The organism is Streptomyces colonosanans (assembly GCF_001866645.1).
GTDB lineage: Bacteria > Actinomycetota > Actinomycetes > Streptomycetales > Streptomycetaceae > Streptomyces > Streptomyces colonosanans.
The window spans coordinates 57672-114731 of the sequence record NZ_MLYP01000006.1 but is presented as its reverse complement, the minus strand read 5'-3'; the positions used below and the strand labels follow the sequence as shown (position 1 = coordinate 114731).

Genomic DNA, 57060 nt, shown 5'->3' with positions numbered 1-57060 from the left:
TCACCGACCGAGGCGGCTCAGGGCGGGGAACCGCCGTGCCCCCGCGGTGCCGGTGGGCGAGGAATCCAGGTGCGCGGACGCTCCGTTCGCGGTCGCGTGCGATCCGTACCCTTGCCGTCCGCTCCTCCGGCACGGACGAGCCCTGATCCGGCATGGAATTCGGTACGGACCGGCTGCCCCGGCGCGATAGGCTCGGGGGACGACTTTTCGATGTTCAGACACGTTCTAGGGAGCGGGTGCGCACGGTGTCCGGTGGAGAGGTAGCCGGGATCCTGGTGGCCGTCTTCTGGGCGATTCTGGTCTCCTTCCTGGCCGTCGCGCTGGCGAGGCTGGCCCAGACGCTCAAGGCGACTACCAAGCTGGTGGCGGACGTGACCGACCAGGCCGTCCCCCTGCTGGCCGACGCCTCCGCCGCGGTGCGCTCCGCGCAGACCCAGATCGACCGGGTCGACTCGATCGCCTCCGACGTCCAGGAGGTCACGTCCAACGCGTCGGCACTGTCGACGACGGTCGCGTCCACCTTCGGCGGCCCCCTGGTGAAGGTCGCGGCGTTCGGCTACGGCGTGCGCCGGGCGATCGCCGGCCGCCGTGAGAACGTGCCCGCCAAAGCGCCCCGGCGTACCGTGATCGTGGGCCGCAGCGTTCCGTCCGCGCGACGGGCGCAGCGGAACACCCGGGAAAAGAAAGACTGACCGAGCGATGTTCCGCCGTACGTTCTGGTTCACCACAGGCGTCGCCGCCGGTGTGTGGGCCACCACCAAGGTCAACCGCAAGTTGCGGCAGCTGACCCCCGAGAGCCTGGCCGCACAAGCGGCGAACAAGGCGATCGAGACAGGCCACCGGCTCAAGGACCGCGCGGCGGACTTCGCGTTCGACGTCCGGGCGGGCATGGCCCAGCGGGAGGCCGAACTCGGCGACGCGCTCGGCCTGGACGCCCCCGTCGATCAGCTCCCGGCCTCGCCCCCGCCCTCGGCTTCGCTCGAGCCGGGGTACCCCCGTGAGCAGGGGGTACCCCGATCCCGGCGGCACGCCGCCATCGAGAACCGCAACAACCCGACGTACGTCGAGAGGTCGGCGTACTCGTACAACCGGAATGAGGACCACTGATGGAGTCGGCTGAAATCCGCCGCCGCTGGTTGAGCTTCTTCGAGGAGCGCGGTCACACCGTCGTCCCTTCGGCGTCGCTCATCGCGGACGACCCGACTCTGCTCCTCGTCCCGGCCGGCATGGTGCCCTTCAAGCCCTACTTCCTGGGTGAGGTCAAGCCGCCGGCCCCCCGCGCCACCAGCGTGCAGAAGTGCGTGCGTACGCCCGACATCGAAGAGGTCGGCAAGACCACCCGCCACGGCACGTTCTTCCAGATGTGCGGCAACTTCTCCTTCGGCGACTACTTCAAGGAAGGCGCCATCAAGTTCGCCTGGGAGCTGCTCACCACGCCCCAGGACAAGGGCGGTTACGGCCTCGACTCCGAGCGCCTGTGGGTCACCGTCTACCAGGACGACGACGAGGCCGAGCAGATCTGGCGCGACGTGGTCGGCGTCCCGGCCGAGCGCATCCAACGCCTGGGCAAGAAGGACAACTTCTGGTCCATGGGCGTGCCCGGCCCGTGCGGACCGTGCTCCGAGATCAACTACGACCGTGGCCCCGAGTTCGGCGTCGAGGGCGGCCCCGCCGTCAACGACGAGCGGTACGTGGAGATCTGGAACCTCGTCTTCATGCAGTACGAGCGGGGCCAGGGCATCGGCAAGGAGGACTTCGAGATCCTCGGCGACCTGCCGAGCAAGAACATCGACACCGGCCTCGGCCTGGAGCGTCTCGCCATGATTCTGCAGGGTGTGCAGAACATGTTCGAGATCGACACCTCCATGGCCGTGATCAAGAAGGCCACCGAGCTGACCGGCGTGGCCTACGGCGACGCGCACGCCTCGGACGTCTCCCTGCGCGTGGTCACCGACCACATGCGCACGGCCACCATGCTGATCGGCGACGGCGTCACCCCGGGCAACGAGGGCCGTGGCTATGTGCTGCGCCGCATCATGCGCCGCGCCATCCGCAACATGCGCCTGCTCGGTGCCACCGGTCCGGTCGTCAAGGACCTGATCGACGTCGTCATCGGCATGATGGGCCAGCAGTACCCCGAGCTGGTCACCGACCGCGAGCGTATCGAGAAGGTCGCCCTCGCCGAGGAGAACGCCTTCCTCAAGACGCTGAAGGCCGGCACCAACATCCTCGACACCGCCGTGACCGAGACCAAGGCCGCGGGCTCCGCGGTCCTGCCCGGCGACAAGGCGTTCCTGCTCCACGACACCTGGGGCTTCCCGATCGACCTCACCCTGGAGATGGCCGCCGAACAGGGCCTGTCCGTGGACGAGGAAGGCTTCCGCCGCCTGATGAAGGAGCAGCGGGAGCGCGCCAAGGCCGACGCCCGGGCCAAGAAGACCGGCCACGCCGATCTCGGTGCCTACCGTGAGATCGCCGACGCCGCCGGGGCGACCGACTTCATCGGCTACTCGGACACCGAGGGCGAGTCGACGATCGTCGGCATCCTCGTCGACGGTGTGTCCTCGCCCGCCGCCACCGAGGGCGACGAGGTCGAGATCGTCCTCGACCGCACCCCGTTCTACGCCGAGGGCGGCGGCCAGATCGGTGACACCGGCCGCATCAAGGTGGACTCCGGTGCCGTCATCGAGGTCCGCGACTGCCAGAAGCCGGTTCCGGGCGTCTACGTCCACAAGGGCGTCGTCCAGGTCGGCGAGGTCACCGTCGGCGCCAAGGCCCACGCCTCGATCGACGCGTTCCGCCGCAAGGCCATCGCCCGCGCCCACTCGGCCACCCACCTCACCCACCAGGCCCTGCGCGACGCCCTCGGCCCGACGGCCGCCCAGGCCGGTTCGGAGAACCAGCCCGGTCGCTTCCGCTTCGACTTCGGCTCGCCGTCCGCCGTTCCGACGGCCGTGATGACCGACGTCGAGCAGAAGATCAACGAGGTGCTCTCCCGCGACCTCGACGTGCACGCCGAGGTCATGGGCATCGACGAGGCCAAGAAGCAGGGCGCCATCGCCGAGTTCGGCGAGAAGTACGGCGAGCGCGTCCGCGTTGTGACCATCGGTGACTTCTCCAAGGAGCTGTGCGGCGGTACGCACGTGCACAACACCGCCCAGCTCGGCCTGGTGAAGCTGCTCGGTGAGTCCTCGATCGGCTCCGGTGTGCGCCGTATCGAGGCCCTGGTCGGCGTGGACGCCTACGGCTTCCTGGCCCGGGAGCACACGGTCGTCAACCAGCTCACCGAGCTGCTCAAGGGCCGCCCGGAGGAACTGCCGGAGAAGGTCGCCGGCATGCTCGGCAAGCTGAAGGACGCCGAGAAGGAGATCGAGAAGTTCCGCGCCGAGAAGGTCCTGCAGGCCGCCGCCGGTCTCGCCGAGTCCGCCAAGGACGTCCGCGGGATCGCCGTGGTCACCGGCCGGGTCCCGGACGGCACCACGCCCGACGACCTGCGCAAGCTGGTCCTGGACGTGCGCGGCCGTATCCAGGGTGGCCGGGCCGCCGTGGTCGCACTGTTCACCGTGAACAACGGCAAGCCGCTCACGGTCATCGCGACCAACGAAGCCGCCCGCGAGCGCGGTCTGAAGGCCGGTGAACTGGTTCGCACGGCCGCCAAGACCCTCGGCGGCGGCGGTGGCGGCAAGCCGGACGTCGCCCAGGGCGGCGGCCAGAACCCGGCCGCCGTCGGTGAGGCCGTCGAGGCCGTCGAGCGCCTGGTCGCCGAGAGCGCCAAGTAGGAAACGGTCAAGAGTGATGAGAAGAGGACGCCGGCTCGCCATCGATGTCGGTGACGCCCGCATCGGGGTCGCCTCGTGCGACCCCGACGGGATCCTCGCCACCCCGGTGGAGACGGTTTCGGGGCGTGACGTCCCGGCAGCCCAGCGCCGTTTGAAGCAGCTCGTCGAGGAGTACGAGCCGATCGAGGTCGTCGTCGGTCTGCCCCGCTCCCTCAAGGGGGGCGAGGGCCCGGCCGCGGTCAAGGTCCGCGCCTTCGCCCAGGAACTGGCCCGCATGGTTGCGCCGGTTCCGGTGCGGCTCGTGGACGAGCGGATGACCACGGTGACGGCCAGCCAGGGACTGCGCGCCTCGGGCGTCAGGTCCAAGAAGGGCCGGTCGGTCATCGACCAGGCCGCGGCGGTCATCATCCTTCAGCAGGCGCTGGAAACCGAACGAGTGTCAGGCAAATCCCCCGGCGAGGGCGTCGAAGTGGTCATCTGATCGCGATACGGTAACGTTCCGCGCGATGCGGCGGTGTTCGAACAGCCGCCGCACAGCAAAGAGGCGGAACGCGGGCCGAGCCAACGCCGCCTCGCGGCTCTAGGGGATTGATGACTGAGTATGGCCGGGGCTCCGGCTCCGAACCGTGGCATCCCGAGGACCCGTTGTACGGGGACGGCGGATGGGGAGGACAGCAGGCCCATGAGGCCCAGTCCCCTTACGGAGGCCACCCGCAGCCCTACCCGCAGCAGCAGCCGCAACAGCCGTACGGAGACTGGGGAGGCGGTCAGCCGGGCCCGTACGACCAGGGTCAGCAGCAATACCAGCAGTACCCGGACCCCCAGCAGCAGGGGCAGCAGCCCTACCAGCAGCCAGGGGCGTACCCCCACCAGCAGCCAGGGGCGTACCCCCACCAGCAGCCGGGGCAGCAGGACCCGGCCCAGATGCAGCAGGGCCAAGGCAACGGCGGCTGGGACGGTGGCGGTCAGGGCCATGGTCCCTACCCCAGCGACCCGGCCGACCCGTACGGCACCCAGGCCGGATCCCACGGCGGCGGGCAGTCCGACTTCTACCAGACGCCCGAGGCGTATCCGCCGCCCGAGCCACCGCACCGCCGACGCGCCGAACCGGAGCCGGAGACCGACTGGGATCCCGGCCCCGACCAGGGTGAACACGCCTTCTTCGCGGGCGGTGTCGACGATGACGAGAGTGAAGACGAGCCGGAGGGCCGCCGCGGTCGCGGCGAGCGGCGGGGGCGCGGCGGCGAGGCCAAGAAGCGCCGCAGCGGATGTGCCTGCCTGGTGGTCCTCCTGGTTCTCGGCGGTGGCGTCGGCGGAGTCGGGTATTTCGGATACCAGTTCTACCAAAGTCACTTCGGTCCGGCGCCCGACTACGCGGGCGAAGGCACCGGCGAGATGGTCACGGTCACGATTCCCAAGGGCTCAGGCGGTTATGCCATCGGAAAGGCACTGAAAGACGCCGGTGTCGTCAAGAGCGTCGACGCGTTCGTCGCGGCCCAGGAGCAGAACCCCCAGGGCAAGACCATCCAGGCGGGCACATACACGCTGAAGAAGCAGATGTCCGCGGCCAGCGCCGTCCAGTTGATGCTCGACCCGAAGAGCAGGAACAACCTGATCATCGCCGAGGGATGGCGCAACGCCAAGATCTATGCGGCCATCGACGACCGTCTGAAGCTCAAGGCGGGCACCACACACGACATCGCCAAGACGGAATGGAAGACCCTCGGCCTTCCCGACTGGGCCAACACCAACAAGGACATAAAGGACCCGCTGGAAGGGTTCCTCTACCCGTCCAGCTATCCGGTCTCCAAGGGCATGAAGCCCGAAGCCGTCCTCAAGCAGATGGTCGACCTGGCCAAGGAGAAGTACGCCGAGTACGACATCAAGGACAAGGCCGACAGCCTCAACCTGAAGGATCCGCTGCAGGTGCTGACGGTTGCGAGCCTCGTCCAGGCCGAGGGCAAGTCCAAGCGGGACTTCGAGAAGGTCGCGACGGTTGTCTACAACCGGCTCAAGCCGGACAACACCGAGACCTACGGTCTGCTCGACTTCGACTCGACGGTCAACTACCTGCGCGGTGAGTCGAAACTCGCCACCGGTTCCGTCGACCAATTGCGGAAGATACACGATCCGTACAACACCTACTGGATCAAGGGCCTGCCGCCCGGACCCATCGGCAACCCCGGGGAAGTCGCGATCAAGGCCGCTCTCCATCCGGCCAAGGGAAGCTGGTACTACTTCGTCTCGGTCAGCGAGGACAAGACACTGTTCGCCGAGACGAACGCAGAACAGAACCGGAACCGCGAGAAATACCTCCAAGAGCAAAAGAAAAAACAATGACGGGCACTTCCGGCACGCGCCGAGCCGCCGTCCTCGGCTCGCCCATCGCCCATTCCATCTCCCCGGTGCTGCACCGCTCCGCCTACGCGGAACTGGGGCTGAGCGACTGGTCGTACGACCGGTTCGAGGTCGACGAGGCGGCCCTGCCCGGGTTCTTCGCTCGGCTCGGCCCCGAGTGGGCAGGGCTGTCGCTGACCATGCCGCTCAAGCGGGCCGTGATCCCGCTACTCGACTCGATCAGCGACTCGGCGGCCTCCGTCGAAGCCGTCAATACCGTCGTGTTCACGAAGGACGGGCGGCGGGTCGGTGACAACACCGACATTCCCGGGATGGTGGCCGCGCTGCGCGAGCGGGGCGTCGAGCAGGTGGAGTCCGCGGCGATCCTCGGTGCCGGCGCCACCGCGTCGTCTGCGCTGGCCGCCCTGTCCAGGATCTGCACCGGCGAGGTCGTCGCCTACGTCCGCAGCGAGGCGCGGGCCGCCGAGATGCGGCAGTGGGGCGAGCGCCTCGATGTCGACGTCCGGACCGCCGACTGGGCGGACGCCGACCGGGCGCTGCGCGCCCCGCTGGTCGTCGCCACGACTCCGGCCGGGACCACGGACGCGCTGGCCGCCGCCGTCCCGGAGCGCCCCGCGACCCTTTTCGACGTGCTGTACGACCCCTGGCCCACCGCGCTCGCGGCGCGCTGGTCCGCGTACGGCGGCGCCGTCGTCAGCGGCCTCGACCTGCTGGTGCACCAGGCGGTTCTCCAGGTCGAGCAGATGACGGGCCGTTCACCGGCCCCGCTCGCCGCCATGCGCAAGGCGGGGGAGCACGCCCTGGCCGCCCGGTAGGAACGGTTTGCCGCGCGCCCCCGTGGCGTCCGCCTGATGGACCTGGGACAGGTTCGCCCCACAGACGTGGGAGGATCAAAGGTGGCGGGCCGGGGCCGCGCACCCGGTCGCCGTCGCCGTACGCAAGGGGACGCGTACGCAGGGCAGGACCAGAGCGCGAGCACTGAGGAGCACCGTTGAGCAGGTTGCGCTGGCTGACCGCGGGGGAGTCCCACGGTCCCGCACTTGTCGCGACGCTGGAGGGCCTTCCCGCCGGCGTGCCGATCACCACGGAGATGGTGGCGGACCACCTGGCGAGGCGGCGGCTGGGCTATGGACGCGGTGCCCGGATGAAGTTCGAGCGCGACCAGGTCACCTTCCTGGGTGGCGTCCGGCACGGCCTCACGCTGGGCTCCCCGGTGGCGGTCATGGTCGGCAACACCGAGTGGCCCAAGTGGGAGCAGGTGATGGCGGCCGACCCGGTGGACCCGGAGGTGCTGGACGGGCTGGCCCGCAACGCCCCGCTGACCAGGCCACGGCCGGGTCACGCCGACCTCGCGGGCATGCAGAAGTACGGGTTCGACGAGGCGCGGCCGATCCTGGAGCGGGCGTCGGCCCGGGAGACCGCGGCCCGGGTGGCGCTCGGCGCGGTGGCGCGGTCGTACCTGAAGGAGACGGCCGGCATCGAGATCGTCTCGCACGTGGTCGAGCTGGCCGCGGCGAAGGCGCCGTACGGCGTGTACCCGACGCCGGCGGACGTGGAGAGGCTGGACGCCGACCCGGTGCGCTGCCTGGACGCGGACGCGTCGAAGGCGATGGTCGCGGAGATCGACCAGGCGCACAAGGACGGCGACACCCTCGGAGGTGTGGTCGAGGTCCTCGCCTACGGAGTTCCCGTGGGCCTCGGCTCCCATGTGCACTGGGACCGGCGGCTGGACGCCCGGCTCGCGGCGGCGCTCATGGGCATCCAGGCGATCAAGGGCGTGGAGGTCGGCGACGGCTTCGAGCTGGCGCGGGTGCCCGGATCGAAGGCGCACGACGAGATCGTCACCACTCCCGAGGGCATCAAGCGGACGACGGGCCGCTCCGGTGGCACCGAGGGCGGTCTGTCCACCGGTGAACTGCTGCGGGTTCGGGCCGCGATGAAGCCGATCGCGACCGTGCCCCGCGCGCTGAAGACCGTGGACGTGGTCACGGGCGAGCCGGCGCAGGCACACCACCAGCGCTCGGACGTGTGCGCGGTCCCAGCGGCCGGAATCGTCGCGGAAGCCATGGTGGCGCTGGTCCTCGCGGATGCGGTGGCGGAGAAGTTCGGCGGCGACAGCGTGGCCGAGACCCGCCGCAATGTGCGCTCGTACCTCGAGAACCTGGCGATCCGGTGAGCGCGCCACTGGTCGTCCTGATCGGCCCGATGGGAGTGGGCAAGTCGACCGTCGGGCGGTTGCTCGCCGAGCGGCTCGGTGTGGGCTACCGGGACACGGACGACGACATCGTGGCCGAGCAGGGCCGCACCGTCGCCGACATCTTCGTGGACGAGGGCGAGCCGGCCTTCCGCGATCTGGAGAAGAAGGCGGTCCGCAAGGCACTCGCCGAGCACCGAGGCGTCCTCGCCCTGGGCGGGGGCGCGATCCTCGACGCCGAGACGCGTGCCCTGCTGGCCGAGCACCGGGTGGCCTATCTGTCGATGGACGTCGAGGAAGCGGTCAAGCGCACCGGCCTGAACGTGGCCCGCCCGCTGCTCGCGGTCAATCCGCGCCGTCAGTGGCGCGAGCTGATGGAGGCCCGCCGCCATCTGTACACCGAGGTCGCCCGCGAGGCCGTCTCCACCGACGGCCGCACCCCCGAAGAAGTCACTCAAGCCGTCCTGGACGCACTGGAGTTGAAAGAAGCATGAGCAAGGCTGTGACGCGGATCCAGGTCGGCGGCACCGCGGGCACCGACCCCTACGAGGTCCTGATCGGCCGTCAACTCCTCGGCGAAGTCGCCGGGTTGATCGGCGACAAGGCCAAGCGGGTCGCTGTCGTCCACCCGGAGGCGCTGGCCGAGACGGGGGAGGCGCTGTGCGCCGACCTCGCCGAGCAGGGTTTCGAGGCGGTCGCCATTCAGGTGCCTAACGCGGAGGAGGCCAAGACCGCCGAGGTCGCCGCCTACTGCTGGAAGGCGCTCGGCCAGTCCGGCTTCACGCGCACCGACGTCATCGTGGGCGTGGGCGGCGGCGCGACCACCGACCTGGCCGGGTTCGTGGCCGCGACCTGGCTGCGCGGAGTGCGTTGGATCGCGATCCCGACCACCGTGCTGGCCATGGTGGACGCGGCGGTCGGCGGCAAGACCGGCATCAACACCGCCGAGGGCAAGAACCTGGTGGGCGCCTTCCACCCGCCCGCGGGCGTCCTGTGCGACCTCGCCGCCCTCGACTCCCTCCCGGTCAACGACTACGTTTCCGGCCTTGCGGAGGTCATCAAGGCCGGTTTCATCGCCGACCCGGTGATCCTCGAGCTGATCGAGGAGGACCCGCAGGCCGCCCGCACCCCGGCCGGCCCGCACACCGCCGAGCTGATCGAACGCTCCATCAAGGTCAAGGCCGAGGTGGTTTCCTCGGACCTGAAGGAGTCGGGCCTGCGTGAGATCCTCAACTACGGCCACACGCTCGGCCATGCGATCGAGAAGAACGAACGCTACAAGTGGCGCCATGGCGCCGCCGTCGCCGTCGGCATGCACTTCGCGGCCGAACTCGCGCGTCTGGCGGGCCGGTTGGACGACGCGACCGCCGACCGGCACCGTACCGTCCTGGAGTCGGTCGGGCTGCCCTTGCGGTACCGCTACGACCAGTGGCCCAAGCTCCTCGAGGCCATGAAGGTCGACAAGAAGTCCCGCGGTGACCTGCTCCGCTTCATCGTCCTGGACGGCCTGGCCAAGCCCACCGTGCTGGAAGGCCCCGACCCTGCGGTCCTTCTCGCCGCCTACGGTGAAGTAGCCGAGTAGCTCCCCCTGTTGGGCCCCGCACGGCGGTCGACTCGTGCCCCTCGACACCAGTTGACCCGAATTGACTGTTCCGATGGGCACTTCGGGCTGCCCCCGGCCGTTCACACAACGGCGGCCGGGGACGGTACCGTTCCGTAGGGAGCGGGGTGCCACGCCCCGCTGCCAGCGTCAGTCGCCTGTACGAGACGGAGTGGCACCGGATGCAGCACGCAGTGGGAGTTCCGCTGCCGCCGCCCCACCAGCCGGGGCACGGTCCGGCTATTGCCTGGTCACCGGCCGCACACCACCCCGGACAGTCGGGTGTCCTCCCCAGCCCCGCACCGATCCAGTCCGCACCCGCACCGGGCTTCGCGGGATCCCCGGTGCCGCCGGGTGCTCCGCACACCCACGTCCCGCCGAACCGAGCGCCTCTCCCGCCCGCGCCGGACAGCACGGGGCATGTGCAACTCCCGCCGGGCGGCCCGGTCGGGGTACCCCACCCGGCGCCCGCCGTCGGCGCGCCCGATCCCTCGTCCACCACGCTGGCCGTGCTGCTCATCGGCCCCGCGGGCGCGGGCAAGACCAGCGTCGCCAAGTACTGGGCCGACCACCGCAGGGCTCCCACGGCCCACATCAGCCTCGACGACGTCCGCGAATGGGTGCGCTCCGGCTTCGCCGACCCCCAGTCGGGATGGAACGACAACTCGGAGGCGCAATACCGCCTCGCCCGCCGCACCTGCGGATTCGCAGCCCGCAACTTCCTGGCCAACGGCATCTCGTGCATCCTCGACGACGCCGTCTTCCCGGACCGGCCGGTGGTCGGCCTCGGCGGCTGGAAGAGGCATGTGGGCCCCGGCCTGCTCCCGGTCGTCCTCCTCCCCGGACTGGAGATCGTGCTGGAGCGCAATGCGGAGCGCACCGGAAACCGCCGTCTCTCCGACGAGGAGGTCGCCCGCATCCACGGCCGTATGGCCGGCTGGTACGGCTCCGGCCTGCCGATCATCGACAACTCCCAGCTCGACGTGGCGGGGACGGCCCGGGCCCTGGACGAGGTCCTGGCCCGCTCGATCGCGAGCCCACCGCAGTGGTAGAGCCCGGGGGACGGCTGGTGGGCCGGTACCGCAGCGAAGATTCAGAAGATCCACCAGACGTTCCCGGGGCTCCAGGACGCCTCTGACGGCCGCCTCGGCGCCCGTCCGGCCCCGCTGGACCGGCGATATTCGGCCACCCCTCGTAGGCTCGGGTCATGTCACAGGTGTACGCGGCCCGCCGCGAGCGGCTGAGGGAACGCTGCAGCGCGGGTGGCAGTGCGACGGCGCTGGTCTCCCGCCCCGCCAACGTCCGCTATCTCGCGGGCGCCGTGCCGCGTGGCGCGGTACTGCTGCTGGGGATGGGCGAGGACGTTCTGCTGTGTGCCGGCCCGCCGGACGAACAGGGCGGCGACGGGCGGCCCGACCAGGCGCTGCGCCTGCAGACGCTGCCGGCGCCCGGCGGTGACTGCGCCGTCGCGGCAGCCGACCTGGCCGCCGCGCAGGGCGCCGACTCGCTGGCGGTCGAGGAGCACCACCTCACGGTCGCCCGGCACCGCGCCCTGCGGTCGGTCGCGCCCCGGCTGCGGCTCGCCGACCTCGGCAGTGCGGTCGAGCAGCTGCGCCTGGTCAAGGACGAGGAGGAGATCTCCCTGCTGAGGATCGGCGCGGAGATCGCCGACCAGGCCCTGAGCGAACTGCTCGAATCGATCCTCGTGGGCCGCACCGAGCGCCATCTCGCCCTCGAACTGGAGCGTCGCCTCGTCGATCATGGCGCCGACGGGCCCGCCTTCACCACCTCGGTCGCCACCGGCCCGAACGCGGGCCGCCGCGGGCACTGCCCCACGGACCGGCGTGTGGAGGAGGGCGACTTCCTGTCCGTCTGTCTGGGAGCCGCCTACCGCGGCTATCGCTGTGAGATCGGCCGTACCTTCGTCATCGGCACCTCGCCCGCGGACTGGCAGATCGAGCTGTACGACCTCGTCTTCGCCGCCCAGCGCGCCGGGCGGCAGGCGCTGGCGCCCGGCGCCGCCTGCCGCGATGTGGACCGCGCCGCACGCCAGATGCTGGATTCCGCGGGGTACGGTGAGGGCCTTCCGCCGGTGACCGGGCACGGCGTGGGACTCGAAATCGATGAGGACCCGCAGCTTGCCCCCGCGGCCATGGGTAAACTGGACGCTTGCGTGCCGGTCACCGTCGAACCGGGGGTCCACCTCCCCGGACGGGGCGGTGTCCGGATTGATGACACGCTCGTCGTACGCCCCGAGGCGGACGGCGGACCCGAGCTACTCACCATCACGACCAAGGAGCTGCTCGCGTTGTAGGCGCGTGCCCCGGGGTCGTCCACGTCAGTCCAGGAGATTCCGCAACCGTGGCTTCCACGAACGACCTCAAGAACGGCATGGTGCTCAAGCTCGAAGGCGGCCAGCTGTGGTCCGTCGTCGAGTTCCAGCACGTCAAGCCCGGCAAGGGCCCGGCCTTCGTGCGCACCAAGCTCAAGAACGTGCTCTCCGGCAAGGTCGTCGACAAGACCTTCAACGCCGGCGTCAAGGTCGAGACGGCCACTGTCGACAAGCGCGACATGCAGTTCTCGTACATGGACGGCGACTACTTCGTCTTCATGGACATGGAGACGTACGACCAGCTTCACGTCGACCGCAAGGCCGTCGGCGACGCCGCCAACTTCCTGATCGAGGGCTTCATGGCCACCGTCGCCCAGCACGAGGGTGAGGTGCTCTTCGTCGAGCTCCCGGCCGCCGTCGAGCTGACCATCGCCGAGACCGAGCCGGGCGTCCAGGGCGACCGCTCCACCGGCGGCACCAAGCCCGCCACGCTGGAGACCGGCCACCAGATCCAGGTCCCGCTCTTCATCACCACCGGTGAGAAGATCAAGGTCGACACCCGTACGAGCGACTACCTCGGCCGGGTGAACAGCTAACCGTGGCTGCCCGTAACACGGCCCGTAAGCGCGCCTTCCAGATCCTCTTCGAGGGTGACCAGCGTGGGGCCGACGTCCTCACGGTCCTCGCGGACTGGATCCGGCATTCGCGGTCCGACACCCGGCAGCCGCCGGTGAGCGAGTACACGATGCAGCTGGTCGAGGGCTACGCGGAGCACGCGCGGCGTATCGACGAGCTGATCGCGCAGTACGCGGTCGGCTGGACGCTCGACCGGATGCCGGTCGTCGACCGCAACATCCTGCGCCTCGGCGCCTACGAGCTGATCTGGGTCGACGAGACCCCTGACGCCGTGGTGCTCGACGAGATGGTGCAGCTCGCCAAGGAGTTCTCCACGGACGAGTCGCCCGCGTTCGTCAACGGCCTGCTCGGCCGGCTGAAGGACCTGAAGCCGTCGTTGCGCCGCGACGAGGGCTGATACGCGTCAACGCCTCGGGGCCCGCAGCACCTGTGCTGCGGGCCCCGAGGCGTTCTCGTACGGCTGCCGGTGCTCGCAAAACGCCGTCGGGGTGGCCGGAACCATGCGGTTCCGGCCACCCCGACGGCACGTTTCTGCTGAGGCTGGAGGGTCAGCTCTCCTCGTGGGAGACGGCGCGGCGCGCGTCCGCGTCCAGGACTCCCCAGCTGATCAGCTGCTCGGTCAGGACGGAGGGCGACTGGTCGTAGATGACCGCGAGCGTGCGCAGGTCGTCCTGGCGGATCGACAGCACCTTGCCGTTGTAGTCACCGCGCTGCGACTGGATCGTCGCCGCGTAGCGCTGCAGCGGGCCCGCCTTCTCGGCCGGCACGGTGGCCAGGCGCTCCAGGTCCAGGACGAGCTTCGGCGGCGGCTCGGCGGCACCGCCCGGAGTGGTGCCGGGCAGCAGCTCCTGTACCGGAACCCCGTAGAAATCCGCCAGCTCGGCGAGGCGCTGCACGGTGACGGCGCGGTCTCCACGCTCGTACGAACCGACCACGACCGCCTTCCAGCGTCCCTGGGACTTCTCCTCCACACCGTGGAGGGAAAGGCCCTGCTGGGTGCGGATGGCCCGGAGCTTGGCCCCGAGCTGTTTGGCGTATTCGCTGGACATATGGCTCCCCGGACACGGTGTCGACGTGCGGCTCCGCCGCGCGGCTGGTAACTCACTGTGAGGTTACGCAGCGTTACTCTGCCTCGTCAAGCCGAATGGTCCGGACCGACCCTTCCGCGGAAGACGGCGTTCTATGACGCCGAACGGGTGACGCGGAGGCCAGGGGGGTGATCGGCCGCCGTCGGTGGGCTGGTAGCCTGGATGGCGCAATTCCGACGTCCTTTAAGGTCCGTCCCGTGAGGCGGAGAAGGAGGTCCGTTTCGTATGGACACGCAGCATTCCGATGCGCGGGCCGTTCTCGAAGGCCCCGACATCGTACGGGTGTTGACCCGTATCGCCCATGAGATCGTCGAGCGCGCCAAGGGCGCCGACGACGTGGTGCTCCTCGGCATTCCGACCCGAGGCGTCTTCCTCGCCCGGCGGCTCGCCGTCAAACTCGAGCAGATCACCGGCCGAGCGGTCCCAGTCGGATCCCTCGACATCACCATGTACCGCGACGACCTGCGCATGCAGCCCCCGCGTGCGCTGGCCCGCACCGAGATCCCCGGTGACGGCATCGACGGCCGTCTCGTCGTCCTCGTCGACGACGTGCTCTTCTCGGGCCGCACCATCCGCGCCGCCCTCGACGCCCTGAACGACATCGGGCGTCCTCGCGCGGTCCAGCTCGCGGTCCTCGTCGACCGCGGCCACCGCGAACTCCCGATCCGCGCCGACTACGTCGGCAAGAACCTTCCCACGTCGCTGCGGGAGACGGTCAAGGTCCAGCTCGCCGAGGAGGACGGTCGTGACACCGTGCTGCTCGGTGCGAAGCAGACCGTCCCGGGCGCACAGCGGTAGTACTCCGGCGTAGGCCACTACCTCACGCCCTACGAGTGCGCCTGCGCGCGCGCCCGTTCTGCCCAGCTGTGCCTTCCGGGACCCCCGGACCCCCGCTTCCCGAATGAACTGCTTTACGGAGCCTGAAAGATGCAGCGTCATCTCATCTCGGCCGCCGACCTCACCCGCGACGACGCCGTCCTGATCCTCGACACCGCCGAGGAGATGGCCCGGGTCGCCGACCGGCCGATCAAGAAGCTGCCGACCCTGCGCGGCCGCACCGTCGTCAACCTTTTCTTCGAGGACTCGACCCGCACCCGGATCTCCTTCGAGGCCGCGGAGAAACGCCTCTCCGCGGACGTGATCAACTTCACCGCGAAGGGCTCCAGCGTCTCCAAGGGCGAGTCCCTCAAAGACACCGCCCAGACCCTGGAGGCCATGGGCGTCGATGCTGTAGTCATCCGGCACGGAGCCTCCGGAGCCCCCTACCGCCTGGCCACCTCCGGCTGGATCGACGCCGCCGTCATCAACGCCGGCGACGGCACCCACCAGCACCCCACGCAGGCCCTGCTCGACGCCTTCACCATGCGCCGCCGCCTGGTCGGCCGGGACACGGGGCTCGGCCGCGACCTGGCAGGCAAGCGCATCACCATCGTCGGCGACGTGCTGCACAGCCGGGTCGCCCGTTCCAACGTGGAACTGCTGCACACTCTCGGCGCCGACGTCACCCTGGTCGCCCCGCCCACTCTGCTGCCGGTCGGCGTGCCGTCCTGGCCCTGCGAGATCTCGTACGACCTCGACAGCACCCTGCCCAAGTCGGACGCGGTGATGATGCTGCGCGTCCAGCGCGAGCGCATGAACGCGGCCTTCTTCCCGACCGAGCGCGAGTACGCGCGGCGCTACGGCCTGGACGCCGACCGCATGGCGAAGATGCCCGAGCACGCCATCGTGATGCACCCCGGCCCGATGGTCCGCGGCATGGAGATCACCGCCGAGGTCGCCGACTCGCCGCGCTGCACCGCCGTCGAGCAGGTGTCGAACGGTGTCTCCATCCGCATGGCGGTCCTGTACCTGCTGCTCGGGGGCGCCGCGTTCGACGCGAAGGCGGCGCCCGAGGCAGCCAACGGGCTCGTCGACACCCACCCCCGTACCGAGGAGAAGTAACACCCATGAGCAAGACCTTGATCCGTGGTGCGAAGGTGCTCGGCGGCGAGCCGCAGGACGTACTGATCGACGGTGAGACCATCGAGGCCGTCGGTACGGGCCTTACGGACGAGGGCGTCGAGGTCGTCGAGGCCGACGGCAAGGTGCTCCTGCCGGGCCTGGTCGACCTGCACACCCATCTGCGCGAGCCCGGCCGCGAGGACTCCGAGACGGTCCTCACCGGTACGCGCGCGGCGGCCCGTGGCGGTTACACGGCCGTGTTCGCCATGGCCAACACCTTCCCGGTCGCCGACACCGCCGGTGTCGTCGAGCAGGTCTGGCGCCTCGGCCGGGAGCACGGCTACTGCGACGTGCAGCCCATCGGCGCCGTCACGGTGGGCCTGGAAGGCAGGAAGCTCGCGGAGCTGGGCGCCATGCACGAGTCCGCGGCGGGTGTCACCGTCTTCTCCGACGACGGCAAGTGCGTGGACGACGCGGTGATCATGCGTCGCGCGCTGGAGTACGTGAAGGCCTTCGGCGGCGTCATCGCCCAGCACGCCCAGGAGCCGCGGCTGACCGAGGGCGCCCAGATGAACGAGGGCGTCGTCTCCTCCGAGCTGGGCCTGCGGGGCTGGCCGGCGGTCGCGGAGGAGTCGATCATCGCCCGGGACGTCCTGCTCGCCGAGCACGTCGGCTCGCGCGTCCACATCTGCCACCTGTCGACCGCCGGCTCGGTCGAGATCGTGCGCTGGGCCAAGTCCCGCGGCATCGACGTCACCGCCGAGGTCACCCCGCACCACCTCCTCCTCACCGACGAACTGGTGCGCAGCTACAACCCCGTCTACAAGGTCAACCCCCCGCTGCGCACCGAGCGCGACGTGATGGCGCTGCGCGAGGCGCTCGCCGACGGCACGATCGACATCGTCGCCACCGACCACGCCCCGCACCCGCACGAGGACAAGGACTGCGAGTGGGCCGCGGCCGCCATGGGCATGGTCGGCCTGGAGACCGCACTGTCCGTGGTGCAGCAGACGATGGTCGACACCGGGCTGCTCGACTGGGCGGGCGTCGCCGACCGTATGTCCTTCACGCCCGCGCGGATCGGCCGGGCCGGCGGCCACGGCCGCCCCGTCTCGGCAGGTGAGCCCGCCAACCTCACCCTCGTCGACACGGCATACCGTGGGCAGGTGGACCCCGCGGGCTTCGCCTCGCGCAGCCGCAACACTCCGTACGAGGGCCGTGAGCTGCCGGGCCGTGTCACGCACACCTGGCTCCGGGGCACGGCCACACTCGTCGACGGGAAACTCGCGTGACATCTCTGTATCTGCTGGCCGCCGAGAAGACTTCGGCGGAAGTGACCAACTGGGGCGCCCGCATCGGCTGGCTCGTGGGCCTCGCCCTGTTCATCGCCCTCGTCTACTGGCTGATGCGCGAGGGCTGGAAGTGGCGCGGCACCCTCCAGAGCGACCTGCCGGAGCTGCCCAGCGCGCCCAGCAGCCCCGGTGACGCCACACTGACGATGAGCGGCCGCTACCACGGCTCCACCGCCGCCGGGCAGTGGCTGGACCGCATCGTGGCCCATGGCCTGGGTACTCGCAGCCGGGTCGAGCTCACGCTGACGGACGCGGGCCTGGATGTCGTACGCCCGGGGGCGACCGACTTCTTCATCCCGGCCGCCGCACTGCGCGAGGCCCGGCTCGACAAAGGCATCGCGGGCAAGGTCCTCACCGAGGGCGGCCTGCTGGTCGTGACCTGGGAACACGGCGACAAGCTGATCGACTCCGGATTCCGCTCCGACCGCGCGGCCGAGCACAACGAATGGGTCGACACCCTGAACAAGATGATCAACAAGAGGGAAGGCGCACGATGACGACCTCCACCAGGGGAACCGCCAAGGTTCCCGCCGTACTCGTCCTGGAGGACGGCCGGATCTTCCGCGGCCGTGCCTACGGGGCCGTGGGGGTGACCTTCGGCGAGGCCGTGTTCTCCACCGGCATGACCGGCTACCAGGAGACCCTCACCGACCCGTCGTACCACCGCCAGGTCGTCGTGATGACCGCCCCGCACGTCGGCAACACCGGCGTCAATGACGAGGACCCCGAGTCGAAGCGGATCTGGGTCGCGGGCTACGTGGTGCGCGACCCCGCACGCGTGCCCTCCAACTGGCGCTCCCGGCGCTCGCTGGACGAGGAACTGCGCCACCAGGGCGTCGTCGGCATCAGCAACATCGACACCCGCGCACTCACCCGTCACCTGCGCGAGCGCGGCGCCATGCGCGTCGGCATCTTCTCCGGCAACGCGCTGCCCGACGAGGGCACGATGCTCGCCGAGGTGCGCCAGGCCCCCGAGATGAAGGGCGCGGACCTCTCCGCCGAGGTCGCCACCACGGAGGCGTACGTCGTCCCCGCGATCGGCGCGAAGAAGTTCACCGTCGCCGCCGTCGACCTCGGCATCAAGGGCATGACCCCGCACCGCATGGCCGAGCGCGGCATCGAGGTGCACGTGCTGCCCGCGACCGCGACCGTCGAGGACGTGTACGCGGTGAACCCGGACGGTGTGTTCTTCTCCAACGGCCCCGGCGACCCGGCCACCGCCGACCACCCGGTCTCCGTCATGCAGGCCGTCCTGGAGCGCAAGACGCCCCTGTTCGGCATCTGCTTCGGCAACCAGATCCTGGGCCGTGCGCTCGGCTTCGGCACCTACAAGCTGAAGTACGGCCACCGCGGCATCAACCAGCCGGTGCAGGACCGTACGACCGGCAAGGTCGAGGTCACCGCGCACAACCACGGCTTCGCCGTCGACGCCCCCCTCGACAAGGTGTCCGACACCTCCTACGGCCGTGCCGAGGTCTCCCACGTCTGCCTGAACGACAACGTGGTGGAGGGCCTCCAGCTGCTCGATCAGCCGGCCTTCAGCGTCCAGTACCACCCCGAAGCGGCAGCGGGTCCGCATGACGCCGCCTACCTGTTCGACCGCTTCGTATCCCTGATGGAGGGCCAGCGTGCCTAAGCGCACCGATATCCAGTCCGTCCTGGTCATCGGCTCCGGCCCGATCGTCATCGGTCAGGCCGCAGAGTTCGACTACTCCGGCACCCAGGCGTGCCGGGTCCTGAAGTCCGAGGGCCTCAGGGTCGTCCTCGTCAACTCCAACCCGGCGACGATCATGACCGACCCGGAGATCGCCGACGCCACGTACGTCGAGCCGATCACCCCGGAGTTCGTCGAGAAGATCATCGCCAGGGAGCGGCCGGACGCGCTGCTGCCCACCCTGGGCGGCCAGACGGCGCTCAACACCGCGATCTCGCTGCACGAGAACGGCGTCCTGGAGAAGTACGGCGTCGAACTGATCGGCGCGAAGGTCGAGGCGATCCACAAGGGCGAGGACCGCGACCAGTTCAAGGACGTCGTGGAGGCCGTCCGGCGGAAGATCGGGCACGGTGAGTCCGCCCGGTCGGTGATCTGCCACTCCATGGACGAGGTGCTGGCCGGCGTCGAGCGGCTCGGCGGCTACCCCGTCGTCGTCCGTCCCTCCTTCACCATGGGCGGCGCCGGCTCCGGCTTCGCGCACGACGAGGGCGAGCTGCGCCGCATCGCCGGCCAGGGCCTCACCCTGTCGCCCACCACCGAGGTGCTCCTGGAGGAGTCCATCCTCGGCTGGAAGGAGTACGAGCTGGAGCTGATGCGTGACAAGCACGACAACGTCGTGGTCGTCTGCTCCATCGAGAACTTCGACCCCATGGGCGTGCACACCGGTGACTCGATCACCGTCGCTCCGGCGATGACGCTGACCGACCGCGAGTACCAGATCCTGCGCGACATCGGCATCGCCGTCATCCGCGAGGTCGGCGTCGACACCGGCGGCTGCAACATCCAGTTCGCGGTGAACCCCGAGGACGGTCGCGTGATCGTCATCGAGATGAACCCGCGTGTGTCGCGTTCGTCCGCCCTCGCCTCCAAGGCGACCGGCTTCCCGATCGCCAAGATCGCGGCCAAGCTCGCGGTCGGCTACACCCTCGACGAGATCCCGAACGACATCACGCAGGAGACCCCGGCCTCCTTCGAGCCGACCCTCGACTACGTGGTCGTCAAGGCGCCGCGGTTCGCCTTCGAGAAGTTCCCGAGCGCCGACAGCACACTGACCACGACCATGAAGTCGGTCGGCGAGGCCATGGCGATCGGCCGCAACTTCACCGAGGCGTTCCAGAAGGCGCTGCGCTCGCTGGAGAAGAAGGGCAGCCAGTTCACCTTCGTGGGCGAGGCGGGGGACAAAGCGGAGCTGCTGGAGGCGGCCGCGCGCCCCACCGACGGCCGGATCAACACGGTCATGCGGGCCATCCGCGCGGGCGCCACGCCGGAAGAGGTCTTCGAGTCCACGAAGATCGACCCGTGGTTCGTCGACCAGCTCTTCCTCATCAAGGAGATCGCGGACGAGCTGGCCGAGGCGCCCGAGCTCACCCCCGATCTCCTGGCGGAGGCCAAGCGTCACGGCTTCTCCGACCACCAGATCGGCGAGATCCGCGGGCTGCGCGAGGACGTCGTGCGCGAGGTGCGGCACGCGCTGGGCGTGCGCCCGGTCTACAAGACGGTCGACACCTGCGCCGCCGAGTTCGCGGCGAAGACGCCGTACTTCTACTCCTCCTACGACGAGGAGACCGAGGTCGCGGCCCGCGAGAAGCCCGCAGTCATCATCCTGGGCTCCGGCCCCAACCGCATCGGCCAGGGCATCGAGTTCGACTACTCCTGCGTCCACGCCTCCTTCGCGCTCAGCGACGCCGGGTACGAGACCGTGATGGTCAACTGCAACCCGGAGACGGTGTCCACGGACTACGACACCTCCGACCGGCTGTACTTCGAGCCGCTGACTCTCGAGGACGTCCTCGAGATCGTCCACGCCGAGCAGCAGGCCGGCCCGGTGGCGGGTGTGATCGTGCAGCTGGGCGGCCAGACCCCGCTCGGCCTCTCCCAGGCCCTGAAGGACAACGGCGTGCCGATCGTCGGCACCCCGCCCGAGGCGATCCACGCCGCCGAGGACCGCGGCGCGTTCGGCCGCGTGCTGGCGGAGGCGGGCCTGCCGGCCCCCAAGCACGGGACCGCCACCACGTTCGAGGAGGCCAAGGCCATCGCGGACGAGATCGGCTACCCGGTCCTCGTACGGCCCTCCTACGTCCTCGGCGGGCGCGGCATGGAGATCGTCTACGACGAGACCCGTCTCGCCTCCTACATCGCCGAGTCCACCGAGATCAGCCCCTCCCGCCCGGTGCTGGTCGACCGCTTCCTCGACGACGCGATCGAGATCGACGTCGACGCCCTGTACGACGGCGAGGAGCTGTACCTCGGCGGCGTCATGGAGCACATCGAGGAGGCCGGCATCCACTCCGGCGACTCGGCGTGCGCACTGCCGCCGATCACCCTGGGCGGCTTCGACATCAAGCGGCTGCGCGCCTCCACGGAGGCCATCGCCCGCGGCGTCGGGGTCCGCGGCCTGATCAACATCCAGTTCGCGATGGCCGGTGACATCCTGTACGTCCTGGAGGCCAACCCGCGTGCGTCCCGCACGGTCCCCTTCACCTCGAAGGCGACCGCGGTGCCGCTGGCGAAGGCCGCCGCCCGGATCTCGCTGGGCGCGACCGTCGCCCAACTGCGCGCGGAGGGCCTGTTGCCGAAGCACGGCGACGGAGGCGAGCTGCCGCTGGACGCGCCGATCTCCGTCAAGGAGGCCGTCATGCCGTGGTCGCGCTTCCGCGACATCCACGGACGGGGCGTCGACACGGTGCTCGGCCCGGAGATGCGCTCCACCGGCGAGGTGATGGGCATCGACACCGTCTTCGGCACGGCGTACGCCAAGTCGCAGGCGGGCGCCTACGGCCCGCTGCCGACCAAGGGCCGCGCCTTCATCTCGGTCGCGAACCGCGACAAGCGGTCGATGATCTTCCCGGCGCGGGAACTCGTCGCCCATGGCTTCGAGCTGCTCGCCACCTCCGGCACGGCCGAGGTGCTCAAGCGCAACGGCATCAACGCGACGGTCGTGCGCAAGCAGTCCGAGGGCGCGGGGCCAGGCGGCGAGAAGACCATCGTCCAGCTCATCCACGACGGCGAGGTCGACCTCATCGTCAACACCCCGTACGGCACCGGCGGCCGCCTCGACGGCTACGAGATCCGTACGGCGGCGGTGGCGCGTGCCGTGCCGTGTCTGACGACGGTTCAGGCGCTCGCCGCGGCGGTGCAGGGCATCGACGCCCTCACCCACGGCGACGTGGGCGTCCGCTCGCTCCAGGAACACGCGGAACACCTGACCGCGGCCCGCGACTAGCAGTCGACGAGGGGGACATCGGAAACGGTGTCCCCCTCTTCATGAGGACACCTACATGTACAAGCTTTTCTTCCGTCTGGCTTTCACCCGCATGGACCCGGAGGAAGCCCACCACCTGGCCTTCCGGTGGATCCGTCTGGCGGCCCGCATCCCCGTCCTGCGTACCTTCGTCGCGGCCGCCCTGGCACCTCGCCACAAGGAACTGCGCACGGAGGCGTTCGGGCTGCGGATGCACGGTCCCTTCGGGCTCGCGGCAGGCTTCGACAAGAACGCGGTCGCCGTCGACGGGATGTCGATGCTGGGCTTCGACCACATCGAGATCGGCACGGTCACCGGGGAGCCGCAGCCGGGCAACCCGAAGACTCGGTTGTTCCGTCTCGTCCAGGACCGGGCGCTGATCAACCGCATGGGCTTCAACAACGAGGGCTCGCTGGCCGTGGCCGCGCGCCTGGCCTCCCGTACGCCCGTCTTCAAGACCGTCGTGGGCGTCAACATCGGCAAGACCAAGGTCGTCCCCGAGGCCGAGGCCGTCGGTGACTACGTGAAGTCGGCGGAGCGCCTCGCGCCGTACGCCGACTACCTGGTCGTCAACGTCTCGTCCCCGAACACTCCCGGTCTGCGCAATCTGCAGGCCACCGAGGCGCTGCGCCCGCTGCTGGGCGCCGTCCGCGAGGCCGCCGACCGTGCGGTCACCGCGCGACGCGTCCCGCTCCTGGTGAAGATCGCCCCCGACCTGGCCGACGAGGACATCGACGCCGTCGCCGACCTCGCCGTGGAGCTGGGCCTGGACGGGATCATCGCCACGAACACCACCATCGCGCGCGAGGGACTCGGCTTGAAGTCCGACCCCTCCCTGGTGAAGGAGACCGGCGGTCTGTCGGGCGCGCCCCTGAAAGCTCGCTCCCTGGAGGTGCTGCGCCGCCTCTACGCGCGCGTGGGCGACCGCATCACCCTCGTGGGGGTCGGCGGCATCGAGAGCGCCGAGGACGCCTGGCAGCGCATCCTGGCCGGTGCCACGCTGGTACAGGGCTACAGCGCGCTGATCTACGAGGGGCCGTTCTGGGCCCGCGCCATCCACAAGGGGCTCGCCGCGCGTCTGCGCACGAGTCCGTACGCCACGCTCGCCGACGCGGTGGGCGCCGATGTGAGGAAGACCGCATGACGGCCCACCCGTCTCCCGACCACCACCCCTCAACGAGGCCCTCCGGGCCGCAGAGGCCTTCTGAAGAACCCTTTGGTGCGCGGCTTCGCCGGGCCATGGACGAGCGCGGGCCGCTGTGCGTCGGCATCGATCCGCACGCCTCGCTGCTCACCGAGTGGGGTCTGAACGACGACGTCGCGGGCCTGGAGCGGTTCAGCCGCACGGTTGTCGAGGCCATGGCCGAGCGGGTCGCCGTCCTCAAGCCGCAGAGCGCGTTCTTCGAGCGCTTCGGGGCGCGCGGCGTCGCCGTCCTGGAGAAGTCGGTGCAGGAGGCACGGGCGGCGGGGGCGCTGGTCGTCATGGACGCCAAGCGCGGTGACATCGGCTCGACCATGGCCGCGTACGCCGAATCCTTCCTCCACAAGGACGCCCCGCTGTCCTCGGACGCGCTGACCGTCTCGCCCTACCTCGGCTACGGGTCGCTCAGGCCGGCCGTGGAACTGGCGCGCGAGAACGGCGCCGGGCTCTTCGTGCTCGCGCTGACCTCCAACCCGGAGGGCGGCGAGGTGCAGCACGCGGTGCGGACCGACGGCCGGAACGTCGCGGCGACGATGCTGGCCCACCTCGCCACCGAGAACGCGGGTGAGGCGCCCCTCGGCTCCTTCGGCGCGGTCGTCGGTGCCACGCTCGGCGACCTGTCGTCGTACGACCTCGACATCAACGGACCGCTCCTCGCGCCCGGCATTGGCGCACAGGGAGCCACTCCGGCCGATCTTCCCGGGGTCTTCGGGGCGGCGGTGCGCAACGTGGTGCCGAACGTGAGCCGGGGGGTACTGCGGTACGGCCCCGATGTCGTCGCGCTGCAGGAGGCCGCCGATCGTTTCGCGGAGGAGATCCGCGCGGCCGTGACGGCCGCCTAGACCGTCCGCAAGGGGGCGCCGGGGTCCCGCCGCGAGCGCTTCCGGGAGGGCCTGACCCTGAATACATCCTCGAATCGGGGGAAATATGTCCGAAAAGTCCTTATCGACAGAGGCTGACCAGGACTTTTCCGCTGTTCTCGCTGACTCTGGCGGACTTGCCCGCTAGTCTCCGACGAGTGGGGGCACCTCCCACGCCCTCAAAGCAGTGGGGGGAACGGGCAAGCGTGTTGCTCGTGGCTCCCCGGGTGTGGGGCGACTAGGTTCCTCACCGGTCCGTATCCGACAGTTCAACATCCGAGGTGACGTAGGCGTGGCTCTTCCGCCCCTTACCCCCGAACAGCGCGCAGCCGCGCTCGAAAAGGCCGCCGCGGCTCGCCGGGAGCGGGCCGAGGTCAAGAATCGACTCAAGCACTCCGGCGCCTCCCTGCACGAGGTCATCAAGCAGGGTCAGGAGAACGACGTCATCGGCAAGATGAAGGTCTCCGCCCTGCTCGAGTCCCTGCCCGGCGTGGGCAAGGTCCGCGCCAAGCAGATCATGGAGCGACTCGGGATCTCCGAGAGCCGCCGCGTGCGGGGCCTCGGTTCCAACCAGATCGCCTCCCTGGAGCGCGAGTTCGGCGGCGCTGCCAGCTGAGTCCGGGGCACCCCGGAATTGCTGGAATAATCGCTGCATGAGTGAACGTCCGCGGCTGACCGTGCTCTCCGGCCCCTCCGGGGTCGGCAAGAGCACGGTCGTCGCCCATATGCGCAAGGAATACCCCGAGGTGTGGCTCTCGGTGTCGGCGACGACCCGCAAGCCCCGCCCCGGCGAGCAGAACGGAGTCCACTACTTCTTCGTCAGCGACGAGGAGATGGACAAGCTGATCGCCAATGGCGAGCTGCTGGAGTGGGCCGAGTTCGCCGGCAATCGCTACGGCACGCCGCGGGCCGCCGTGCTGGAGCACCTGGAGGCCGGCGTACCGGTCCTGCTGGAGATCGACCTCCAGGGCGCCCGGCAGGTCTGCGAAACGATGCCGGAGGCTCAGCTGGTGTTCCTGGCTCCCCCCTCCTGGGAGGAGCTGGTGCGCAGGCTCACCGGTCGCGGCACCGAGTCGCCCGAGGTGATCGAGCGCCGCCTGGAGGCGGCCAAGATCGAGCTGGCGGCCGAGCCGGAGTTCGATGTCACCCTGGTCAACACCTCTGTCGAGGACGTGGCGCGCGAGCTGCTAGCCTTGATGAACGTTGTGTGATCAGGGTTGTGTGATCAGGTCTGATCTTTCCCCATCTTTCGGAAGGTAGAGCGTGTCCTCTTCCATCACCGCGCCCGAGGGCATCATCAACCCGCCGATCGACGAGCTCCTCGAGGCCACCGACTCGAAGTACAGCCTCGTGATCTACGCGGCCAAGCGGGCTCGCCAGATCAACGCGTACTACTCGCAGCTCGGCGAGGGCCTCCTCGAGTACGTCGGTCCTCTCGTCGACACCCACGTTCACGAGAAGCCGCTCTCGATCGCTCTGCGTGAGATCAACGCGGGTCTGCTCACGTCCGAGGCCATCGAGGGCCCGGCGCAGTAACAACGCGCGCACGCGTCAGCACGCGGCGAGCGACATGTCATATCCGCAGCTTGCAGCAGGCGGTTCCGCAGGCCCGGCAGATGGGCACCTCCCAGCGGTGGCTGGGGGGAGCTGCTGCCGGGCCTGTGGTGTGTCATAGACGCGTACCTGAGACGGGCGCGTAGTGCGCCTGTGAGTCGCGGTGTACGGATTCGAGTGCGGGGAGGCCCGGTGGGCAAGCCGAAGATCGTTCTGGGGGTCAGTGGCGGCATCGCCGCGTACAAGGCGTGCGAGCTGCTGCGCCGGCTGACGGAGTCGGGCCACGACGTGCGCGTCGTCCCCACCGCCTCCGCCCTGCACTTCATCGGGGCCGCCACCTGGTCCGCGCTCTCCGGCAAGCCGGTCTCGACCGAGGTCTGGGACGACGTGCACGAGGTGCCCCACGTCCGCATCGGGCAGAACGCCGACCTGGTGGTCGTGGCCCCGGCGACGGCCGACATCCTCGCGAAGGCGGCCCACGGTCTTGCCGACGACCTCCTGACGAACACGCTTCTCACGGCTCGCTGCCCGGTCGTCTTCGCCCCGGCCATGCACACGGAGATGTGGGAGCACCCGGCCACACAGGAGAACGTGGCGACCCTGCGGCGCCGTGGCGCCGTGGTGATCGAGCCCGCGGTGGGCAGGCTGACCGGCGTCGACACGGGCAAGGGCCGGCTGCCCGAGCCTGCCGAGATCTTCGAGGTCTGCCGGCGAGTGCTGGCGCGGGGCGCGAGCGAGGCGGATCTCGCCGGTCGGCACGTCGTCGTCAGCGCCGGCGGCACCCGCGAGCCCCTCGACCCCGTCCGCTTCCTCGGCAACCGCTCCTCCGGCAAGCAGGGATACGCGCTCGCACGCACGGCGGCGGCCCGCGGCGCCCGGGTCACCTTGATCGCCGCGAACACGGGCCTGCCCGATCCCGCCGGAGTGGACGTCATCCAGGTGGGCACCGCGGTGCAGCTGCGCGAGGCGGTGCTGAAGGCGGCCGCCGACGCGGATGCCGTGGTGATGGCGGCGGCCGTGGCGGACTTCCGGCCCGCCCGGTACGCCCAGGGGAAGATCAAGAAGAAGGACGGTCAGGAACCGGAGGCGATCGCCCTGGTCAGGAATCCGGACATTCTCGCGGAGATCTCGGCCGACCGCGCCCGCCCGGGCCAGGTGGTCGTCGGCTTCGCAGCGGAGACGGACGATGTGCTGGCGAACGGCCGTGCGAAGCTGGAGCGCAAGGGCTGCGACCTGCTCGTGGTGAACGAGGTGGGGGAGCGCAAGACGTTCGGCTCCGAGGAGAACGAGGCGGTCGTGCTGGGTGCCGACGGCAGTGAGACCCCGGTGCCGTACGGGCCCAAGGAAGCGCTGGCCGGGACGGTGTGGGACCTCGTGGTGCGCCGCTTGGCCTGAATGCTTCCTTTCGTCTCCCGGCTCCGTCGGGCCCCGGACATTCGTGCGTGGCGACCCTGGAAAAGAGCGCGCGGCATTGGGCAGAATGCCCGTGCCGCAGGTCACAGGGGTCCCGAGAGGCGAGACAGGTGGGCCGGCGGCCGAGGCCGACCGATAAACTGTTCCTCGGACGACACCGGGCGCAGCCCCCGTCCCGTCCGCCAATGATCAGCCAGCAGCCGCTGCAAACACAGGGAGCGTTGTGTCCCGTCGCCTGTTCACCTCGGAGTCTGTGACCGAGGGTCACCCCGACAAGATCGCTGACCAGATCAGCGACACCATTCTCGATGCGCTTCTGCGTGAGGACCCGACGTCCCGGGTCGCCGTGGAGACGCTCATCACCACCGGCCTGGTGCATGTGGCCGGTGAGGTCACGACCAAGGCCTACGCGGACATCGCGACGCTGGTCCGCAACACGATCCTCGGGATCGGCTACGACTCGTCGAAGAAGGGCTTCGACGGCGCGTCCTGTGGTGTCTCGGTGTCGATCGGCGCGCAGTCCCCGGACATCGCGCAGGGTGTGGACACGGCGTACGAGTCCCGTGTCGAGGGTGACGAGGACGAGTTGGACCGCCAGGGCGCGGGCGACCAGGGCCTGATGTTCGGCTACGCGACGGACGAGACCCCGACGCTGATGCCGCTGCCGATCTTCCTGGCGCACCGTCTGTCCAAGCGCCTGTCCGACGTCCGCAAGAACGGCACGATCCCCTACCTGCGCCCGGACGGCAAGACCCAGGTCACCATCGAGTACGACGGCGACAAGGCGGTCCGTCTGGACACGGTGGTCGTCTCCTCGCAGCACGCGAGCGACATCGACCTGGAGTCCCTGCTGGCCCCCGACATCCGCGAGTTCGTCGTGGAGCCCGAGCTGAAGGCACTCCTGGACGAAGGCATCAAGCTGGAGACGGACGGCTACCGACTGCTGGTCAACCCCACCGGCCGCTTCGAGATCGGCGGTCCGATGGGCGACGCGGGCCTGACCGGCCGCAAGATCATCATCGACACCTACGGCGGCATGGCCCGCCACGGCGGCGGCGCCTTCTCCGGCAAGGACCCGTCCAAGGTCGACCGCTCGGCCGCCTACGCCATGCGCTGGGTCGCCAAGAACGTGGTCGCCGCGGGCCTGGCCTCCCGCTGCGAGGTCCAGGTCGCGTACGCGATCGGCAAGGCCGAGCCGGTGGGCCTGTTCGTCGAGACCTTCGGCACGGCCAAGATCGACGCCGAGAAGATCGAGTCCGCGATCAGCGAGGTCTTCGACCTGCGCCCGGCCGCGATCATCCGCGACCTCGACCTGCTCCGCCCGATCTACGCCCAGACGGCGGCGTACGGCCACTTCGGCCGCGAGCTGCCCGACTTCACCTGGGAGCGCACGGACCGGGTGGAGGCACTGCGCAAGGCGGCGGGTCTGTAAGGCCCTCCCGAACTGTCGGCACGAGGCCCGGCGCCCCCAGTGGGCGCCGGGCCTCGGCGCGTGGGCCAGGGCTCCGGGGCGGGCGGCGGTGTCAGTGGTGTTTGGTAAGAATGCAAGCGTGAGCAGCGGGAACGGGCAGCAGCGGGCGGGCAGGGGGGATGCCGCGCCGCCCGAGCAGCTTGCGCTCCTGCGTGAGGCCGTGCAGAAGGCCAAGACGCCCAGGGCCAAGCCGCGGACATGGCGGGGGGCTGCGTTGGCCAAGGAGCTGCCCGTCGCGCGCGTGGTGGTCGACAAGGGCGTCCTGCATCTGGACCGGTACTTCGACTACGCCGTGCCCGAGGAACTCGACGCCGTCGCCCGGCCCGGGGTCCGGGTCCGTGTGCGGTTCGGGGCCGGCGGGCGCACCGTGCGCGAGGGGCGGCGTGAGGGGGGCGGGCTCATCGACGGGTTTCTCGTCGAGCGGGTGGCAGCCTCCGACTACTCGGGCCCCCTTGCCGCGATCGCGCAGGTCGTGTCGCCCGAGCCGGTGCTCTCTCCCGAACTGCTGGGGCTCGCCCGGGCCGTCGCCGACCGGTATGCGGGCAGTCTCGCCGATGTGCTGCAGCTCGCCGTGCCGCCGCGGCATGCCCGGGCCGAGGCCACGGAGATGGGGCCGCCGCCCGCACCGCCTGCGGCGCCCCACCCCGGGCCCTGGCTGCGGTACGGGCGGGGGGCGGAGTTCCTCCGGTCGCTGGCCCGGGGAGGTGCGCCGCGGGCCGTGTGGACCGCCCTGCCCGGGCCCCAGTGGGCGGACGAGATCGCCCGAGCCGTGCAGGCCACGCTGGCCTCCGGGCGGGGGGCGCTGGTCGTCGTGCCCGCCGGGCGGCCCGCCGCTCGGGTCGATGCCGCGCTGCGGGAGCTGATCGGGGACGGGCAGCACGCGCTCCTGACCGCCGACGCCGGCCAGGAGCGGCGCTACCGGGAGTGGCTCGCCGTACGGCGCGGGGCCGTGCGGGCCGTCGTCGGTACGCGGGCCGCCATGTTCGCGCCCGTGCGGAATCTGGGGCTCGTCGTCGTCTGGGACGACGGGGACGCCAGTCACAGTGACGACAACGCGCCCCATCCCCACGTCCGCGAGGTGCTGGAGCTTCGCGCCGCGCGCGACAAGTGCGCCTTTCTGCTGGGGAGCCGTAGCTGCACGGTGGAGGCCGCCCAGCTCGTCGAGAGCGGCTGGGCCGCGCCGCTTGTCGCCGACCGCGAGCAGGTACGGGCCGCAGCGCCGCTCGTGCGGACCGTGGGGGACGAGGACCTCGCTCGGGACGAGGCGGCCAGGGCGGCGCGCCTGCCGACGCTCGCCTGGCAGGTCGTACGGGACGGGTTGCGGCGCGGCCCCGTCCTGGTGCAGGTGCCCCGGCGCGGCTATGTGCCCCGGATGGCCTGTGCGCGGTGCCGGGAGCCCGCCCGGTGCCGGCACTGCGCCGGGCCCCTGGCCGCGCAGGAGGCCGGTGAGCTGCGGTGCGGCTGGTGCGGGCGGGAGGAGACCTCCTGGCACTGTCCGGAGTGCGGCGGGTTCCGGCTGCGGGCACAGGTCGTGGGGGCGCGGCGCACCGCCGAGGAACTGGGACGGGCGTTTCCGGCCGTTCCGGTGCGCACCTCGGGGCGCGAGCAGGTGCTGGACACGGTGCCGGGGGCACCCGCGCTCGTGGTGAGCACCCCGGGCGCCGAGCCCGTCGCCGAGGGCGGGTACGCGGCCGCGCTGCTCCTCGACGGGTGGGCCATGCTCGCACGGCCCGACCTGCGGGCGGGTGAGGAGGCGCTGCGGCGGTGGATCGGCGCGGGCGCGCTGGTCCGGCCGCAGTCGGAGGGCGGAACCGTCGTGGTGGTGGCGGAGCCGACACTGCGGCCCGTGCAGGCGCTCGTACGGTGGGATCCCGTCGGGCACGCCGTGCGGGAACTCGCCGAGCGCGCCGAGCTGGGATTCCCTCCGGTGTCACGGATGGCCGCCGTGACGGGGACGGCCGAGGCGGTGGCAGGCTTTCTCGAAGGGGCCGAACTGCCGCCGGACGCCGAGGTGTTGGGGCCGGTTCCGGTCCCGTCGAGCGGGGTTGGAGGCTCGCGGCGGGCCGGGGGGCCGCCGCCGGGGGAGAACTGGGAGCGGGCGCTCGTCCGGGTGCCGCCCGGCAGCGGCGCGGCGTTGGCCTTTGCGCTGAAGACCGCGCTGGCGGCCCGGACGGCGCGTGGCGGGAGCGGGGGGAGCGAGACGGTGCGGATCCGGATCGATCCGCTGGACATCGGGTGATGGGGGATCGAAACCCCGGCGCGTGTGGGAGGCCGTACGGCCTGACACACGGCCGTGCCTCCCGGCCGGACATCCGGGAGGCGGACGAGAGGGCGGTTCAGCCGTTGCGCGGGCCCGGAAAGGCCGTCGACCTCACCTCGTCACGCAGGGTGGGGCTGCCCGCCGTCGGCTGCGTCGGCATCACGCGGGCCGCGGGGACCGACGGGATGGCCGTGCTCACGTTGAGCGTGCGGGTGCCGGACGGCTCCGGCGCGTGCTCGGTCTCGGTGGTCGCCTGGGCAGCGGCACGGCGGGCGCCGTAGCGACGGTGGACCGCCTGCTTGGTGACTCCGAGTGCGGAGCCGACGGCGTCCCACGAGAACCCGAGTGAGCGGTCGAAGTCCACGGCCGCCGTGACCAGGGTCTCGACGCTGTCCCGCAGTTCCTGGGCGAGACGGACGGTCGGGGCGGGGGCGCGTCCGTAGACGACGAAGCCCGTCGACGGGCCGGAGCGGCGCGGACGGTAGACGTTGCCCAACTGAGCGGTGAGGGTGCGCAGTGCGTCCACCTGCCGGCGGACCCGCTCGATGTCCCGCACCAACAAGTGCAGGCTGGCCCGGGCCTGGGCGTCGTGGGTTGCGTGGTCGGCCATGAACAAGCCTCTCGAACCGGCGTTGCAAGGGACCGGGCCGTGGTCACGGCCCGTTGTGGTCAACTCTTTCTTGACCAACGCGTATGTGGGTCTGTGGTCACGGTGCGGGGGCGTAAGGGCATATGCGTACGCCCCCGACGCGCGTGGTGTGCGCTGCGAGGAGCATGTGCCGCCGGGCCATGGCGGCCGCCGCGCTTCCGGTGTCCCGGCCTCATAGACTGGGGCGCTGCCCGTACGCCTTTCGCTCCGCCGGAAGCGTGAGGGCCCGTCACCACTCCCGCCCCGAGAGGCCGTCACTCACCCATGAGGCTCGTCTTCGCAGGTACCCCCGAGGTCGCTGTTCCCGCACTGGACGCTCTGATCGCGTCCGGGCGGCACGAGGTGGTGGCCGTCGTCACCCGGCCCGACGCACCGGCGGGGCGCGGGCGCAGGCTTGTCGCCAGTCCCGTCGCCGAGCGGGCCGAGGAGGCCGGGATCGAGATCCTCAAGCCGGAACGGCCCCGCGACGAGGACTTCCTCGCGCGAGTTCGGGAGATCGCGCCCGACTGCTGCCCCGTCGTCGCCTACGGTGCGCTGCTGCCGCGCGTCGCCCTCGACCTCCCCGCCCACGGCTGGGTCAACCTGCACTTCTCCCTGCTTCCCGCCTGGCGCGGCGCCGCCCCCGTGCAGCACTCGCTCCTGGCGGGCGACGAGATCACCGGGGCTTCCACCTTCCTCATCGAGGAGGGGCTCGACTCCGGGCCCGTCTACGGCACCGTCACCGAGCAGGTCCGGCCCACCGACACCAGCGGCGACCTGCTCACCCGTCTCGCCTTCGCCGGATCCGGACTGCTCGCCGCCACCATGGACGGGATCGAGGACGGCACCCTCAAGGCCGTGCCGCAGCCCGCCGAGGGCGTCACGCTCGCCCCGAAGATCACCGTCGAGGACGCGCACGTCGACTGGTCCGTGCCCGCGCTCCGCGTCGACCGCCTGGTGCGCGCCTGTACCCCCGCGCCCGGCGCCTGGAGCATGTTCCGCGGGGAGCGGCTCAAGCTCATCCAGGTCACGCCCGTGCCCGAGCGGACGGATCTCGCTCCCGGGCAGCTGGCCGTCGGCAAGAACAATGTGCACGTCGGCACGGGTTCGTACGCCGTCGAGCTGATGTGGGTGCAGGCCCAGGGCAAGAAGCCGATGCGGGCCGCGGACTGGGCGCGCGGGGTGCGGATCGGGGCCGCGGAGATGCTCGGGAGCTGACCTCCCACCGCACTCGGCCGGCACTGCCGGGCCGCCGCGGCGGCCCGGTCCCCGCGGTGCCGCCGACCCTCCCGGCCTTCCCGCCGCCCGGCGGACGTAGGCTGGTAAACGCACACCACCCCACACCCGGAGCACCTTTTTCGTGAGCGACCAGCCCCGTCGTCCCCGCAAGCCCTACCGCCGGCCCCAGAAGGACCCCGTCCGCATCCTCGCCTTCGACGCGCTCAGGGCCGTCGACGAGCGGGACGCGTACGCAAACCTCGTGCTGCCGCCGCTGCTGCGCAAGGCGCGCGAGAAGGACGACTTCGACGGACGGGACGCGGCGCTGGCCACCGAGCTGGTGTACGGGACGCTGCGTCGGCAGGGAACGTATGACGCCGTCATCTCGGAGTGCGTGGACCGGCCGCTGCGTGAGGTCGATCCGCCCGTGCTCGACGTACTGAGCCTCGGTGTGCACCAGTTGCTGGGGACGCGGATCCCCAGCCATGCCGCCGTGTCCGCCACGGTCGAGCTCGCCCGGGTCGTGCTCGGTGACGGGCGGGCCAAGTTCGTCAACGCCGTGCTGCGCAAGGTCGCCCAGAGAGACCTCGACGGCTGGCTGGAGCGGGTCGCGCCGCCCTACGACGAGGACCCCGAGGACCACCTCGCGGTCGTGCACTCCCACCCCCGCTGGGTCGTCTCCGCCCTGTGGGACTCCCTCGGCGGCCCACGCGCCGGGATCGAGGACCTCCTCGAGGCCGACAACGAGCGACCCGAGGTCACGCTCGTCGCCCGTCCCGGGCGCTCCACCACCGAGGAGCTGCTGCGCGAGCAGGCCGCGGTGCCGGGCCGCTGGTCGCCGTATGCCGTCCGGCTCACCGAGGGTGGTGAGCCCGGTGCCGTCGAGGCGGTACGGGAGGGCCGTGCGGGCGTGCAGGACGAGGGCAGCCAGCTCGTCGCGCTCGCCCTCGCCAACGCGCCCCTCGACGGGCCCGACCGCACCTGGCTGGACGGCTGCGCCGGGCCCGGCGGCAAGGCCGCCCTGCTCGCCGCCCTGGCCGCCGAGCGCGGAGCCGTGCTGCTCGCCTCCGAGAAGCAGCCGCACCGGGCCGGACTGGTGGCGAAGGCGCTCGCCGGGAACCCCGGGCCGTACCAGGTCATCGCCGCCGACGGGACCCGGCCGCCGTGGCGGCCCGGCGCCTTCGACCGCGTTCTGGTGGACGTGCCCTGCACGGGGCTCGGAGCGCTGCGCCGCCGTCCCGAGGCCCGCTGGCGGCGCCGTCCCGAGGACCTCGACGGGTTCGCACCGCTGCAGCGCGCCCTGCTGCGTACGGCCCTGGAGTCCGTACGCGTCGGAGGCGTCGTCGGCTACGCCACCTGTTCGCCCCATCTCGCCGAGACCCGTGCCGTGGTCGACGACGTGCTCAAGCAGTACCCGGACGCCGATCTTCTCGACGCCCGACCGCTGCTGCCCGGCGTGCCGGCCCTCGGTGACGGCCCCGACGTACAGCTGTGGCCGCATCTGCACGGGACCGACGCGATGTACCTGGCGATCATCCGGCGCACGGGCTGAATCCTTCCTTCCGCGGCGTGCGCCCGCCGGACGGGGGTGCCGCTCGTACCCGGTTCCGCCTCCGCGACCGGTTCCCGCCGGGACCGGCGCGAGCAACCGGCCCTGGGCATGGCAGGCTTGGGTCATGGCCGTGCAGATCAACCCCAGCATCCTGTCCGCCGACTTCGCCCGCCTCGCCGAGGAGGCGAAGGCCGTGGACGGGGCCGACTGGCTCCACGTCGACGTCATGGACAACCACTTCGTCCCGAACCTGACGCTCGGCTTGCCGGTCGTGGAGTCCCTGGTCCGGGCGACGGACACCCCGCTGGACTGCCACCTGATGATCGAGGACGTCGATCGGTGGGCTCCGCAGTACGTCGAGGCGGGCGCCGGGTCCGTCACCTTCCACGCCGAGGCGGCCGCCGCGCCCGTACGGCTGGCCCGCGAGATCCGCGCCAAGGGCGCCCGGGCCTCCATGGCCCTCAAGCCCGCGACGCCCATCGAGCCGTACGAGGACCTGCTCCCCGAGCTGGACATGCTGCTCATCATGACGGTCGAGCCCGGCTTCGGCGGGCAGGCGTTCCTGGACATCATGCTCCCGAAGATCTGCCGCACCCGTGAGCTGATCAGCAAGCACGGCCTCGAGCTGTGGCTGCAGGTCGACGGCGGAGTCTCGGCCTCCACCATCGAGCGGTGTGCGGAGGCGGGAGCGGATGTGTTCGTGGCGGGTTCGGCGGTGTACGGGGCGGCCGACCCCTCCGCAGCGGTACGTGCACTGCGCAACCAGGCGGAGCGGGCGACGGCCCAGGCATCGTGGGCGTGCGACGACTGAGCCAACAGAACCTGAACGCCGACCGTCCGGCCAGATCGACTCCGCCGGATCTGCAAGGATGAACAGCGTATGCAGAGTGTGAACGGCAGTGAGGAGATGACCGTGTCGGGTATGTCGGCGGGCCGGTCAGCCATGCGGATGGGACCCGCTGAGCTGGTGCAGGCGGCGGCCATGGCCCGCCGCTTCTACCTCGAGGGCAAATCCAAGATCCAGATCGCGGAGGAGTTCGGCGTCAGCCGCTTCAAGGTGGCCCGGGTCCTGGAGACCGCCCTCGAACGGGATCTCGTGCGGATCGAGATCCGTGTGCCGGCCGAGCTGGATGCCGAGCGCTCTGATGCGCTGCGTGCCCGCTACGGCCTCAGGCATGCCGTGGTGGTCGAGTCCCCGGCCGAGGCCGAGGAGTCACCCGACCCCGAGAATCTCGGTGAGGTGGCCGCCGACCTGCTCGGCGAACTGGTGAACGAGGGCGATGTGCTGGGACTGGCCTGGGGCCGGTCCACCATCCACATGGCGGCCGCCCTGAACCGGCTGCCGCCCTGCACGGTGGTACAGCTGACAGGCGTGTACGACGCCGGGACCGCCGAGCGCGGTTCGGTGGAGGCCGTCCGCCGTGCCGCGCAGGTCTCGGGCGGGGACGCCCACCCCATCTACGCGCCGATGCTGCTGCCGGACGAGGCGACCGCGGCGGCGCTGCGCAACCAGACGGGGATCGCCCGCGCCTTCGAGTACTTCGACAAGGTGACGGTCGCCTGCGTCTCCATCGGCTCCTGGGCGCCGGGCATCTCCACGGTGCACGACATGCTCAGTGAGGAGGAGCGCGCCCACTACGCCTCACTCGGTGTCGCCGCCGAGATGTCGGCGCACCTCTTCGACGCCGAGGGCCGCCGGATCGGACGGGACCTGGGGGAGCGGTGCATCACCGTCAAGGCGGAGCAGCTCCGCCGAATCCCCGAGGTCGTCGCCATCGCGGGCGGGCAGCGGAAGGCGGCCGCCATCGACGCGGTGCTGCGGTCCGGGCTCGTCACCAGCCTGGTGACGGACACGGCGGCGGCCGACTACCTGATGACGGCGGGGCAGCCACCGAAGCCGGCCCTGAACCGGGCTGATCCGGACGGGGCCTGATCACCGGCGGGGACGGCTGTGACAGCATCGGCGCCATGCTGTCGCGGTCCGTCCCCCGTCTTTTCGCGGGGCTCTTCCTCTGCCTGTCCGTTCTGCTCACCGGGTGTTCCACGAGCGACACCTCCACCCCCTCGGCGCCGGCCCCCTCATGGGCCGGGCACATGGCCACCGTCAGGGAGTCCCGGCTCCCCGTCGAAGCCAGGCACACCCTCGCCCTCATCGACCAGGGCGGCCCCTTCCCGTACGCCAGGGACGGCGTCGTCTTCGGCAACATCGAGCGCCTGCTGCCCCGGCACCCGCGCGGTTACTACCACGAGTACACGGTGAAGACGCCGGGCTCGCGCGACCGCGGGGCCCGGCGCATCGTCACCGGGCAGGGCGAGGAGATCTACTACACCGACGATCACTACAACTCGTTCAGGGCGGTGCTGAGATGACCGGCGATCTCGCGGGCCGGCGTGTGGTCACGCTGGACCTCGACGGGGCCTGCGACAAGGCCGCGTTCATGGAGCGGATCGTGCGCGCCCTGGAGCTGCCGGACTGGTTCGGCCGCAACTGGGACGCGCTGGCCGACTTGCTCGCCGACCACACCATGTGGCCTGGCGACGCCGCCGAGAAGGGCCTGCTGCTCGTCGTACGGGGCTGGCAGCCCTATGCGAAGGCGCGGCCCGGGGAGTGGGAGACCGCCCAGGAGGTGTTCTCCCAGGCGGTGGACCAGGCCCCGGGCCTCTCCGTGGCGCTTGCGCTTGGAGCATCCCACGAAGGGGCCGTTGACCTGCCTGGATGATCTGTCCGGGCAGCGCATACCCCCCGTCATGGGACAATGAAGTACGTGCTCTTCCCCCTGGCTGATCTGTCAGGGGGCCACCTCTGATCGACTGGGATGTGCAGCACGTGCGTTTCCTCAACGACATCCAGCCCGCGTACGACCTGACGTACGACGATGTGTTCATGGTGCCGAGCCGCTCCGCGGTGGGTTCCCGTCACGGTGTGGACCTCGCCGCCCCGGACGGCACGGGCACCACCATCCCGTTGGTCGTCGCCAACATGACCGCGATCGCAGGCCGGCGCATGGCGGAGACGGTGGCCCGCCGCGGTGGCCTCGTCGTCATCCCGCAGGACATCCCGATCGACGTGGTCACCGAGGTCATCTCCTGGGTCAAGGACCGCCATCTGGTGCTTGACACCCCGATCGTGCTCGCCCCGCACCAGACGGTCGCCGACGCCCTCGCGCTGCTGCCGAAGCGCGCGCACAACGCCGGTGTGGTCGTCGACGCGGACCACCGGCCGATCGGCGTGGTCACCGACGCCGACCTGTCCGGCGTGGACCGCTTCACACAGCTCGAAGTGGTGATGTCCAAGGACCTGCTGCTGCTCGACGCCGCCATCGACCCGCGCGAGGCCTTCAACGTCCTCGACGGCGCCAACCGCCGCTATGCCCCGGCCGTCGACGAGGACGGCAGGCTCGCCGGCATCCTCACCCGCAAGGGCGCCCTGCGTGCCACGCTGTACACGCCGGCCACCGACGCGAACGGCAGGCTGCGCGTCGCCGCCGCCATCGGTATCAACGGCGACATCGCGGGCAAGGCGAAGCAGCTGCTCGAAGCGGGCGTCGACACGATCGTCATCGACACCGCGCACGGCCACCAGGAGTCGGTGATCAGCGCCGTCCGGACCGTGCGCGCGCTCGATCCCCAGGTGCCGCTCGTGGCCGGCAACGTCGTCGCCGCCGAGGGTGTGCGCGACCTGATCGAGGCCGGCGCGGACATCGTCAAGGTCGGTGTGGGTCCCGGCGCCATGTGCACCACGCGCATGATGACCGGCGTCGGCCGCCCGCAGTTCTCGGCGGTGCTGGAGTGCGCGGCCGAGGCGAGGAAGTACGGCAAGCACGTATGGGCCGACGGCGGTGTCCGTCACCCGCGCGACGTCGCGATGGCGCTGGCGGCCGGTGCGTCCAACGTGATGATCGGCTCGTGGTTCGCGGGCACCTACGAGTCCCCGGGCGACCTCCAGCAGGACGCGGACGGCCGCTTCTACAAGGAGTCGTTCGGCATGGCGTCGGCGCGTGCGGTCCGCAACCGTACGTCGGAGGAGTCGGCGTACGACCGCGCCCGCAAGGCCCTGTTCGAGGAGGGCATCTCGACCTCCCGCATGTTCCTCGACACGGCCCGTCCGGGCGTCGAGGACCTGATCGACTCGATCATCGCGGGCGTCCGCTCGTCCTGCACCTACGCGGGCGCCGACTCGCTGGAGGAGTTCGCCGAGCGGGCCGTCGTGGGCATCCAGAGCGCCGCGGGCTACGCGGAGGGCAAGCCGCTGCACGCCAGCTGGAGCTGAGCCGGCTCCTTTCGTACGACGGCCCCCTCCCGTCAGCGGACGCGCGGGGGCCGTCGATGCGAGGAGCCTACGAGAGCAGGAACACAGCGGGACCGTCGTCCCGCGGTCATCGCAGAGAAGTGAACCCCCCGCCTTGCTGAACGATCTCGACGAACGCATCGTGCACGCCCTCGCCGAGGACGCCCGCCGCTCCTACGCGGACATCGGGCAGATGGTCGGCCTGTCCGCGCCTGCCGTGAAGCGACGCGTGGACCGTCTGCGCGCAACCGGCGCCATCACCGGGTTCACGGTCCGGGTGGACCCTGCGGCGCTCGGCTGGCAGACCGAGGGGTTCGTCGAGATCTACTGCCGGCGCAACACCTCGCCGGAGACCATCCAGCGGGGCCTGGAGCGTTACCAGGAGGTCGTGGCGGCCTCCACCGTCACCGGTGACGCGGACGCGGTCGTCCAGGTCTTCGCCTCCGACATGCGCCACTTCGAGCGTGTGCTGGAACGGATCGCCGGGGAGCCGTTCGTGGAGCGCACCAAGTCGGTGCTGGTCCTTTCCCCCCTCCTGCGCCGGTTCTCCTCGGGCTCGCCCACCTGAGAGCCCTGTCGCCGGTGGAGTGCCGTACCGCCTGGGCCCTGAGCGCCCGCCGCGCAAAAGGTCAGCCGGCCGTCGTACGTGCCAGCGCGTTGTTCCCGATCGAGTTGTGCACGCTGAAGCTCACGGCGTCCGAACGGTAGCGGTCGTCCGACCACTCCACCGGGCGCCCCTCGCGGGTGGTCGTGACCCGGCGGACCCGCAGCAAGGGGCTCGTGCGGCGCACCCCGAGCAGTTCGGCGTCCTGGGCGCCCGCCGCGACCGCGTCGATGACGTGCTCGCCGTACGCGAAGACCAGGCCCGTGTCCTCGAAGAGCCGCTGGGTGACCGAGGGGCAGTCGGGCTCGATGGACTCGACCGCCGGGGAGATCCAGTCGGCGTACACCGTCCGCTCCAGCAGCACCGGCTCTCCGTCCAGTCCGCGCAGGCGCAGCACGTGCAGGACGGGGGTGCGCTCGCACAGGTGCAGCCGTACCGCGTCCTCCTGGGTCGCCGGGCGGAACTCCTGCGCGACCACGCGCCCGGTCGCCTTGCGACCCATGGCCCTCGCCCACCCGGCGAAGCTGCGCAGCTCCGCGAAGCTCTGGCTGCGCCGGCTGGCCAGGACCACCCGGCGGGCGCCCTGCCGTGATCCGATGAGCCCCTCGGCGGTCAGGGCCGCGACGGCTTGGCGGACCGTGCCGCGTGCGACGCCGTAGCGGGCCGCGAGATCCGTCTCCGTGGGCAGCAGACCGCCCACGGTGTACTCCTCGCGGTCGATGGCCCGCCGCAGTTCGTCGGCGATCTCCTCGTGTCGCGCCGCCATGCTTCCCCTCCGAGTCGGCCGCTGTGCACAGCGCGACCAGCGTAATCGAGACCTGGGCGCGGTCTACGGCGATTGGGACTGTGCAGGCGAAAGGGGCGCGGAGTTGAGGCGTTGTTCACCGACAGGACACCGGAGACGGGCGTACTGAGGTCAACTTGTTCAAACAAGTTCTCCACCTCGCCTCAGCCCCCTGCGTACCCCGGGAGAGACCGTGCCCGTGTTCCAGCCGAGGACTGCCGTCCTCACCGGTGGCCTCGCCGTCGCCGCCGCGCTCGCCCTCAGCGCCTGTGGCGCCGCACCCGCCGACGCGGCGACCACCGCGGACGGCAAGAGCGCGCGGTGCTGCCCCATCTGCGTGGCGCGCTGCTGAACGCCTCCTTCCTCACGCTGGCGCTGGTTCTGGGCGAGTTCACCGTCGCCCAGCTGCTGGGTTTCACACCCTTCGTCGTGTGGATCTACAGCGTCGGCGGGTCGCAGGCCCAGCTGTCCGTCGCCGTCTCCGTGCTCAGCCTGCTCGTCACCTGGGCCCTGCTCCTCTCACTCGCCGTCTTCGGCGGACGCTCCCGAACCTCCGCCGCCAAGGGATGAACCTCATGACGCTCGACAAGGCACTACCGCGCGACCATGCGGCGACCGTCGAATTCCAAGGCCTGCGCCGCAAGTTCGGTTCGACCGTCGCCCTGGACGGACTCGATCTGGCCGTACGGCCCGGTGAACTCCTCGCCCTGCTCGGCCCGTCCGGCTGCGGCAAGACCACCGCGCTGCGCATGCTCGCCGGGTTCGAGCACCCCGACTCCGGTGAGGTGCTCGTCGACGGCGAGGACGTCACCCGCGTCCCGGCGCACCGTCGCGACGCCGGGATGGTCTTCCAGTCCGTCGTCACCGGCGCACTGAGCCCCTGGCCCGACGTCGCCGGCAACGACTGGCCGTCGGACCATGCGGCGGTGATCACCACGTTCGCCGTGCTCCACGAGGACTGACAAGCCGGGGCGGCAGAGCGAGGCATGAGCCCCCGTCGATCCGGGCGGGCCGCGGCCGGGGGTGCGCAACGAATCGCCGCCGGAGCGGGGGCGGACGCAACGATCAGTGCACCGGCGCGCAACGGCTCCTGCTTGTCCGGCCCGGTGCGCCGACCGTAGCGTCTTCCTCACCCCCCAACCCCCGTCCCACCGGTGGAGAACACGCATGCGCACCGCCCTGCTCCAGAGTTCCGGCTGTCCGGGATCCGTCGCCGAGAACCTCGCGGTGCTCGACGAGGCCGCCGGCCGTGCCGCCGCCGCGGGCGCCGGGCTGCTGGTCGCGCCGGAGCTGTTCCTCACCGGGTATGCAATCGGCGACGCCGTCGGCCGGCTCGCCGAACCGGCCGACGGCGACGGGGCCGACGCGGTCGCCGAGATCACCTCGCGGCACGGTCTTGCGATCGCCTACGGCTACGCGGAGCGGGACGGCGAGACCGTCTTCAACTCCGTCCAGCTGATCTCCGCCGAGGGCACGCGCCTCGCCAACTACCGCAAGACGCACCTCTTCGGCGGCTTCGAGCGCGACCACTTCACCCCGGGCGAGCAGCCGGTCGTCCAGGCCGAGCTGAACGGCCTGCGGATCGGACTGATGATCTGCTACGACGTCGAGTTCCCCGAGAACGTCCGCGCCCACGCCCTGGCCGGCACCGACCTCCTCGTGGTTCCGACGGCCCTGATGCACCCGTTCCAGTTCGTCGCAGAGTCCCTGGTCCCGGTGCGCGCCTTCGAGAACCAGATGTACATCGCGTACGTCAACCGGGTGGGCCGGGAAGGGGAGTTCGAGTTCGTCGGGCTCTCCACCCTCGCGGGGCCCGACGGGATCGCGCGCGCCCGGGCGGGCCGCGTCGGGGAACTCGTCCTCGCCGACGTCGCCCCCGCCCACCTCGCCGTCTCCCGCGAGGCGAACCCGTATCTGAAGGACCGCCGCCCCGGCCTCTACGGCTCCCTCGTCTGACCCCTCAGCCTTTCCCAGAGTTCTCTTCCCGCAAGGAGCCCGCACCCCATGACGTCCACGGTGCCCAACGCCGTCCAGCGCACAGACGAGCAGCAGCCGCCGATCACCATGTTCGGGCCGGACTTCCCCTACGCGTACGACGACTTCCTCGCCCACCCGACGGGCCTCGGGAAGATACCCGCGACCGAGCACGGCACCGAGGTCGCGGTCATCGGTGGCGGTCTGTCCGGCATCGTGGCCGCGTACGAGCTGATGAAGATGGGGCTGAGGCCCGTCGTGTACGAGGCCGACCAGATCGGCGGCCGACTGCGTACGGTGGGCTTCGAGGGCTGCGACCCCTCGCTGACCGCCGAGATGGGCGCCATGCGCTTCCCGCCGTCCTCCACGGCGCTGCAGCACTACATCGACCTGGTGGGCCTTGAGACCAGGCCCTTCCCCAACCCGCTGGCCGAGACGACGCCGTCGACCGTCGTGGACCTCAAGGGCGAGACCCACTACGCCAAGACCCTCGACGATCTGCCGCAGGTCTACCGCGACGTGGCGAACGCCTGGAACGCGTGCCTGGAGGAGGGCGCCGACTTCTCCGACATGAACCGCGCCCTGCGCGAGCGGGACGTCAAGCGCATCCGCGAGATCTGGTCGAGGCTCGTCGAGAAGCTGGACAACCAGACGTTCTACGGCTTCCTCTGCGACTCCGAGGCCTTCAGGTCCTTCCGGCACCGCGAGATCTTCGGCCAGGTCGGCTTCGGCACCGGCGGCTGGGACACCGACTTCCCGAACTCCATCCTGGAGATCCTGCGCGTCGTCTACACCGAGGCCGACGACCACCACCGCGGCATCGTGGGCGGCTCCCAGCAGCTTCCCCTGCGGCTGTGGGAGCGGGAGCCGGAGAAGATCGTGCACTGGGCGTACGGAACGTCCCTGAAGTCCCTGCACCAGAACGGCGAGCCCCGCCCCGCCGTGACCCGGCTGCACCGCACCGCGGGCAACCGGATCACCGTCACCGACGCGAACGGCGACATCCGCACGTATCGGGCGGCCGTCTTCACCGCCCAGTCCTGGATGCTGCTCTCCAAGATCGCCTGTGACGACTCGCTCTTCCCGATCGACCACTGGACGGCGATCGAGCGCACGCACTACATGGAGTCGAGCAAGCTCTTCGTGCCCGTGGACCGGCCGTTCTGGCTGGACAAGGCCGTCGACGACAGGGGACGCCCGACGGGCCGCGACGTCATGTCGATGACGCTCACCGACCGCATGACCCGCGGCACCTACCTCCTGGACGACGGTCCGGACAAGCCCGCCGTCATCTGCCTGTCGTACACCTGGTGCGACGACAGCCTGAAGTGGCTGCCGCTGTCCGCGAACGAGCGGATGGAGGTCATGCTGAAGTCGCTCGGCGAGATCTACCCGGACGTCGACATCAGAAAGCACATCATCGGCAGCCCGGTGACGGTCTCCTGGGAGAACGAGCCCTACTTCATGGGCGCGTTCAAGGCGAACCTGCCCGGCCACTACCGCTACCAGCGGCGCCTGTTCACGCACTTCATGCAGGACCGGCTGCCCGCCGACAAGCGGGGCGTCTTCCTCGCCGGCGACGACATCTCCTGGACGGCCGGCTGGGCCGAGGGCGCCGTGCAGACCGCGCTCAACGCCGTGTGGGGCGTCATGCACCACTTCGGCGGCGCGACCGACCCGGCCAACCCCGGCCCCGGCGACCTCTACGACGAGATCGCTCCGGTGGAGCTTCCCGAGGACTGAGCCCCGGTGCGGGCGGTCAGAGCCCGGCCGCCCGCGCCTTCTCGTACACCTCCGCGGCGGTGTCCTTGAGTTCCTGGGCATCGCGCGCGGTGGCCTGCAGTTCGACGAGGATCTCCTCGATGCCGATCTCCGCGTGGGCGAGAAGGTCCTCGACGATCTGGTCGGCGCTGCCGTGGAAGGCAGGCCGGTCGGCGCCCTCGTAGGACTTGGCCGAGCAGCGCGCGTTGGCCCGCAGCACCGTCTGGATCGGCTCCCGGCGTCCGCGTTCGGCGGCCAGGTCCTTCAGCGCACGCCACTGGCTCGCGATCTGCTCCACGCCCGCGCCCACCGGCAGCCAGCCGTCGGCGTGATCGACGAGCCGCTCCTGTGCCCTGCGGGAGCTGGCGGCCAGCAGGATCGGGATCGGCCGGGCCGGTTTGGGGCCGACCAGGGCCGAGTCGATGCCGGTGATCCGGCCGGTGTAGTGCACCGGGTCCGGCCCCCATACCGCCCGGCAGACGTCGATCACCTCGTCCAGGACCCGGCCGCGCTCCTTGAACGGCCGGATTCCCGCAGCCGCGTACTCGTCGAGGGACCAGCCGGTGCCGAAGCCGGCGATCACCCGCCCACCGCTGGCCGCGTCCAGCGAGGCGAGGGCCTTGGCGAGCTGGAACGGTGTGTGCAGCGGTGCCACGAGCACACTGCTGCCCAGCCGGACCCGTTCGGTGGCCGTCGCGGCCAGCGCGAGCGTCACCAGCGGGTCCGCCACATGCCGGTAGGAGTCCGGCCAGGGCATGCCCTCGATGCCGTACAGCCCCTGGGTGGCCGGCTCCGGGAACAGGGCCCGCTCGAACACCCACAGGCTGTCGTATCCGATACGCTCCGCGGCACGCGCCACGTCGGGCACATCCTTGCCCAGGTCGTACTGCCGCATCTGAGGGAGGCCGAGTCCCAGACGGGTCGTCATGGTGGTGCTCCTTCGTGATCGCGAGTTTCCGCCGGTCAACTTACTGTGATCGCACGCAAGTTCCGGAGATACAGGGTAATTACGGCGGTTCTTGGGTGAGTTTCTCTTGTAGGAGGCGTCGGATCAGCCCGGAAGGGGCGTGAGCAGCATCCGGCTCGCGAAGCCCATCGCCGTGTCCAGACGCCGCGCGAACTCCTCGGCGATCTCCGGCAGTTCCCGCAGGGCCCACAGAGCGCGCGCTGCCGCCCAGGCGGCCTCGCGCGACTGCTCCAGGCTCCATGAGCCGAGCAGATGGGTCAGCGGGTCGGTGATCCGGAGCAGATCGGGGCCGGGCGTCAGATCCTCGAGGACACGGTCCTCCAGCGAGACGAGGATGTCGCCCACGTCGTCGAACTCGTTCTCCAGCTCGGCCGGTTCGCAGCCGAGAGTACGACAGGCGTCCACGACGGCGAGCGGAAGATCGTGCCCGATGTGTGCATTGATACCGGCGAGCGCGAACTGCACGGGCCGTACGCCGGGATGGCGCCGGAACAGGAACAGCGGCCGCCAGCACGCGGGCGGACACCCCTCCTCGGCCACCGTCAGATAGCGCTCTGCGAACCGCACGTCCAGCGCGATCGCGGCTCGCCGGTCCGTGCAACCCCCGGCGTCCGGACGGCGTCCGGCCTCCTCGGTGACGGTGAGGTAGACGCGGTTGAAGACCGCGACGCCGTCGCCGGGCGGCCAGGCCTTGTCGAGCGCGCGCATCCGTGAGACGACCGCGGCCACTTCCGTGGTGAACTGCTCCAACCGCACCATGGGGGCAGGGTCGCAGCCCTGGGCTGACCGGAACGGCACCGGCCCACGGGCTTCCCCGAAACGGGGGAACCCGGCGCTGGGCCGGCCGGGGGACGGAAAGGGGAGCGCACGTGTCGGGCTTACGCGTCCGGCGGCTGACCGCGCGCCGGACGCGTCCTGAAGGGCGCGGACCCCGGACGCACGTCTACTACGACGGGGGCCACTCCGGCTGGAACCCGGCCTCTCGGCCTCGCTCGAGCACGGGGACCCACAGAGCGGGAGGTGCCCCCACGACGCCGCTCCTCAACGGGCAAACGTCGCCTGCCGCGGCACTAGGACTCCTCGTTGTACGAGGACGTGCCCGAGTCCAGCAGCGGCTCCTGCGTCTTGAGGTGCGCGGGGGCCAGGGCCCGCAGCGCGTGGTAACCGGTGATGACGACCAGCGTGCCCAGCGCGATGCCGCTGAGGGAGAAGGTGTCGGTGAACTTCATGGTGACGTTGCCGACGCCGATGATGATGCCCGCGGCGGCCGGCACCAGGTTCAGCGGGTTGCGCAGGTCCACGTTGGACTTGGTCCAGATCTGCGCACCGAGCAGGCCGATCATGCCGTACAGGATGACGGTGATGCCGCCGAGCACTCCGCCGGGGATGGCGGCCACGATCGCGCCGAACTTCGGGCAGAGGCCGAAGAGGAGCGCGAAGCCGGCCGCTGCCCAGTAGGCGGCGGTCGAGTAGACGCGGGTGGCGGCCATGACGCCGATGTTCTCGGAGTACGTCGTGTTCGGCGGGCCGCCGACCGCGGTCGAGAGCATGGAGGCGACACCGTCCGCGGAGATCGCCGTGCCCAGCTTGTCGTCCAGCGGGTCGCCGGTCATCTCACCGACGGCCTTGACGTGCCCGGCGTTCTCGGCGACCAGTGCGATCACCACGGGCAGGGCGACCAGGATCGCGGACCACTGGAAGGACGGGCCGTGGAAGGAGGGCAGGCCTATCCAGTCCGCGTGGCCGACGCCCGACAGGTCCAGGCGCCAGTGGTCGGTGAGCTTGCCGCTCGCGTCCACCGAGTGGATCTTCCCGAAGATCCGGTCGAACGCCCAGGAGATCCCGTAGCCGAAGACCAGCCCCAGGAAGATCGCGACACGCGACCAGAAGCCGCGCAGGCCCACCACGGCCAGACCCGTGAAGAGCATCACCAGCAGCGCGGTCCACTGATCCTGCGGCCAGTAGGTGGACGCGGTCACGGGGGCGAGGTTGAACCCGATCAGCATGACGACCGCGCCGGTCACGATCGGCGGCATCGCCGCGTGGATGATCCGCGCCCCGAACCGCTGGACCGCGAGGCCCACGAGGAACAGCACCACGCCCACGACGAACACCGCGCCGGTCACCGTCGCGCTGGTGCCGCCCTGCGCCCGGATCACCGCGGCGACGCCCACGAAGGAGAGCGAGCAGCCGAGGTAGCTGGGCACCCGGCCGCGGGTCGCCAGCAGGAAGATCACGGTCGCGACGCCGGACATCATGATCGCGAGGTTGGGGTCGAGCCCCATCAGCACGGGAGCCACGAAGCTTGCCCCGAACATGGCCACCACATGCTGGGCGCCGAGTCCTACCGTGCGGGGCCAGGAGAGCCGTTCATCGGGGCGGACGACCGCCCCCGGCGCGGGCGTGCGCCCGTCACCGTGCAGCTTCCAGCGCACGCCGAGGTCCATGGTGAGGCTTCGCTTTCTCTGTACATGAAGAACTGTCCGAACCATTGTCACGGTCGTCGGGCGGTCCTCCGTACACCGGGTCCCATCCGTGAACGCAGTTCATGTGTATGACCAAGCGGCCGATGAGTGCGCTCCCACGGCCGGCCATCTGTCGGCGGCTGTGACGATGTTCACGTCCGTCAGGGCCGTTGGCCGGGAACCGCCGCGCTGGGCGGACCGACCTTCGGACGGTCGCGGTCGCCCGTGCGCAGGACACCGGCGAACCCCCCGACCCCGCACGCCAGCACCGTCACCAGACCGAAGGACACGACCAGGCTGGTCGTCTGGGCCAGCCCGCCGATCGCGCTCGGCGCGATCAGACCCGAGGTGTACGTGATCGTCGCGACGCCCGCGATGGCCTGGCTGGGGTTCGGACCGCTGCGGCCCGCCGCCGCGAAGCACAGCGGTACGACGACGGCGATGCCGAGCCCCATCAGGGCGAAGCCGCCCATGGCCACGGCCGGAGCGCCCGCGACGACGACGAGCAGTCCGCCGAGCGCGGCGAGAACACCGCTCAGGCGTACGGTGCGGACCGCACCGTACCGGTCCACCACCCTGTCGCCCGCGATCCGCGCGATCGCCATGGTGAGCGTGAAGCCCGTGGTGCACGCGGCGGCGAGACCGGCCGAACTCTCCAGCCGATCGCGCAGATAGATTGCCGACCAGTCCAGGCTCGCGCCCTCCGCGAACACCGCGCAGAAGCCGACCGCGCCGATGAGCAGCGCCGACCTGGGCGGCAGCGCGAACCGGGGCGGCGGTTCCTCGTCCTCGGCGGCCTGCAGGTCGAGGACCCACCTGCAGGCCACGACGCCCAGCAGGGTCAGGAGCGCGGCCGCCAGCGCGTGATGCAGCCGGGCGTCGGAGCCCAGATGAGCGGCGAGCGTACCGGCCGCCGAGCCCACCAGGGCGCCCGCGCTCCACATGCCGTGCAGACCGGACATGATCGACCTGCCGAGACGGTTCTCGATCTCCACGCCCAGCGCGTTCATCGCCACGTCCGCCATGCCGGCCGAGGCGCCGTACACGAACAGGGCCAGGCACAGGGTCGGCAGATTCGGGGCCAGGGACGGCAGGACGAGCGACAGCGTCCACAGGGCGAGCAGCCCGCGCAGCGTCGTGCGGGCGCCGAGGTGGTGACTGATCCGGCCCGCGAGCGGCATGGCGGCGGACGCGCCGAGCGCGGGGAACGCGAGGGCGATGCCCAACTGTCCCGCGCTGACCTGCGCGTGGTCCTGGATCCATGGAACGCGGGTGGCGAACGAGCCGGTGACGGCGCCGTGCACGGCGAACACCGCGGCCACGGCGTACCGGGCGCGCCTCACTTCGCGTAGTCGACCGACCCCTGCGCCCATCTCGCTCATTCTCGGGCACCTCCCCCTCCGTGTCCGCCCCCGGTGCGCGCGCAAGTTATCAGGAACCCCTGTTCCTCCCGTTTGCTCGACGCCCTCGCCGACCGCGCGGGACGGCGCTCACGACGAACCGTTCGCGACGCCCTCCCGGTGACCGGAGTCCCTCAGCGGGCCGAGGCCACGCCGCCGTGGCGCGCCACCAGGTGCTCCTCGAACGTGCCCTTGCCCACCGCGTTGGCGGGAGCCAGATGCCCGCCCGCGCGCAGCGCGCGCAGCACCTTGCCCGGGACCGGCACGCTCACCATCGGCCGTCGGCGTCCCGTCGCCCGAAGCCAGGCCCGGGCGAGGTCCGGGAGCGTCCGCACCTCGGGCCCGCCCATGGCCTCGACCCGCCCGGCAGGCTCGCCCACGGCCAGCTCGGCGAGCCGGTTCGCGACCTCGGCGACCTCGATCGGCTGGTAGCTCACGCCCGCCGTGAGCGGCAATACCGGCAGCTTCCCCATGGCCTCAAACATCTGCGCGAGAAAATCGTGGAACTGGGTCGTCCGCAGGATCGTCCAGCCGAGTCCCGACTCCTCGATCAGCTTCTCGACCGCGTACTTGGTCTTGTAGTAGCCCAGTGGCACCACGTCCACGCCGACGATCGAGATGTAGACGAGATGGGGCACGCCCGCCCTGCGCGCGGCGGAGATCAGATGGGCGGCGGCCTGCTCGTCGCCCCCGCGTTGCCTGCTCGCACAGTGCACGATCGCGTCCACGCCCGCCACGGCCGCATCCAGGCCGTCGCCGCCCCGGATCAGGTCGACGGCGTACGGCTGCGCGTGCCGGGACAGGACGCGCACCTCGTGCCCGTCCGCCCGCAGCCGCTCGGTGACGAGCCGGCCGAGGGTGCCGGTGCCGCCGGTCACCAGGATGGTGGTCATGCTGTTCAGCCCCTTCGAGCGCCGGGCGCTCCCTTGTGGAACGCCCTTCGCCCTCTACGACCGGCCGGGCCCGCGGAATTGTGACATGCGCGGCGAGCGGTGAACCGGCACTCCAGAAATCCTGATTTGTCAGGAGTTGCTCCGGTCGGGCCGGTTCTCGAGCGCGCCGGCGGTCGTCGTCACGCCCTCGCTCACGTCAAGTGCCTTGTGTGCGGCTGGTGTCGTGCCTCCCGGCGGATGGATCGCGCCTGGCGCGGGCGGTCACGGATGTCCAGTATGTGAACACGTGAGGCACCACACAGCGGTTCACCCGCATGGCCGTCGGGTAGGCGTGGCACACTGACCGTGTACCAGAAGCAGCGCACTCCGGGGTCGGTGAAAGTCCGAACCGGCGGTTACAGTCCGCGACCCGGCCGCCTCCAGCGGCCGGTTGACCAGGTGAAATTCCTGGACCGACGGTTAAAGTCCGGATGGGAGGCAGTGCGCGGCGGGCGGGCATTCGTGCGCGCCGCCGTACCAGCTCGTCCATTCGGACGAGCTCTGTTCGGCGTTGCCCGGTGTCCTTGCCCGTTATCTGCCGTCGTCATCGACAGGCCCCGGAGTCCGTGCCCGAAGAGGCAGGAGGACCCGGGAAGTGTTCACCGGAATCGTCGAAGAGCTGGGTGAGGTCACCGCCGTCGAGAACCTCGGCGACTCCTCCCGCTTCCGGCTTCGCGGCCCCGTTGTTACCGAAGGCGCCCGGCACGGTGACTCCATCGCCGTCAACGGCGTCTGTCTCACCGTCGTGGAGCACGAGGGCGACGAGTTCACCGCCGACGTCATGGCGGAGACCCTGAACCGCTCCAGCCTCGGCGCCCTCACCGTAGGCTCCCGGGTCAACCTCGAACGCCCCACCGCCGTCGGCGCACGTCTCGGCGGGCACATCGTGCAGGGCCACGTCGACGGCACCGGCACGGTCCTGCAACGCAAGCCCTCCGACCACTGGGATCTCGTCACCATCTCGCTCCCGGCGGACCTCTCACGCTACGTGGTCGAGAAGGGCTCCATCACTGTCGACGGCATCAGCCTCACCGTCGTCGAGGCCGGAGCCGACCGCTTCACCGTGAGCCTCATCCCCACGACCCTCGCGCTGACCACGCTCGGCATCAAGCAGCCCGGCGACCCCGTCAACCTCGAGGTCGACATCATCGCCAAGTACGTCGAGCGTCTGCTGACTGCGCAGGGAGCCACCAAGTGAGCTGGCTCAACTCCGAGGCCTTCACGCTCTTCGGCCAGCACATCAAGTGGTCGGACATGCTCGGCAACGTGATCGGCCTGGTCGGCCTGGCGTTCGGCTGGCGCCGCTCCCTGTGGAGCTGGCCCGTGCAGTTCCTGTCCGGAGTCATCCTGTTCACCGCCTTCGCCACGTCCCATCTCTCCGGCAGCGCCGGAAAGCAGGTGGTCGTCATGGTCGTGGCCCTCTACGGCTGGTGGCAGTGGAACCGCGGCAAGGGACGGGCCGAGGACGGCCAAATCGCCGTACGGTTCGCCACCTGGCGCGAGCGCGGGATCCTGGCGGGCACCGCGGCCCTGGGTACGCTCGCCGTGGCCGGCCTGTTCACCGCCGTCCCCACGCTGTCCTGGGACCCGTGGCCCGACGCGTACATATTCGTCGGCACGATCGTCGCCATGTACGCCCAAGCGCGTGGCCTGGTCGAGTTCTGGTTCGCCTGGCTGCTGGTCGACGCCGTCGGCGTCCCGCTCAACTTCGTCAACGGCTTCGCCTTCTCGGGCTTCGTCTACATCGTCTACGGCGCACTCGTCCTGTGGGGCATGCGCGACTGGTGGCTGCGCTCCCGCAAGGCAGAGCGGCCCGTTCTGGAAGGAGCCCCGGCATGACGTCGGTGCCGATCCTGTACCACCCGGACACCATCGAGGACTTCGCGCTCGACCCGGTCGAGCAGGCCATCTCCGACATCGCGGCCGGCCGCCCGGTCGTGGTCGTCGACGACGAGGACCGCGAGAACGAGGGCGACCTGGTCATCGCCGCCGAGAAGGCGACCCCCGAGATCGTCGCCTTCATGATGAGCGAGTGCCGCGGCCTGATCTGCGCCCCCATGGAGGGCGAGGCACTCGACCGCCTCCAGCTCCCGCAGATGGTCGACCACAACACCGAGTCGATGCGCACGGCGTTCACCGTGTCCGTCGACGCGACCGGCGCACACGGCGTGAGCACCGGTATCTCCGCGTCCGACCGCGCCACCACGCTGCGGCTGCTCGCCCGGCAGGAGGCGGGCCCCGGCGACTTCGTCCGCCCCGGCCATGTCTTTCCGCTGCGCGCCAGGCCCGGCGGCGTCCTCGTACGCAACGGCCACACCGAGGCCGCCGTCGACCTCGCCCGGCTCGCCGGACTGCGCCCGGCCGGCGCGATCGTGGAGATCGCCGGCGAGGACGGCCGCATGCTGCGCCTGCCCGAGCTGATCCCGTTCGCCCGCAAGCACGGTCTGACGATCATCTCCATCGCGGACCTGATCACCTACCGCCGCACCTCCGAGCCCACCGTCCGCCGCGAGGCCGAGGTCCAACTGCCCACGGCATTCGGCACGTTCACCGCGTACGGCTACCGCTCCACCCGCGACGGCGTCGAGCACGTCGCCCTCGTCCACGGCGAGATCGGCGACGGCGAGGACGTCCTCGTCCGCGTCCACTCCGAATGCCTCACCGGAGACGTCTTCCACTCGCTGCGCTGCGACTGCGGCCCCCAGCTGGAGAACTCCCTGAAGCGCATCCAGGCCGAGGGCCGAGGCGTCGTCGTCTATCTGCGGGGCCACGAGGGACGCGGCATCGGGCTGCTGTCCAAGCTGCGTGCGTACGAACTCCAGGAGCGCGGCCACGACACGCTGGACGCCAACCTGGAGCTGGGCCTGCCCGCCGACGCCCGCGACTATGCCGCCGGCGCCCGGATCCTGCAGGATCTCGGCGTGCGCGGAGTGCGGCTGATGACCAACAACCCCGACAAGACCGACGCCCTGCTCCGGCACGGCCTCAAGGTCACCGGACGGGAACCGACGCCCGTGCAGGCGGGCGAGCACAACTTCCGCTACCTGCGCACCAAGCGGGACCGGATGGGGCACGACCTGCCCTGGCTGGACACGACCGCCGTGTCCGCCTGCGGCGACCAGTAAGAGAGCACGGAGGAGACACGTGAGCGGCAAGGGTGCACCGGAGCTGTCCGTACGCAACGCGAGTGACCTGCGGGTCGCCGTCATCGCGGCACGGTGGCACGACAAGGTGATGGACGGGCTGATGAACGGCGCACTGCGCGCCCTGGGCGAGCTGGGGATCGACGAACCGACCGTGCTGCGGGTCCCCGGCAGCTTCGAACTCCCCGTCGCCGCCAAGGTCCTCGCGGGCCGCGGCTACCACGCGATCGTCGCCCTCGGGGTCGTCATCCGTGGCGGCACCCCCCATTTCGACTATGTGTGCCAGGGCGTCACCCAGGGCCTGACCCAGGTGTCCGTCGAGACCGGCGTCCCCGTCGGCTTCGGCGTGCTGACCTGCGACACGGAGGAGCAGGCCCTCGATCGCGCGGGCCTGGAGGGATCGAGTGAGGACAAGGGACACGAGGCGGTGACGGCGGCGGTGGCGACCGCCGCCACACTCCGCTCGGTATCCGAACCCTGGCACTGAGAAAGGGACCGGAACGCGTAGGGTTAGCACCACCATGTCCAAGAAGACGTTCGAGGAGCTGTTCACCGAGCTCCAGCACAAGGCCGTCCACGGCGACCCCGCCACCTCCCGCACCGCAGAGCTGGTCGGCAAGGGCGTCCATGCCATCGGCAAGAAGATCGTCGAGGAGGCCGCCGAAGTCTGGATGGCCGCCGAACACGAGGGCAAGGAGGCAGCCGCCGAGGAGATCTCGCAGCTGCTCTACCACCTCCAGGTGATGATGGTCGCCCGTGGTATTTCCCTGGACGACGTCTACGCCCACCTCTGAGCCACATCACACACAGCACACAGCACGAACCGAACGAAGGAAGCCCCCCTCATGCTGCGCATCGCCGTCCCCAACAAGGGTTCACTGTCCGGCCCTGCGGCGGAGATGCTGCATGAGGCGGGCTACCAGCAGCGCCGGGAGTCCAAGGAGCTGAGGATCGTCGACCCGGTGAACGAGGTCGAGTTCTTCTACCTTCGTCCCCGCGACATCGCGATCTACGTCTCCTCCGGCCGTCTCGACATCGGCATCACCGGTCGTGACCTGCTGATCGACTCCGGCGCGAGCGCCGAGGAGATCCTCCCGCTCGGCTTCGCCCGCTCCACCTTCCGCTTCGCCGGCAAGCCCGGCACGGCGCACGACACCGGCGACCTCGTCGGCAGGACGGTCGCGACCTCCTACGAGGGCATCGTCGCCAAGCACCTCGCCGACAAGGGCATCGACGCCTCCGTCGTCCACCTCGACGGCGCCGTGGAGACGGCCATCGAGCTGGGGGTCGCCGAGGTCATCGCGGACGTCGTGGAGACCGGCACCTCGCTGCGCAACGCGGGCCTGGAGGTCTTCGGCGAGCCGATCATGAAGTCCGAGGCGATCGTCGTCCGCCGTACCGGCGCCGACGCCAAGGACCCCAAGGTGCAGCAGTTCCTGCGCCGCCTCCAGGGCGTCCTGGTGGCCCGGACGTACGTGATGATGGACTACGACTGCCGCGTCGAGCAGCTGGAGAAGGCCGTCGCGCTCACCCCGGGCCTGGAGTCCCCGACCGTCTCGCCGCTGCACAACGAGGGCTGGGTCGCCGTCCGGGCGATGGTCCCGTCCAAGGAAGCCCAGCGGATCATGGACGATCTGTACGACATCGGCGCTCGGGCCATCCTGACCACGGCCATCCACGCCTGCCGCCTCTGAGGAATCCGTCACCGATGTCCGATCTGCCCAGCCTCCCCGTCACTTTCCGGCCGGGACGCACCCGTGCCGTGCTGCTCACCGTCGGCGCGGCGAGCTTCGTATCCATAACGGCCGTCGCGATGCTGCTGGAAGGGCTGAACCCCGGGGAGCGCCTCAGCTTCGTCTTCACGGCGACCCTCTTCTTCGGAGTGCTGCTCCTGCTGGCCCGGCCCAAGGTCGTCGCCGACGAGACCGGGGTCACCGTCGTCAATATCGCCAGTCGTCGCCGCCTGGACTGGGCGGAGATCGTTCAGGTGAACCTGCGTCCGGGGGACCCCTGGGTGTTCCTCAACCTCAGCGACGGCACCAGCCTGCCCGCCCTGGGCATCCAGCCGGGCATCGCCAAACAGCGCGCCATAGAGGACGCACGCGTGCTCCGGGAGCTCACCGAGGCCCGCTCCACCGTCGGTCCCGAGCGGCATCGGGGATGACTCGGAGGCGTCCACCCTGCCGCACATGCCGATGTCTTGATTAATCTGGTGAAGGAGGCACTTCCGTTGAGCCTCCGCCCCTGGTGTTCCGCCCGGTACTCAGGGGCTCCTGCTACCCGAGGAGTGACCCCCTCCGGCGATGGACGGATCGTCCTGTAGTACCTGCGCCGCCCCCTGCCGACATACCGCGGACCCGGTCCGCGACCACGCGGAGGCGGCGGCATCATGACCACCCCCCTGCTGCTCCTCGGGGCAGCGTTCCTGCTGATCCTGGCCAACGGCTTCTTCGTCGCGGCCGAATTCGGACTCGTCACGGTCGAGCGGCCCGACGCCGAGAAGGCGGCCGCCGAGGGCGACCGACGGGCCCGTACGGTCGTCGAGTCGCTCAAGGAGCTGTCCTTCCAGCTCTCCGGCACCCAGCTCGGTATCACCATCACCTCACTGGTCGTCGGCATGCTCGCCGAACCGGCCCTCGCACAGTTGCTGAGCGGCCCGTTCACCACGATCGGTATCCCCGCGGGCGCTGTCTCGGGCGTCGCCGTCGTCGTCGGCATGCTGTTCGCGGCGGCCGTGCAGATGGTGATCGGTGAACTCGTTCCCAAGAACTGGGCGGTGTCCCGGCCGCTGCAGGTCGCGCGCTTCGTCGCGGGCCCGCAGCGCCTGTTCTCGCGGCTGTTCCGGCCGGTGATCGCGGCACTCAACGCGGTCGCCAACCGGCTGGTGCGCGCCCTGGGCGTGGAGCCCGCCGAGGAGCTGGCCTCCGCCCGCACCCCCGGCGAACTCGTCTCACTCGCCCGGCACTCGGCGCGGGCCGGCACGCTGGAGCAGGACACGGCCGACCTGTTCGTCCGGACGATGTCCCTGGGCGAGCTGACCGCCCAGCACGTGATGACCCCGCGGGTGAAGGTGAGCGCGCTGCAGTCCTCCGCCACCGCTGAGGACGTGGTCAATCTCACCCGGGCCACCGGCCTGTCCCGCTTCCCCGTCTACCGGGAGAAGATCGACGAGGTCATCGGCATGGTGCACCTCAAGAACGCCCTCGCGGTGCCCTCGCAGCAACGGCTGCGTACGCCCGTCGTCGACATCGCCCAGGCGCCGCTGCTCGTCCCGGAGACGCTGCCCGTGCAGCCCCTGCTGGAGCGGTTGCGCAGCGAGCAGCCCATCGCCGTCGTCGTCGACGAGTACGGCGGCACGGCGGGCGTCGTCACCCTGGAGGACATCGTCGAGGAACTGGTGGGCGAGGTGCGCGACGAGCACGACGAACTGGACCTGCCCGAACTCGTCGCCGCGCCGCCCGAGGACGGGCGGCCCGCGTGGGACGCCGACGGCAGTTGCCGGGTCGACGTCCTGCAGCGGATAGGCCTGGACGTGCCGGAAGGACCGTACGAGACCGTGGCCGGACTCGTCGCCGATCTGCTCGGCCGGATCCCCGTCCCCGGGGACCACGCCGAACTGCCGGGCTGGCGTCTCACGGTGCGCGAGGTCGAGCACTACCGCGCCGAGCGGGTGCGGCTCGTGAAGGCCGCGGATGTCACCGTGCCGGCCATGGAGGCGGTGCGATGAGCCTGCTGCAACTCGTGTTCGCGGCGCTGCTGGTTCTCGTCAACGGGTTCTTCGTCGGTGCCGAGTTCGCGCTCGTGTCCGTACGGCGCAGCCAGATCGAGCCGCTCGGGACCGCGCGGGCGCGGCAGGTGCTGTACGGCCTGGAGCGGTTGCCGCAGATGATGGCCGCGGCCCAGTTCGGCATCACTGTGTGTTCCCTGACACTGGGCGCGGTCGCCGAGCCCACGGTGGCGCACCTGCTGGAGCCGGTGTTCGCGGCGGCGCACGTCCCGGAAGGGATGGTTCACCCGCTCGGGTATGTGATCGCGCTCGCCGCGGTTGTGTTCTTCCATCTCGTGATCGGCGAGATGGTGCCGAAGAACCTTGCGATGGCGGCGCCGGAGAAGGCCGCCCTGTGGCTGAGCCCGGGGCTGGTGGCGTTCGCGCGGCTGTGCCGGCCGGTGACGGTCGCGCTGAGCGCCTGTGCCCAGGTGATCCTCAAGCTGTTCCGGGTGGAGCCGAAGGACGAGGTCGAGGCGGTCTTCACCAGTGAACAGCTCAACCAGTTGGTGGAGGACTCCGGTCAGGCGGGGCTGCTCGACCCCGAGGAGCAGGAGCGGCTGGAGGACGCGCTGGAGCTGGGC

53 protein-coding genes, 4 pseudogenes and 1 riboswitch (1 of these 58 cut by a window edge) are annotated in these 57060 nt (G+C 70.6%); of the genes and pseudogenes, 49 read left to right on the top strand and 8 right to left on the bottom strand.

Annotated elements, in window-relative coordinates; translation table 11 throughout:
* Positions 1-236: 236 nt before the first annotated feature.
* The 13 genes from BIV24_RS02415 (at position 237) to nusB (ending at position 13296) form a co-directional block, all read left to right on the top strand.
* Positions 237-692 carry a DUF948 domain-containing protein gene (locus BIV24_RS02415; protein ID WP_071364436.1) on the top strand — a complete coding sequence of 152 codons (456 nt, stop codon included), beginning with the start codon at positions 237-239 and terminating at the stop codon, positions 690-692.
* Between the two features lie 7 nt (positions 693-699).
* Complete coding sequence (locus BIV24_RS02410) at positions 700-1107, top strand: hypothetical protein (RefSeq protein ID WP_071364435.1); 408 nt, start codon at positions 700-702, stop codon at positions 1105-1107.
* A complete protein-coding gene (gene alaS / locus BIV24_RS02405; protein WP_071364434.1) occupies positions 1107-3779 on the top strand; it encodes an alanine--tRNA ligase in 2673 nt (890 codons plus the stop codon). Before BIV24_RS02410 ends, alaS begins: the two co-directional genes overlap by 1 nt.
* A gap of 16 nt (positions 3780-3795) precedes the next feature.
* A complete protein-coding gene (gene ruvX / locus BIV24_RS02400) occupies positions 3796-4260 on the top strand; it encodes a Holliday junction resolvase RuvX (protein ID WP_071364433.1) in 465 nt (154 codons plus the stop codon).
* 110 nt (positions 4261-4370) lie between these two features.
* Positions 4371-6119 (top strand): endolytic transglycosylase MltG, encoded by a 1749-nt coding sequence (gene mltG / locus BIV24_RS02395; protein ID WP_071364432.1) that lies wholly within the window; start codon positions 4371-4373, stop codon positions 6117-6119.
* On the top strand, positions 6116-6952 hold the full coding sequence (locus BIV24_RS02390) for a shikimate dehydrogenase (RefSeq protein WP_071364431.1): 837 nt from the start codon (positions 6116-6118) through the stop codon (positions 6950-6952). The genes mltG and BIV24_RS02390 overlap by 4 nt, the downstream gene beginning before the upstream one ends.
* 176 nt (positions 6953-7128) lie before the next feature.
* Positions 7129-8313: a chorismate synthase gene (aroC, locus tag BIV24_RS02385; protein ID WP_071364430.1), complete on the top strand. Its 1185-nt coding sequence runs from the start codon at positions 7129-7131 to the stop codon at positions 8311-8313.
* A complete protein-coding gene (locus BIV24_RS02380) occupies positions 8310-8825 on the top strand; it encodes a shikimate kinase (RefSeq protein WP_107459169.1) in 516 nt (171 codons plus the stop codon). The genes aroC and BIV24_RS02380 overlap by 4 nt, the downstream gene beginning before the upstream one ends.
* Positions 8822-9913, top strand: coding sequence for a 3-dehydroquinate synthase (gene aroB, locus BIV24_RS02375; RefSeq protein ID WP_071364429.1), 1092 nt, complete (start codon positions 8822-8824; stop codon positions 9911-9913). Before BIV24_RS02380 ends, aroB begins: the two co-directional genes overlap by 4 nt.
* A 200-nt stretch (positions 9914-10113) precedes the next feature.
* On the top strand, positions 10114-10983 hold the full coding sequence (locus tag BIV24_RS02370) for a Pro-rich N-terminal domain-containing protein (protein WP_079167956.1): 870 nt from the start codon (positions 10114-10116) through the stop codon (positions 10981-10983).
* Between the two features lie 155 nt (positions 10984-11138).
* Positions 11139-12245 carry an aminopeptidase P family protein gene (locus tag BIV24_RS02365; protein ID WP_071364428.1) on the top strand — a complete coding sequence of 369 codons (1107 nt, stop codon included), beginning with the start codon at positions 11139-11141 and terminating at the stop codon, positions 12243-12245.
* 47 nt (positions 12246-12292) lie between these two features.
* Positions 12293-12859: an elongation factor P gene (gene efp / locus BIV24_RS02360; RefSeq protein ID WP_071364427.1), complete on the top strand. Its 567-nt coding sequence runs from the start codon at positions 12293-12295 to the stop codon at positions 12857-12859.
* Positions 12860-12861: 2 nt separating this feature from the next.
* Positions 12862-13296: a transcription antitermination factor NusB gene (nusB, locus tag BIV24_RS02355; protein ID WP_071364426.1), complete on the top strand. Its 435-nt coding sequence runs from the start codon at positions 12862-12864 to the stop codon at positions 13294-13296.
* Between the two features lie 151 nt (positions 13297-13447).
* On the opposite strand, the gene bldD is transcribed toward nusB, so the two are convergent.
* Entirely contained in the window at positions 13448-13948 is a 501-nt protein-coding gene (bldD, locus tag BIV24_RS02350; protein WP_071364425.1) for a transcriptional regulator BldD, read from the bottom strand.
* A 264-nt stretch (positions 13949-14212) separates the two neighbouring features.
* Between bldD and pyrR the strand changes: the two genes are divergently transcribed.
* The 14 genes and pseudogenes from pyrR to BIV24_RS02280 all read left to right on the top strand — a co-directional run bounded on the left by pyrR (position 14213) and on the right by BIV24_RS02280 (position 30973).
* Complete coding sequence (pyrR, locus tag BIV24_RS02345; protein ID WP_071364424.1) at positions 14213-14785, top strand: bifunctional pyr operon transcriptional regulator/uracil phosphoribosyltransferase PyrR; 573 nt, start codon at positions 14213-14215, stop codon at positions 14783-14785.
* Between the two features lie 129 nt (positions 14786-14914).
* Positions 14915-15928 (top strand): aspartate carbamoyltransferase catalytic subunit, encoded by a 1014-nt coding sequence (locus tag BIV24_RS02340; protein ID WP_071364423.1) that lies wholly within the window; start codon positions 14915-14917, stop codon positions 15926-15928.
* A 5-nt stretch (positions 15929-15933) separates the two neighbouring features.
* On the top strand, positions 15934-17220 hold the full coding sequence (locus BIV24_RS02335) for a dihydroorotase (RefSeq protein WP_071364422.1): 1287 nt from the start codon (positions 15934-15936) through the stop codon (positions 17218-17220).
* A complete protein-coding gene (locus BIV24_RS02330; RefSeq protein ID WP_071364421.1) occupies positions 17217-17777 on the top strand; it encodes a PH-like domain-containing protein in 561 nt (186 codons plus the stop codon). Before BIV24_RS02335 ends, BIV24_RS02330 begins: the two co-directional genes overlap by 4 nt.
* Positions 17774-18916, top strand: coding sequence for a glutamine-hydrolyzing carbamoyl-phosphate synthase small subunit (gene carA / locus BIV24_RS02325; RefSeq protein WP_071364420.1), 1143 nt, complete (start codon positions 17774-17776; stop codon positions 18914-18916). The genes BIV24_RS02330 and carA overlap by 4 nt, the downstream gene beginning before the upstream one ends.
* Positions 18909-22217: a carbamoyl-phosphate synthase large subunit gene (carB, locus tag BIV24_RS02320; protein ID WP_071364419.1), complete on the top strand. Its 3309-nt coding sequence runs from the start codon at positions 18909-18911 to the stop codon at positions 22215-22217. Before carA ends, carB begins: the two co-directional genes overlap by 8 nt.
* A 55-nt stretch (positions 22218-22272) precedes the next feature.
* Positions 22273-23379: a quinone-dependent dihydroorotate dehydrogenase gene (locus BIV24_RS02315; protein ID WP_071364418.1), complete on the top strand. Its 1107-nt coding sequence runs from the start codon at positions 22273-22275 to the stop codon at positions 23377-23379.
* Between the two features lie 65 nt (positions 23380-23444).
* Positions 23445-24278, top strand: a pseudogene (pyrF, locus tag BIV24_RS02310) (orotidine-5'-phosphate decarboxylase); the annotation flags it as partial.
* Positions 24279-24588: 310 nt separating this feature from the next.
* Entirely contained in the window at positions 24589-24912 is a 324-nt protein-coding gene (locus BIV24_RS02305) for an integration host factor (protein ID WP_055492888.1), read from the top strand.
* Positions 24913-24949: 37 nt separating this feature from the next.
* Positions 24950-25507 (top strand): guanylate kinase, encoded by a 558-nt coding sequence (gmk, locus tag BIV24_RS02300; protein ID WP_071364416.1) that lies wholly within the window; start codon positions 24950-24952, stop codon positions 25505-25507.
* Positions 25508-25559: 52 nt separating this feature from the next.
* Positions 25560-25832 carry a DNA-directed RNA polymerase subunit omega gene (gene rpoZ, locus BIV24_RS02295; protein ID WP_005319902.1) on the top strand — a complete coding sequence of 91 codons (273 nt, stop codon included), beginning with the start codon at positions 25560-25562 and terminating at the stop codon, positions 25830-25832.
* A gap of 210 nt (positions 25833-26042) precedes the next feature.
* Complete coding sequence (gene coaBC, locus BIV24_RS02290; protein ID WP_071364415.1) at positions 26043-27245, top strand: bifunctional phosphopantothenoylcysteine decarboxylase/phosphopantothenate--cysteine ligase CoaBC; 1203 nt, start codon at positions 26043-26045, stop codon at positions 27243-27245.
* Positions 27246-27486: 241 nt separating this feature from the next.
* The gene (gene metK, locus BIV24_RS02285) at positions 27487-28695 is read left to right on the top strand and encodes a methionine adenosyltransferase (protein WP_071364414.1); all 1209 of its coding nucleotides are present in this window, start codon (positions 27487-27489) and stop codon (positions 28693-28695) included.
* A gap of 118 nt (positions 28696-28813) precedes the next feature.
* Entirely contained in the window at positions 28814-30973 is a 2160-nt protein-coding gene (locus tag BIV24_RS02280) for a primosomal protein N' (protein ID WP_071364413.1), read from the top strand.
* A 97-nt stretch (positions 30974-31070) separates the two neighbouring features.
* On the opposite strand, the gene BIV24_RS02275 is transcribed toward BIV24_RS02280, so the two are convergent.
* A complete protein-coding gene (locus tag BIV24_RS02275; RefSeq protein WP_071364412.1) occupies positions 31071-31604 on the bottom strand; it encodes a hypothetical protein in 534 nt (177 codons plus the stop codon).
* A 303-nt stretch (positions 31605-31907) separates the two neighbouring features.
* Between BIV24_RS02275 and fmt the strand changes: the two genes are divergently transcribed.
* The 8 genes from fmt to BIV24_RS02235 all read left to right on the top strand — a co-directional run bounded on the left by fmt (position 31908) and on the right by BIV24_RS02235 (position 39248).
* Positions 31908-32840, top strand: coding sequence for a methionyl-tRNA formyltransferase (fmt, locus tag BIV24_RS02270; RefSeq protein WP_071364411.1), 933 nt, complete (start codon positions 31908-31910; stop codon positions 32838-32840).
* Positions 32841-32982: 142 nt separating this feature from the next.
* Positions 32983-34392 (top strand): RsmB/NOP family class I SAM-dependent RNA methyltransferase, encoded by a 1410-nt coding sequence (locus tag BIV24_RS02265; protein ID WP_071364410.1) that lies wholly within the window; start codon positions 32983-32985, stop codon positions 34390-34392.
* A 124-nt stretch (positions 34393-34516) separates the two neighbouring features.
* A complete protein-coding gene (gene rpe, locus BIV24_RS02260) occupies positions 34517-35203 on the top strand; it encodes a ribulose-phosphate 3-epimerase (protein ID WP_071364409.1) in 687 nt (228 codons plus the stop codon).
* Positions 35204-35281: 78 nt separating this feature from the next.
* Positions 35282-36325 (top strand): sugar-binding transcriptional regulator, encoded by a 1044-nt coding sequence (locus BIV24_RS02255; RefSeq protein WP_071364529.1) that lies wholly within the window; start codon positions 35282-35284, stop codon positions 36323-36325.
* 35 nt (positions 36326-36360) lie between these two features.
* Positions 36361-36762 carry a guanyl-specific ribonuclease gene (locus BIV24_RS02250; RefSeq protein WP_071364408.1) on the top strand — a complete coding sequence of 134 codons (402 nt, stop codon included), beginning with the start codon at positions 36361-36363 and terminating at the stop codon, positions 36760-36762.
* The gene (locus BIV24_RS02245) at positions 36759-37112 is read left to right on the top strand and encodes a barstar family protein (RefSeq protein ID WP_071364407.1); all 354 of its coding nucleotides are present in this window, start codon (positions 36759-36761) and stop codon (positions 37110-37112) included. Before BIV24_RS02250 ends, BIV24_RS02245 begins: the two co-directional genes overlap by 4 nt.
* A 107-nt stretch (positions 37113-37219) precedes the next feature.
* On the top strand, positions 37220-38662 hold the full coding sequence (locus BIV24_RS02240; RefSeq protein WP_071364528.1) for a GuaB1 family IMP dehydrogenase-related protein: 1443 nt from the start codon (positions 37220-37222) through the stop codon (positions 38660-38662).
* Between the two features lie 133 nt (positions 38663-38795).
* Positions 38796-39248, top strand: a complete 453-nt coding sequence (locus BIV24_RS02235) for an Lrp/AsnC family transcriptional regulator (RefSeq protein ID WP_071364406.1) — start codon at positions 38796-38798, stop codon at positions 39246-39248.
* Positions 39249-39309: 61 nt separating this feature from the next.
* Here the strand turns inward: BIV24_RS02235 and BIV24_RS02230 are convergent, their stop codons facing one another.
* Positions 39310-40050, bottom strand: a complete 741-nt coding sequence (locus BIV24_RS02230; protein ID WP_071364405.1) for a GntR family transcriptional regulator — start codon at positions 40048-40050, stop codon at positions 39310-39312.
* A 211-nt stretch (positions 40051-40261) separates the two neighbouring features.
* Between BIV24_RS02230 and BIV24_RS32940 the strand changes: the two are divergent.
* The 5 genes and pseudogenes from BIV24_RS32940 to BIV24_RS02210 all read left to right on the top strand — a co-directional run.
* Positions 40262-40387: pseudogene (locus tag BIV24_RS32940) on the top strand (ABC transporter substrate-binding protein); the annotation flags it as partial.
* Positions 40384-40638: pseudogene (locus tag BIV24_RS02225) on the top strand (ABC transporter permease); the annotation flags it as partial. The pseudogenes BIV24_RS32940 and BIV24_RS02225, both read left to right, overlap by 4 nt.
* Positions 40635-40925: pseudogene (locus BIV24_RS02220) on the top strand (ATP-binding cassette domain-containing protein); the annotation flags it as partial. The pseudogenes BIV24_RS02225 and BIV24_RS02220, both read left to right, overlap by 4 nt.
* A gap of 310 nt (positions 40926-41235) precedes the next feature.
* Positions 41236-42024 carry a carbon-nitrogen hydrolase family protein gene (locus BIV24_RS02215; RefSeq protein ID WP_071364402.1) on the top strand — a complete coding sequence of 263 codons (789 nt, stop codon included), beginning with the start codon at positions 41236-41238 and terminating at the stop codon, positions 42022-42024.
* A gap of 48 nt (positions 42025-42072) precedes the next feature.
* Positions 42073-43785 carry a flavin monoamine oxidase family protein gene (locus tag BIV24_RS02210; protein WP_071364401.1) on the top strand — a complete coding sequence of 571 codons (1713 nt, stop codon included), beginning with the start codon at positions 42073-42075 and terminating at the stop codon, positions 43783-43785.
* Between the two features lie 16 nt (positions 43786-43801).
* Here the strand turns inward: BIV24_RS02210 and BIV24_RS02205 are convergent, their stop codons facing one another.
* The 5 genes from BIV24_RS02205 to BIV24_RS02185 form a co-directional block, all read right to left on the bottom strand.
* Positions 43802-44731, bottom strand: coding sequence for an LLM class F420-dependent oxidoreductase (locus BIV24_RS02205; RefSeq protein ID WP_071364400.1), 930 nt, complete (start codon positions 44729-44731; stop codon positions 43802-43804).
* Between the two features lie 123 nt (positions 44732-44854).
* Positions 44855-45529, bottom strand: a complete 675-nt coding sequence (locus tag BIV24_RS02200) for a DUF5995 family protein (RefSeq protein ID WP_071364399.1) — start codon at positions 45527-45529, stop codon at positions 44855-44857.
* A gap of 311 nt (positions 45530-45840) precedes the next feature.
* Positions 45841-47217, bottom strand: a complete 1377-nt coding sequence (locus BIV24_RS02195) for a uracil-xanthine permease family protein (RefSeq protein ID WP_071364398.1) — start codon at positions 47215-47217, stop codon at positions 45841-45843.
* Between the two features lie 179 nt (positions 47218-47396).
* The gene (locus BIV24_RS02190; RefSeq protein ID WP_071364397.1) at positions 47397-48608 is read right to left on the bottom strand and encodes an MFS transporter; all 1212 of its coding nucleotides are present in this window, start codon (positions 48606-48608) and stop codon (positions 47397-47399) included.
* 161 nt (positions 48609-48769) lie between these two features.
* On the bottom strand, positions 48770-49528 hold the full coding sequence (locus tag BIV24_RS02185; protein WP_071364396.1) for an SDR family oxidoreductase: 759 nt from the start codon (positions 49526-49528) through the stop codon (positions 48770-48772).
* Between the two features lie 357 nt (positions 49529-49885).
* Positions 49886-50016, top strand: a riboswitch (FMN riboswitch).
* Positions 50017-50162: 146 nt separating this feature from the next.
* Between BIV24_RS02185 and BIV24_RS02180 the strand changes: the two genes are divergently transcribed.
* The 9 genes from BIV24_RS02180 to BIV24_RS02140 all read left to right on the top strand — a co-directional run.
* Positions 50163-50765 carry a riboflavin synthase gene (locus BIV24_RS02180; protein WP_071364395.1) on the top strand — a complete coding sequence of 201 codons (603 nt, stop codon included), beginning with the start codon at positions 50163-50165 and terminating at the stop codon, positions 50763-50765.
* Positions 50762-51406 (top strand): nicotinamide mononucleotide transporter family protein, encoded by a 645-nt coding sequence (locus tag BIV24_RS02175; RefSeq protein ID WP_071364394.1) that lies wholly within the window; start codon positions 50762-50764, stop codon positions 51404-51406. Before BIV24_RS02180 ends, BIV24_RS02175 begins: the two co-directional genes overlap by 4 nt.
* Positions 51403-52692 carry a bifunctional 3,4-dihydroxy-2-butanone-4-phosphate synthase/GTP cyclohydrolase II gene (locus BIV24_RS02170; protein ID WP_071364393.1) on the top strand — a complete coding sequence of 430 codons (1290 nt, stop codon included), beginning with the start codon at positions 51403-51405 and terminating at the stop codon, positions 52690-52692. The genes BIV24_RS02175 and BIV24_RS02170 overlap by 4 nt, the downstream gene beginning before the upstream one ends.
* A 19-nt stretch (positions 52693-52711) precedes the next feature.
* On the top strand, positions 52712-53197 hold the full coding sequence (ribH, locus tag BIV24_RS02165; protein WP_071364392.1) for a 6,7-dimethyl-8-ribityllumazine synthase: 486 nt from the start codon (positions 52712-52714) through the stop codon (positions 53195-53197).
* 34 nt (positions 53198-53231) lie between these two features.
* On the top strand, positions 53232-53504 hold the full coding sequence (locus tag BIV24_RS02160; protein ID WP_071364391.1) for a phosphoribosyl-ATP diphosphatase: 273 nt from the start codon (positions 53232-53234) through the stop codon (positions 53502-53504).
* Between the two features lie 51 nt (positions 53505-53555).
* Positions 53556-54404, top strand: a complete 849-nt coding sequence (gene hisG, locus BIV24_RS02155) for an ATP phosphoribosyltransferase (RefSeq protein ID WP_071364390.1) — start codon at positions 53556-53558, stop codon at positions 54402-54404.
* Between the two features lie 14 nt (positions 54405-54418).
* Entirely contained in the window at positions 54419-54874 is a 456-nt protein-coding gene (locus tag BIV24_RS02150) for a PH domain-containing protein (RefSeq protein ID WP_071364389.1), read from the top strand.
* 225 nt (positions 54875-55099) lie between these two features.
* A complete protein-coding gene (locus BIV24_RS02145; RefSeq protein ID WP_071364388.1) occupies positions 55100-56437 on the top strand; it encodes a hemolysin family protein in 1338 nt (445 codons plus the stop codon).
* Positions 56434-57060 carry the 5' portion of a hemolysin family protein gene (locus BIV24_RS02140; RefSeq protein WP_071364387.1) on the top strand. Its footprint extends 444 nt past the window's final position, so 627 of the gene's 1071 nt are visible here — the first part of the coding sequence; the start codon lies at positions 56434-56436; the stop codon falls past the right edge of the window. Before BIV24_RS02145 ends, BIV24_RS02140 begins: the two co-directional genes overlap by 4 nt.

What these genes read in the sequence shown, in the direction of transcription:
- BIV24_RS02335 (WP_071364422.1), top strand. Translation starts at nt 15,934, where the DNA reads ATGAGCAAGACCTTGATCCGTGGTGCGAAGGTGCTCGGCGGCGAGCCG.
- BIV24_RS02370 (WP_079167956.1), top strand. Translation starts at nt 10,114, where the DNA reads ATGCAGCACGCAGTGGGAGTTCCGCTGCCGCCGCCCCACCAGCCGGGG.
- bldD (WP_071364425.1), bottom strand. Translation starts at nt 13,948, where the DNA reads ATGTCCAGCGAATACGCCAAACAGCTCGGGGCCAAGCTCCGGGCCATC.
- BIV24_RS02210 (WP_071364401.1), top strand. Translation starts at nt 42,073, where the DNA reads ATGACGTCCACGGTGCCCAACGCCGTCCAGCGCACAGACGAGCAGCAG.
- BIV24_RS02410 (WP_071364435.1), top strand. Translation starts at nt 700, where the DNA reads ATGTTCCGCCGTACGTTCTGGTTCACCACAGGCGTCGCCGCCGGTGTG.
- carA (WP_071364420.1), top strand. Translation starts at nt 17,774, where the DNA reads ATGACGACCTCCACCAGGGGAACCGCCAAGGTTCCCGCCGTACTCGTC.
- hisG (WP_071364390.1), top strand. Translation starts at nt 53,556, where the DNA reads ATGCTGCGCATCGCCGTCCCCAACAAGGGTTCACTGTCCGGCCCTGCG.
- ruvX (WP_071364433.1), top strand. Translation starts at nt 3,796, where the DNA reads ATGAGAAGAGGACGCCGGCTCGCCATCGATGTCGGTGACGCCCGCATC.
- mltG (WP_071364432.1), top strand. Translation starts at nt 4,371, where the DNA reads ATGACTGAGTATGGCCGGGGCTCCGGCTCCGAACCGTGGCATCCCGAG.
- BIV24_RS02160 (WP_071364391.1), top strand. Translation starts at nt 53,232, where the DNA reads ATGTCCAAGAAGACGTTCGAGGAGCTGTTCACCGAGCTCCAGCACAAG.
- BIV24_RS02190 (WP_071364397.1), bottom strand. Translation starts at nt 48,608, where the DNA reads ATGGGCGCAGGGGTCGGTCGACTACGCGAAGTGAGGCGCGCCCGGTAC.
- BIV24_RS02315 (WP_071364418.1), top strand. Translation starts at nt 22,273, where the DNA reads ATGTACAAGCTTTTCTTCCGTCTGGCTTTCACCCGCATGGACCCGGAG.
- BIV24_RS02150 (WP_071364389.1), top strand. Translation starts at nt 54,419, where the DNA reads ATGTCCGATCTGCCCAGCCTCCCCGTCACTTTCCGGCCGGGACGCACC.
- BIV24_RS02245 (WP_071364407.1), top strand. Translation starts at nt 36,759, where the DNA reads ATGACCGGCGATCTCGCGGGCCGGCGTGTGGTCACGCTGGACCTCGAC.
- BIV24_RS02145 (WP_071364388.1), top strand. Translation starts at nt 55,100, where the DNA reads ATGACCACCCCCCTGCTGCTCCTCGGGGCAGCGTTCCTGCTGATCCTG.
- BIV24_RS02365 (WP_071364428.1), top strand. Translation starts at nt 11,139, where the DNA reads ATGTCACAGGTGTACGCGGCCCGCCGCGAGCGGCTGAGGGAACGCTGC.
- BIV24_RS02200 (WP_071364399.1), bottom strand. Translation starts at nt 45,529, where the DNA reads ATGGTGCGGTTGGAGCAGTTCACCACGGAAGTGGCCGCGGTCGTCTCA.
- BIV24_RS02170 (WP_071364393.1), top strand. Translation starts at nt 51,403, where the DNA reads ATGACGTCGGTGCCGATCCTGTACCACCCGGACACCATCGAGGACTTC.
- gmk (WP_071364416.1), top strand. Translation starts at nt 24,950, where the DNA reads ATGAGTGAACGTCCGCGGCTGACCGTGCTCTCCGGCCCCTCCGGGGTC.
- pyrR (WP_071364424.1), top strand. Translation starts at nt 14,213, where the DNA reads ATGGACACGCAGCATTCCGATGCGCGGGCCGTTCTCGAAGGCCCCGAC.
- BIV24_RS02250 (WP_071364408.1), top strand. Translation starts at nt 36,361, where the DNA reads ATGCTGTCGCGGTCCGTCCCCCGTCTTTTCGCGGGGCTCTTCCTCTGC.
- aroB (WP_071364429.1), top strand. Translation starts at nt 8,822, where the DNA reads ATGAGCAAGGCTGTGACGCGGATCCAGGTCGGCGGCACCGCGGGCACC.
- BIV24_RS02275 (WP_071364412.1), bottom strand. Translation starts at nt 31,604, where the DNA reads ATGGCCGACCACGCAACCCACGACGCCCAGGCCCGGGCCAGCCTGCAC.
- BIV24_RS02185 (WP_071364396.1), bottom strand. Translation starts at nt 49,528, where the DNA reads ATGACCACCATCCTGGTGACCGGCGGCACCGGCACCCTCGGCCGGCTC.
- BIV24_RS02230 (WP_071364405.1), bottom strand. Translation starts at nt 40,050, where the DNA reads ATGGCGGCGCGACACGAGGAGATCGCCGACGAACTGCGGCGGGCCATC.
- alaS (WP_071364434.1), top strand. Translation starts at nt 1,107, where the DNA reads ATGGAGTCGGCTGAAATCCGCCGCCGCTGGTTGAGCTTCTTCGAGGAG.
- BIV24_RS02215 (WP_071364402.1), top strand. Translation starts at nt 41,236, where the DNA reads ATGCGCACCGCCCTGCTCCAGAGTTCCGGCTGTCCGGGATCCGTCGCC.
- BIV24_RS02195 (WP_071364398.1), bottom strand. Translation starts at nt 47,217, where the DNA reads ATGGACCTCGGCGTGCGCTGGAAGCTGCACGGTGACGGGCGCACGCCC.
- rpe (WP_071364409.1), top strand. Translation starts at nt 34,517, where the DNA reads ATGGCCGTGCAGATCAACCCCAGCATCCTGTCCGCCGACTTCGCCCGC.
- BIV24_RS02205 (WP_071364400.1), bottom strand. Translation starts at nt 44,731, where the DNA reads ATGACGACCCGTCTGGGACTCGGCCTCCCTCAGATGCGGCAGTACGAC.
- BIV24_RS02390 (WP_071364431.1), top strand. Translation starts at nt 6,116, where the DNA reads ATGACGGGCACTTCCGGCACGCGCCGAGCCGCCGTCCTCGGCTCGCCC.
- fmt (WP_071364411.1), top strand. Translation starts at nt 31,908, where the DNA reads ATGAGGCTCGTCTTCGCAGGTACCCCCGAGGTCGCTGTTCCCGCACTG.
- BIV24_RS02340 (WP_071364423.1), top strand. Translation starts at nt 14,915, where the DNA reads ATGCAGCGTCATCTCATCTCGGCCGCCGACCTCACCCGCGACGACGCC.